The 56,866-nt window shown below is 69.2% G+C and carries 50 protein-coding genes (2 of these 50 cut by a window edge); 27 read left to right on the top strand and 23 right to left on the bottom strand.

Annotated features, from left to right (window positions below):
• On the bottom strand, positions 1–4,675 hold the 5' portion of the coding sequence (locus LGM89_RS10795) for a DNA translocase FtsK (protein WP_226273045.1). The gene continues 35 nt to the left of window position 1, outside the view; 4,675 of the gene's 4,710 nt are visible here — the first part of the coding sequence; the start codon lies at positions 4,673–4,675; its stop codon lies beyond the left edge, outside the window.
• 177 nt (positions 4,676–4,852) lie between these two features.
• Positions 4,853–5,398 carry an META domain-containing protein gene (locus tag LGM89_RS10790; protein ID WP_089440712.1) on the bottom strand — a complete coding sequence of 182 codons (546 nt, stop codon included), beginning with the start codon at positions 5,396–5,398 and terminating at the stop codon, positions 4,853–4,855.
• A 213-nt stretch (positions 5,399–5,611) separates the two neighbouring features.
• Between LGM89_RS10790 and purT the strand changes: the two genes are divergently transcribed.
• The 4 genes from purT to LGM89_RS10770 all read left to right on the top strand — a co-directional run bounded on the left by purT (position 5,612) and on the right by LGM89_RS10770 (position 9,437).
• Positions 5,612–6,826 carry a formate-dependent phosphoribosylglycinamide formyltransferase gene (gene purT / locus LGM89_RS10785; protein ID WP_043189007.1) on the top strand — a complete coding sequence of 405 codons (1,215 nt, stop codon included), beginning with the start codon at positions 5,612–5,614 and terminating at the stop codon, positions 6,824–6,826.
• Positions 6,827–6,844: 18 nt separating this feature from the next.
• Entirely contained in the window at positions 6,845–7,030 is a 186-nt protein-coding gene (locus tag LGM89_RS10780; protein ID WP_089426022.1) for a DUF6726 family protein, read from the top strand.
• Positions 7,031–7,111: 81 nt separating this feature from the next.
• On the top strand, positions 7,112–7,492 hold the full coding sequence (locus LGM89_RS10775; protein ID WP_089440710.1) for an MliC family protein: 381 nt from the start codon (positions 7,112–7,114) through the stop codon (positions 7,490–7,492).
• Positions 7,493–7,868: 376 nt separating this feature from the next.
• Complete coding sequence (locus LGM89_RS10770) at positions 7,869–9,437, top strand: DEAD/DEAH box helicase (protein WP_089495369.1); 1,569 nt, start codon at positions 7,869–7,871, stop codon at positions 9,435–9,437.
• 185 nt (positions 9,438–9,622) lie between these two features.
• Here the strand turns inward: LGM89_RS10770 and gluQRS are convergent, their stop codons facing one another.
• Positions 9,623–10,516 carry a tRNA glutamyl-Q(34) synthetase GluQRS gene (gene gluQRS, locus LGM89_RS10765; protein WP_089495368.1) on the bottom strand — a complete coding sequence of 298 codons (894 nt, stop codon included), beginning with the start codon at positions 10,514–10,516 and terminating at the stop codon, positions 9,623–9,625.
• 22 nt (positions 10,517–10,538) lie between these two features.
• The gene (locus LGM89_RS10760; RefSeq protein ID WP_089495367.1) at positions 10,539–11,393 is read right to left on the bottom strand and encodes a sulfurtransferase; all 855 of its coding nucleotides are present in this window, start codon (positions 11,391–11,393) and stop codon (positions 10,539–10,541) included.
• A gap of 216 nt (positions 11,394–11,609) precedes the next feature.
• On the opposite strand from LGM89_RS10760, the gene dnaE reads away from it, so the two are divergent.
• From dnaE to LGM89_RS10745, 3 genes are all read left to right on the top strand, one after another.
• On the top strand, positions 11,610–15,140 hold the full coding sequence (dnaE, locus tag LGM89_RS10755) for a DNA polymerase III subunit alpha (protein ID WP_089495366.1): 3,531 nt from the start codon (positions 11,610–11,612) through the stop codon (positions 15,138–15,140).
• Positions 15,141–15,447: 307 nt separating this feature from the next.
• Positions 15,448–16,539: a glycosyltransferase family 9 protein gene (locus tag LGM89_RS10750; protein WP_226273325.1), complete on the top strand. Its 1,092-nt coding sequence runs from the start codon at positions 15,448–15,450 to the stop codon at positions 16,537–16,539.
• A gap of 175 nt (positions 16,540–16,714) precedes the next feature.
• Positions 16,715–17,893 carry a glycosyltransferase family 9 protein gene (locus LGM89_RS10745; RefSeq protein ID WP_226273044.1) on the top strand — a complete coding sequence of 393 codons (1,179 nt, stop codon included), beginning with the start codon at positions 16,715–16,717 and terminating at the stop codon, positions 17,891–17,893.
• 154 nt (positions 17,894–18,047) lie between these two features.
• On the opposite strand, the gene LGM89_RS10740 is transcribed toward LGM89_RS10745, so the two are convergent.
• The 3 genes from LGM89_RS10740 to LGM89_RS10730 form a co-directional block, all read right to left on the bottom strand.
• Positions 18,048–19,328, bottom strand: a complete 1,281-nt coding sequence (locus tag LGM89_RS10740; RefSeq protein WP_089456665.1) for an O-antigen ligase family protein — start codon at positions 19,326–19,328, stop codon at positions 18,048–18,050.
• 135 nt (positions 19,329–19,463) lie between these two features.
• Positions 19,464–20,306 (bottom strand): glycosyltransferase family 2 protein, encoded by an 843-nt coding sequence (locus LGM89_RS10735; RefSeq protein WP_069248514.1) that lies wholly within the window; start codon positions 20,304–20,306, stop codon positions 19,464–19,466.
• A gap of 120 nt (positions 20,307–20,426) precedes the next feature.
• On the bottom strand, positions 20,427–21,179 hold the full coding sequence (locus tag LGM89_RS10730) for a glycosyltransferase family 2 protein (protein ID WP_089456663.1): 753 nt from the start codon (positions 21,177–21,179) through the stop codon (positions 20,427–20,429).
• Between the two features lie 224 nt (positions 21,180–21,403).
• Between LGM89_RS10730 and msbA the strand changes: the two genes are divergently transcribed.
• Positions 21,404–23,155: a lipid A export permease/ATP-binding protein MsbA gene (msbA, locus tag LGM89_RS10725; RefSeq protein WP_226207186.1), complete on the top strand. Its 1,752-nt coding sequence runs from the start codon at positions 21,404–21,406 to the stop codon at positions 23,153–23,155.
• A gap of 106 nt (positions 23,156–23,261) precedes the next feature.
• Positions 23,262–23,642 (top strand): RcnB family protein, encoded by a 381-nt coding sequence (locus LGM89_RS10720; protein ID WP_089473314.1) that lies wholly within the window; start codon positions 23,262–23,264, stop codon positions 23,640–23,642.
• Positions 23,643–23,708: 66 nt separating this feature from the next.
• Here the strand turns inward: LGM89_RS10720 and LGM89_RS10715 are convergent, their stop codons facing one another.
• The 3 genes from LGM89_RS10715 to LGM89_RS10705 are packed head-to-tail and all read right to left on the bottom strand — an operon-like array spanning position 23,709 to position 26,541.
• Positions 23,709–24,275 (bottom strand): FUSC family protein, encoded by a 567-nt coding sequence (locus tag LGM89_RS10715; protein ID WP_089426010.1) that lies wholly within the window; start codon positions 24,273–24,275, stop codon positions 23,709–23,711.
• Between the two features lie 41 nt (positions 24,276–24,316).
• Positions 24,317–25,576, bottom strand: coding sequence for an MFS transporter (locus LGM89_RS10710; protein ID WP_039370460.1), 1,260 nt, complete (start codon positions 25,574–25,576; stop codon positions 24,317–24,319).
• Positions 25,573–26,541 (bottom strand): PRC-barrel domain-containing protein, encoded by a 969-nt coding sequence (locus LGM89_RS10705; protein ID WP_226273043.1) that lies wholly within the window; start codon positions 26,539–26,541, stop codon positions 25,573–25,575. The genes LGM89_RS10710 and LGM89_RS10705 overlap by 4 nt, the downstream gene beginning before the upstream one ends.
• 185 nt (positions 26,542–26,726) lie before the next feature.
• On the opposite strand from LGM89_RS10705, the gene LGM89_RS10700 reads away from it, so the two are divergent.
• Positions 26,727–26,924, top strand: a complete 198-nt coding sequence (locus LGM89_RS10700) for a hypothetical protein (RefSeq protein ID WP_226273042.1) — start codon at positions 26,727–26,729, stop codon at positions 26,922–26,924.
• On the opposite strand, the gene LGM89_RS10695 is transcribed toward LGM89_RS10700, so the two are convergent.
• From LGM89_RS10695 to upp, 11 genes are all read right to left on the bottom strand, one after another.
• A complete protein-coding gene (locus LGM89_RS10695) occupies positions 26,917–28,146 on the bottom strand; it encodes a collagen-like triple helix repeat-containing protein (RefSeq protein WP_226273041.1) in 1,230 nt (409 codons plus the stop codon). The genes LGM89_RS10700 and LGM89_RS10695 overlap by 8 nt on opposite strands.
• A 479-nt stretch (positions 28,147–28,625) precedes the next feature.
• Positions 28,626–28,961 carry a YggL family protein gene (locus LGM89_RS10690; protein WP_041492911.1) on the bottom strand — a complete coding sequence of 112 codons (336 nt, stop codon included), beginning with the start codon at positions 28,959–28,961 and terminating at the stop codon, positions 28,626–28,628.
• A 127-nt stretch (positions 28,962–29,088) separates the two neighbouring features.
• Complete coding sequence (gene rng, locus LGM89_RS10685; protein ID WP_069248507.1) at positions 29,089–30,558, bottom strand: ribonuclease G; 1,470 nt, start codon at positions 30,556–30,558, stop codon at positions 29,089–29,091.
• Positions 30,559–30,565: 7 nt separating this feature from the next.
• The gene (locus tag LGM89_RS10680) at positions 30,566–31,198 is read right to left on the bottom strand and encodes a Maf family protein (RefSeq protein ID WP_089495357.1); all 633 of its coding nucleotides are present in this window, start codon (positions 31,196–31,198) and stop codon (positions 30,566–30,568) included.
• A 51-nt stretch (positions 31,199–31,249) separates the two neighbouring features.
• Positions 31,250–31,720: a 23S rRNA (pseudouridine(1915)-N(3))-methyltransferase RlmH gene (gene rlmH, locus LGM89_RS10675; protein ID WP_011352746.1), complete on the bottom strand. Its 471-nt coding sequence runs from the start codon at positions 31,718–31,720 to the stop codon at positions 31,250–31,252.
• A gap of 25 nt (positions 31,721–31,745) precedes the next feature.
• On the bottom strand, positions 31,746–32,195 hold the full coding sequence (gene rsfS, locus LGM89_RS10670) for a ribosome silencing factor (protein WP_089495355.1): 450 nt from the start codon (positions 32,193–32,195) through the stop codon (positions 31,746–31,748).
• Positions 32,196–32,199: 4 nt separating this feature from the next.
• Entirely contained in the window at positions 32,200–32,925 is a 726-nt protein-coding gene (locus LGM89_RS10665; RefSeq protein WP_226207185.1) for a nicotinate-nucleotide adenylyltransferase, read from the bottom strand.
• Between the two features lie 3 nt (positions 32,926–32,928).
• Entirely contained in the window at positions 32,929–33,852 is a 924-nt protein-coding gene (gene hemF, locus LGM89_RS10660; RefSeq protein WP_039370475.1) for an oxygen-dependent coproporphyrinogen oxidase, read from the bottom strand.
• Between the two features lie 118 nt (positions 33,853–33,970).
• Complete coding sequence (purD, locus tag LGM89_RS10655) at positions 33,971–35,248, bottom strand: phosphoribosylamine--glycine ligase (protein ID WP_039370477.1); 1,278 nt, start codon at positions 35,246–35,248, stop codon at positions 33,971–33,973.
• A gap of 104 nt (positions 35,249–35,352) precedes the next feature.
• Entirely contained in the window at positions 35,353–36,081 is a 729-nt protein-coding gene (locus LGM89_RS10650; RefSeq protein ID WP_226273040.1) for a YebC/PmpR family DNA-binding transcriptional regulator, read from the bottom strand.
• A gap of 217 nt (positions 36,082–36,298) precedes the next feature.
• The gene (gene upp / locus LGM89_RS10645) at positions 36,299–36,949 is read right to left on the bottom strand and encodes a uracil phosphoribosyltransferase (protein WP_011352740.1); all 651 of its coding nucleotides are present in this window, start codon (positions 36,947–36,949) and stop codon (positions 36,299–36,301) included.
• 230 nt (positions 36,950–37,179) lie between these two features.
• Here upp and LGM89_RS10640 point away from each other — a divergent pair, with 230 nt between their 5' ends.
• From LGM89_RS10640 to LGM89_RS10565, 17 genes are all read left to right on the top strand, one after another.
• The gene (locus LGM89_RS10640; protein WP_226207076.1) at positions 37,180–37,959 is read left to right on the top strand and encodes an SDR family oxidoreductase; all 780 of its coding nucleotides are present in this window, start codon (positions 37,180–37,182) and stop codon (positions 37,957–37,959) included.
• Between the two features lie 48 nt (positions 37,960–38,007).
• Positions 38,008–38,400, top strand: coding sequence for a methylglyoxal synthase (locus LGM89_RS10635; RefSeq protein ID WP_043188929.1), 393 nt, complete (start codon positions 38,008–38,010; stop codon positions 38,398–38,400).
• Positions 38,401–38,575: 175 nt separating this feature from the next.
• Entirely contained in the window at positions 38,576–39,550 is a 975-nt protein-coding gene (locus LGM89_RS10630) for a quinone oxidoreductase family protein (protein WP_226273039.1), read from the top strand.
• A gap of 199 nt (positions 39,551–39,749) precedes the next feature.
• Entirely contained in the window at positions 39,750–39,872 is a 123-nt protein-coding gene (locus tag LGM89_RS37160) for a hypothetical protein (protein ID WP_256093628.1), read from the top strand.
• A complete protein-coding gene (kdpF, locus tag LGM89_RS10625; protein ID WP_006752209.1) occupies positions 39,869–39,961 on the top strand; it encodes a K(+)-transporting ATPase subunit F in 93 nt (30 codons plus the stop codon). The genes LGM89_RS37160 and kdpF overlap by 4 nt, the downstream gene beginning before the upstream one ends.
• Positions 39,958–41,763, top strand: a complete 1,806-nt coding sequence (kdpA, locus tag LGM89_RS10620) for a potassium-transporting ATPase subunit KdpA (protein ID WP_226273038.1) — start codon at positions 39,958–39,960, stop codon at positions 41,761–41,763. The genes kdpF and kdpA overlap by 4 nt, the downstream gene beginning before the upstream one ends.
• 54 nt (positions 41,764–41,817) lie before the next feature.
• Complete coding sequence (gene kdpB, locus LGM89_RS10615; protein ID WP_226273037.1) at positions 41,818–43,902, top strand: potassium-transporting ATPase subunit KdpB; 2,085 nt, start codon at positions 41,818–41,820, stop codon at positions 43,900–43,902.
• Positions 43,903–43,927: 25 nt separating this feature from the next.
• Positions 43,928–44,509: a potassium-transporting ATPase subunit KdpC gene (kdpC, locus tag LGM89_RS10610; RefSeq protein ID WP_089495349.1), complete on the top strand. Its 582-nt coding sequence runs from the start codon at positions 43,928–43,930 to the stop codon at positions 44,507–44,509.
• Between the two features lie 162 nt (positions 44,510–44,671).
• The gene (locus LGM89_RS10605) at positions 44,672–47,515 is read left to right on the top strand and encodes a DUF4118 domain-containing protein (protein WP_226273036.1); all 2,844 of its coding nucleotides are present in this window, start codon (positions 44,672–44,674) and stop codon (positions 47,513–47,515) included.
• Positions 47,508–48,206: a two-component system response regulator KdpE gene (gene kdpE, locus LGM89_RS10600; protein ID WP_226273035.1), complete on the top strand. Its 699-nt coding sequence runs from the start codon at positions 47,508–47,510 to the stop codon at positions 48,204–48,206. Before LGM89_RS10605 ends, kdpE begins: the two co-directional genes overlap by 8 nt.
• A gap of 158 nt (positions 48,207–48,364) precedes the next feature.
• Positions 48,365–48,649 carry a DUF333 domain-containing protein gene (locus LGM89_RS10595; RefSeq protein ID WP_089431503.1) on the top strand — a complete coding sequence of 95 codons (285 nt, stop codon included), beginning with the start codon at positions 48,365–48,367 and terminating at the stop codon, positions 48,647–48,649.
• Between the two features lie 145 nt (positions 48,650–48,794).
• Complete coding sequence (gene sugE, locus LGM89_RS10590) at positions 48,795–49,115, top strand: quaternary ammonium compound efflux SMR transporter SugE (RefSeq protein ID WP_089425993.1); 321 nt, start codon at positions 48,795–48,797, stop codon at positions 49,113–49,115.
• Positions 49,116–49,324: 209 nt separating this feature from the next.
• Positions 49,325–49,942, top strand: a complete 618-nt coding sequence (locus tag LGM89_RS10585; RefSeq protein ID WP_089495347.1) for a DUF4126 domain-containing protein — start codon at positions 49,325–49,327, stop codon at positions 49,940–49,942.
• Positions 49,939–52,554, top strand: a complete 2,616-nt coding sequence (locus tag LGM89_RS10580; RefSeq protein ID WP_413226799.1) for an ABC transporter permease — start codon at positions 49,939–49,941, stop codon at positions 52,552–52,554. The genes LGM89_RS10585 and LGM89_RS10580 overlap by 4 nt, the downstream gene beginning before the upstream one ends.
• A 45-nt stretch (positions 52,555–52,599) precedes the next feature.
• Positions 52,600–53,010 carry a group II truncated hemoglobin gene (locus LGM89_RS10575; protein WP_069248490.1) on the top strand — a complete coding sequence of 137 codons (411 nt, stop codon included), beginning with the start codon at positions 52,600–52,602 and terminating at the stop codon, positions 53,008–53,010.
• A 106-nt stretch (positions 53,011–53,116) separates the two neighbouring features.
• Positions 53,117–53,848: an alanyl-tRNA editing protein gene (locus LGM89_RS10570; RefSeq protein WP_206150189.1), complete on the top strand. Its 732-nt coding sequence runs from the start codon at positions 53,117–53,119 to the stop codon at positions 53,846–53,848.
• The gene (locus LGM89_RS10565; RefSeq protein ID WP_089495343.1) at positions 53,845–54,462 is read left to right on the top strand and encodes a DUF924 family protein; all 618 of its coding nucleotides are present in this window, start codon (positions 53,845–53,847) and stop codon (positions 54,460–54,462) included. Before LGM89_RS10570 ends, LGM89_RS10565 begins: the two co-directional genes overlap by 4 nt.
• Before the next feature lie 190 nt (positions 54,463–54,652).
• Here LGM89_RS10565 and LGM89_RS10560 read toward each other — a convergent pair whose 3' ends face one another.
• Positions 54,653–56,545, bottom strand: a complete 1,893-nt coding sequence (locus LGM89_RS10560; RefSeq protein ID WP_089495342.1) for an ArnT family glycosyltransferase — start codon at positions 56,543–56,545, stop codon at positions 54,653–54,655.
• Between the two features lie 229 nt (positions 56,546–56,774).
• Positions 56,775–56,866, bottom strand: partial view of an SDR family oxidoreductase gene (locus tag LGM89_RS10555; RefSeq protein WP_226273034.1) — the final stretch only. Its footprint extends 670 nt past the window's final position; only the last 92 of its 762 coding nucleotides appear in the window; its start codon lies beyond the right edge, outside the window — the gene reads right to left on this strand; its stop codon occupies positions 56,775–56,777.

Raw genomic sequence — 56,866 nt, 5'->3', positions numbered from 1 at the left:
TGCCGTTGATGCCCATCGGCGACACGAGCCCGGCCGCCTCCATCTGCTCGACGAGGCGCGCGGCGCGGTTGTAGCCGATGCGCAACTGCCGCTGCACCGACGAGATCGACGCGCGCCGCGTGCGCACGACGAACGCGACGGCTTCGTCGTACAGCGGATCGGCTTCCGCGTCCGGCGCATCGCCGAACAGGTCCTGCGTCGCGCCGTCGGCGGCCGGGCCGTCGAGGATCCCTTCCTCGTACTGCGGCTCGCCGAACTGCTTCAGGTACTCGACGACCCGGTGCACTTCTTCGTCCGCGACGAACGCGCCGTGCACGCGCTGCGGATAACCGGTGCCCGGCGGCAGGAACAGCATGTCGCCCATCCCGAGCAGCGATTCGGCGCCCATCTGGTCGAGGATCGTGCGCGAGTCGATCTTCGACGACACCTGGAACGCGACGCGCGTCGGGATGTTCGCCTTGATCAGGCCCGTGATCACGTCGACGGACGGACGCTGCGTCGCGAGGATCAGGTGGATGCCGGCCGCACGCGCCTTCTGCGCGAGGCGGGCGATCAGTTCCTCGATCTTCTTGCCGGCGACCATCATCAGGTCGGCCAGCTCGTCGATCACGACGACGATCAGCGGCAGCGTCGACAGCGGCTCCGGATCCTCGGGCGTCAGCGAGAACGGGTTGCCGATCTTCTTTTCCTTCGCTTCGGCATCGCGGATCTTCTGGTTGAAGCCCGCGAGGTTGCGCACGCCGACCGCCGACATCAGCCGGTAGCGTTTCTCCATCTCGCCGACGCACCAGTTCAGTGCGTTCGCCGCAAGCTTCATGTCGGTGACGACCGGCGCGAGCAGATGCGGGATGCCTTCGTAGACCGACAGCTCGAGCATCTTCGGGTCGATCATGATCAGTCGCACGTCCTCGGGTGTCGCCTTGTACAGCAGCGACAGGATCATCGCGTTGATCGCGACCGACTTGCCCGAGCCGGTCGTGCCCGCGACGAGCATGTGCGGCGCCTTCGCGAGATCGGTGACGACCGGGTGGCCGGTGATGTCCTTGCCCATCGCGATCGTCAATTGCGACGCCGAGTGCTGGTACGGGCGCGACTCGAGAATTTCCGACAGGCGGATCATCTGCCGCTTCGCGTTCGGCAGTTCGAGGCCCATGCAGGTCTTGCCGGGAATCGTCTCGACGACGCGGATCGACGTGAGGCCGAGGCCGCGCGACAGATCCTTCATCAGCCCGACGATCTGGCTGCCGCGCACGCCGAGCGCGGGTTCGATCTCGAAGCGCGTGATCACGGGGCCGGCGGACGCGCCGACCACCGTCACCGGCACCTTGAATTCCTGCAGCCGCTGTTCAATCACCTGCGCGGTTTGCGCGAGGTGTTCGTCGGTGATCGTTTCGATGTCGCCGGACGCGGACGCGGGCTCGAGCAGGTCGAGCGTCGGCAGTTCGACGCTGAACGACGCGGGTGCGTGGAATTCGAATGCGTTCGGGCGCGGCTGGCGCGCGGGGGTGTCGGGGGCGGGCGAGCCGGCTGCGGCAGGCGGGGCCGGTTCGGTTGCCGGGGTGGTTGCTTCGGCCGGCGGGGCAGTGGGGGGCGCTGGCGCGGACAGGCTCGCGCCGGGGATCGTTGCTGCGGGTTGCAGCGGTGCCACGGGCGATGCGGCTAACGGTGCCGCGGAGACGTTCGACACGGACCAGCTTGCCGGCGACGAGTTCGCGGCGGCCGGGGGGGCGAACGTCGTGGCTTCGATGGCTGCGGGTGCGGAACCGATCGACGGAGCCAGCGCCGCAGTGGTTGCGCCGAAGGACGTCAGCGAGCCGGCCGGAGCGACGGGCGAACTGGCGATTGGTTGCGCTGGGGTGGCCGCGGCGGTGGCGATCGGTGCGACTACGCCGGAGGGGGCGAAGGTGCCGAATGTCGTACCGGTCGACGAGGTCGATGGGGTGGCCGGATGCGTCGGGGCAGGCGCGGCGGAGGGAGCCGCGACCGAGCTGGACACGACATTCACGGGTGTCGTGGTAGCGATCGCCGGCGTGCTCGAACCGGATGCCGAGGCTGTCGGGCTGGCCGTCGACGGCGTCACGGCGGGCGCAACGGGCGATGCGGGTGTTGATGCGCGGGGGAACGAGCCGTAAGTCGTGCCCGCAACGGTCGATGCCGACGCGGCTGGTTGCGAAAGCGAGGTCGACGCCATGCCGGTTACGCCCATCGCAGATGCCGGCGCGACGGGTGCAGTGTTCGATGCCGAAGCGGCCGGCTGAGAAAGCGAAGCCGACGCAGCGCCGGTTACGCCGACGGGGGATGCTGGCGCGACGGGAGCAGTGTTCGATGTCGAAGCGGCAGGCTGCGAAAGCGAGGTCGACGCAGCGCCGGTTACGCCGATCGCAGATGCCGACGGAACGGCTGCAACGGTCGACGTAGCCGGTTGAGCCGGCGAACCGGATGCCGTGTCGATCACACCATCCGACGAAGCGGTAACGGCGACAGGCGCGATGCCTGAAGCGGATGCAGGCGCTTGTGCGGTCGAACCGTACGCGGTGCCGACGAGCGGCGACGCAGTGCTTGCCGAAGCCGTTTGCGCGGCGGCAAACGGTTGAGCGGCAACCGGCGATTTCGGCAATTCCGCGGTGACAGGCGTATTCGTCGGGGCCGGTTGCGCCGTCGCAGGTGTCCACGTCCATGCTGTCGCCCGTGCGGTGCCTTCAGCGGTTGCCGCCAGCGGCGCTGCAGGTTCCACCGTATCCGACTTGGCAGCTTCCAGTGCGGCACTCGATGCGGCCGGCGCCGCCGCCGCAAACGGCCTGGTTTCGGCATTCGCGCGCGGCGTCGTTTCGACGATCGGCGAAGCGGGGAGGGCCGCGAACGGCACGCTGTTCCCGGCGGGTTTCACGTCGGCGTGTGCATTGGCGATGCCCGGAGGCACGCTGGCCGATACGGTGCGATCGATTGCAGGAGCCGGATGCGCCGTGTACTTGTCGTCGGTATCGATGGATGCCGGGTTGCTCGCGGCGAGGTCGTGAACCGCCTCGGTCCCGGGTTGCGCGAAGGCGGCATGGGCCGGTTCCGGTTCCGTCGCATCGGTCGATGACTCGGCGACCGGGTTCCAGGCGGATGCGTCGAACGCGGAAACCGGTTGGCCGGCGAGGTCCTCCCACGGCGCGAGGTCGATGGGTGCGTCGAACGTCGGCGCGGGCGAGATTCCCGATGCCGGTACGGCAGCGGCAGCGACATCGTCGGCGTGCCGGATCTCGTCATTGGCGTGATGCGGGAACGCGGCATCGTCGCTGCCGGTATTCGACACCGCGTGCGGTGCGGCGCCGTCGACTGCCACGGCGCCCGCATCGGCGACGGGTGCTTGGACGGCGGGGGCTGCCGGATTGAACGCATCGAGCACGATCGGTGCGTTGTCGTCGTACGCCGGCGCCGGATCGTGGGCGAGCGGAGTACTGGCGTCACGGGCTGCGAGGCCGTGGGCCGCGGAAGCGATCCCGGCCGGCACGGCCGCGGCTGCCGGCGCTGCCATGCCGGCCGCCGTCGCGGCCACACCGGCCACGGTTGCCGCTGCCGCCGCCGCGTGCCCGGCATCGTCCTGCGCACCGCCCAGCGTCGCCCACTGCGCGGTGCTGGCTTCGATCGAGCGCAGCGTGTCGTGCACGCTCGGCGCCGGCGTGATCGGCGCGGCGGGTTTTTCCGTCCAGGCATAAAGCGGTGCACGCGCCGGCGTGGGCTGCGGCGGGCGACGTCGTGCCGCATCCTGCGTCAGGCCGGCCGAACCGACTGCAGCTGCGGGGCGTACGGGCGGGCGCGGCGGCTGCGCGATGGCCGGCCGCGGCGTGACCGTGGTACGCGGCGGGGCCGGCTTCAACGCGGCGGTAGCCGGCCGCGCGGCAGTCGGCCGCGGGCGGACAGGTTCGAATCCGGCAGGAAGCGGGGCCGGATCCGGGCGCGGGACTTGCGCGTTCGCGGCTGCGCGCGCGAGGCTGGCGGTGCTGCCGGTCGTCGGCGGCGGCATCGCGCTGGCCGGCGTGATCGGCGCGGGCGGTGTCGGCATGCTGCGCTGGGGCGCGGCCGGCTTCAACCAGCCCGACGGCGCAACAGGTTCCACGTGCGGGCGCGCAGGCGTGCTGCTGCGCGGCTTCGGCCGCGCCTGCGGGTCGGGTTTCCACAGCGTCGGGCGCGAATACCGGCCGTTCTGGCGGGGCGCCATCGAATTGACGGTATGCGCGGTGGTCGGCTGGACGATGTCGTCGTCGCGATGCAATGCGCTGCGCGGCAGGTCGGCGATGCCGCGTGCTTCGTCGTCACCGCCGTCCCGCGCCAGCTTGACGCCGAACGACGTATCGACCCACGCGGCGAACTGCCGCCAGCCGATGCCGGTCAGCCAGGGCAGCCCGGCGAAGAACAGCACGACCATCGCGACCGGCGTGCCGATCGGGCCGAGCACGTGGGCGAAGCCTGTCGAGAACGCATGGCCGAGCGCGTTCGTATCGGGGCCCGACAGCGGGCTCGTCAGCGTGCAGCTCGCCACGAACACCGCGGCGAAGCCGAGCCACAGACGGATCGAGCCGCGGCCGGCAAGCCCGACACCGCCAGGCAGCATCGCCTGCACGAGACGCCAGAAGAGAAGGAGGAACCAGACGGCGGAGATGCCGAACCAGCCGAAGACAACCGTGTGCATGCTTTGAAACAGGAGTGGGGAGGGGCGCGCGGGGCGCGACCCGCCGAGTTTAACCGGCCGGCGAACAAGACTCTAACGCGGCGTGCATCCGATTCACGCCGCGCGACGCGTGTGCGCGGCACACGCGCGTGGCGCGCCAGGCGAAGGCGGTCGGTCGGCCTTCGCGCGCGCCCTGCATCAGGGGCTCCGGTGCGTGAAGGTCAACGTCGCGCCGGACGTGGTCACGATCTGCAATTGCTGCGGCTCGCGCATCTGCACGCCGGTCTTGTCGACGTGGGCGAGTGCGTCGAGGTACGCGGTTTCGAGCTGGCCGCCGAGCGTATTCGGGCAGGCCATCCGCGTGCCGGCGAGCGGCCCGAAGCTCAACAGGCCGTTCTTGATCGCGTAGGTGCCCATGTAGCGGTTGCAGCCCGAGAACCCGCTGGCGCGCCGGATGCCCGAGTCGGTCGACAGCGCGAGCTTGATCGGCTCGCCGTTGTCGCCGTGCGGGATCGCGCGCTGCGTGCCGTCGGCATTCAGCCAGCTGGTGAGTTCCCAGCTCGTGTCGTCGAGCAGCTGGACGGCCGCCGGGTTGTACGGGTCGGGTGCGGGGGCGGCGGAATCGGGGTGGGTCGGCATCGCGCAGGCGGCGAGAAGCGTGGCAAGCGTCAACGCGCAGAGCGGCGCGCGCAGCGGGCGAAGCAGGCCGGTGCGGGCGCGTGCGGCGGCGGACAGGTGGGACATGAGCCTCGTTCCTCATCGGATTCTGATCAAGGCGTAAGAGTAACGCACCCGTGCCGCGGCAGGCGAGCCGACACTTCACGCGTGAAAACGTTCGCAGCCTGCTCGCGAGCGGCCCGCGGCCGGGCGCCGGCGCGGCGAAACGCGCAAAACCGGCGCCGTGGCGCGTGTTAACATCGGAGCCGTTTTCGTCCTCCACCAGAAGCGGGTAATCACATGCAGATCGGTCAGCGGCTCGGTACGCCGCTCTCACCCTCGGCCACGCGCGTCATGCTGCTCGGCGCCGGCGAGCTCGGCAAGGAAGTCATCATCGCGTTGCAGCGGCTCGGCGTCGAAGTCGTCGCGGTCGACCGCTATCCGGACGCACCGGGCCACCAGGTCGCGCATCGCGCGCACGTGATCGACATGACGGACGCCGCCGCGCTGCGCGCGATCGTCGAAGCCGAACGCCCGCACCTGATCGTGCCGGAGATCGAGGCGATCGCGACCGACGCGCTCGCGGCGATCGAGGCGGCCGGCCTCGCCGAAGTGATCCCGACCGCGCGCGCGACGCAGCTCACGATGAATCGCGAAGGGATCCGCCGGCTCGCGGCCGAGGAGCTCGGCCTGCCGACTTCGCCGTATGCGTTCGCGGATTCGTTCGAGGCGTTCAGCGCGGCGATCGCGAAGATCGGCATGCCGTGCGTCGTCAAGCCCGTGATGTCGTCGTCGGGCAAGGGGCAGTCGGTCGTGAAGACCGAGGCCGACGTGAAGCCGGCGTGGGACTACGCGATGGCGGGCGGGCGTGTGAACCACGGCCGCGTGATCGTCGAGGGCTTCGTCGATTTCGACTACGAGATCACGCAGCTCACCGTGCGCGCGATCGATCCGGCGACGAACGCCACGCGCACCTATTTCTGCGAGCCGGTCGGCCACGTGCAGGTCGCGGGCGACTACGTCGAATCGTGGCAGCCGCAGCCGATGAGCGCGGTGGCGCTCGAGAAGTCGCGCGAGATCGCGCACAAGGTCACCGAGGCGCTCGGCGGGCGCGGGATGTTCGGCGTCGAGCTGTTCGTGCGCGGCGACGACGTGTGGTTCTCCGAGGTGAGCCCGCGGCCGCACGATACGGGCCTCGTCACGCTCGCGTCGCAGCGCCAGTCGGAATTCGAGCTGCACGCGCGTGCGATTCTCGGGCTGCCGGTCGATCCGGCGCTCGGTACGCCTGCCGCGTCGGCCGTGATCTACGGTGGGCTCGACGAGCGCGGGATCGCGTTCGAGGGCGTGCGCGACGCGCTTGCCGTGCCGGGCGCCGACCTGCGCCTGTTCGGCAAGCCGGAAAGTTTCGCGAAGCGGCGCATGGGCGTCGCGCTGGCGACCGGCGCGACCGTCGACGAAGCCCGCGAACGCGCGAAGCGCGCCGCCGCGGCCGTCCGGCCGGTGTCGGCCCGCTGACGTAATCAGGAGAGGACGATGACGCCGAAGTGGCTGCGTATCGGAAAGCTGGCCGTCGCGCTGGCGCTTGCAGTGAACCTCGCGGGTTGCGGGCTCGCGGCCGCACCGTGCCGGGTGGCCTCGGCCGGGCTCAAGATCGTGCCGCTCGTCGGCCATGTCGCGGCCGCACCGACCGACGCGTGTGCCGACGTCATCGATCCCTGATCACGCTACCCGACCCGATCGCCAACAATAATCACGTGCCCTGCGAGGGCGCGTTTCCACCCGTCTCGTGAGAGGACCTGCATGATTCGCCAAACCCTCGCCGCGCTCGCGCTCGCCGGCACGGCCGTTTCCGTCGCGCATGCCGCACAGCTGACCGTCGAAGAGATCGACGCCGATTCGCGTCAGTTCACCGTCTACCAGTGCGCGAACCAGAAGCAGCCGGTGCGCGTGTCGTACTGGCTCGCGGGCAACGGCCAGAGCTTCGCGCTCGTGCCGGTCAACGGGAAGCAGATGCTGTTCGTCGACACCGTGTCGGCGTCGGGCGCGCGCTACCAGGCCGGCCGCTATACGTGGTGGACGAAGGGCAAGGAGGCGACGCTGCGCGACGAGATCGCCGACCAGAGCGCGCCGCCGCTGCTGGGCGACTGCGTACAGGTGGAGAAGAAAAAGAAGAAGGGCTGAGCGCCGGGCGGGAACAGGGATCGTGCGCCCGGCTCCCGGGCCTGACGGCCGGGTACGCGGCCTGGCCGCGGGCGATCGGGCCTGGCGATCAGGGATCGGGCCCTGAAATCACCCGCTGGCCCATCGGGCTAGTCCGATCAGGTCATCCGTCTAGCGCGCGGGCCACCCCGGGCCCGTCGCGCGAACCGCCGTTGTGGCCGTTCGCCGCGTTGTCACGGACAGATGGCCGCGCAGTGCTACAATACGGCCCTTTCCGCCGGCATTCGCGCCGAACGGAGTCCGCACGGCCTGGCGTCCAGCGTTCACATTGAACCGGTCCCAAGCGCCAGAGCGGCGCCGCGCGGCGCGCCGCGGCTCCGTCTATTTCCGAATTGTGATGAGCGCAGGCCCGGCTGGCCTGACGCACGATGTCCCCGCCGCGCCTTTTGAGCGAAACGCCACCATGTCCGATTCTGTCGCCAAGCCCGTCGACGCAACCTTCGATCAATTCGGCCTTGCCGCCGATATCCTGAAAGCCATTGCGGAGCAGGGCTATACGACGCCGACGCCGATCCAGGCGCAGGCCATTCCGGTCGTGCTCGCCGGCCGCGACGTCATGGGCGCCGCGCAAACGGGCACCGGCAAGACCGCGAGTTTCTCGCTGCCGATCATCCAGCGCCTGCTGCCGCAGGCCAACACGAGCGCGTCTCCGGCGCGCCACCCGGTGCGTGCGCTGATCCTCACGCCGACCCGCGAACTCGCCGACCAGGTCGCCGCGAACGTGCACGCGTATGCGAAGCACACGCCGCTGCGCAGCGCGGTCGTGTTCGGCGGCGTCGACATGAACCCGCAGATGGCCGAGCTGCGCCGCGGCGTCGAGGTCCTGATCGCGACGCCGGGCCGCCTGCTCGACCACGTGCAGCAGAAGACGGCGAATCTCGGCCAGGTGCAGATCCTCGTGCTCGACGAAGCCGACCGGATGCTCGACATGGGCTTCCTGCCCGACCTGCAGCGCATCCTGAACCTGCTGCCGAAGGAACGCCAGACGCTGCTGTTCTCGGCCACCTTCTCGGGCGAAATCAAGAAGCTCGCGTCGACCTACCTGCGCAACCCGCAGACGATCGAGGTCGCGCGCAGCAACTCGACGAACGCGAACGTCACGCAGATCGTCTACGACGTCGCCGAAGGCGACAAGCAGGCGGCCGTCGTGCAGTTGCTGCGCGATCGCGGCCTCAAGCAGGTGATCGTGTTCTGCAACAGCAAGATCGGCGCAAGCCGGCTTGCGCGCAATCTCGAGCGCGACGGCGTGGTCGCGTCGGCGATCCACGGCGACAAGACGCAGATCGAGCGGATGCAGGCGCTCGACGCGTTCAAGCGCGGCGAGATCGAGGCGCTGGTCGCGACCGACGTGGCCGCGCGCGGCCTCGACATCGCCGAACTGCCGGCCGTGATCAACTTCGACCTGCCGTTCAGCGCGGAAGACTACGTGCACCGGATCGGCCGTACCGGCCGTGCGGGTGCGACGGGCGATGCGCTGTCGCTGTGCAGCCCGAACGAGCGCAAGCAGCTCGCCGATATCGAGAAGCTGATCAAGCGTCCGCTCGAAGTGCAGACGCTCGCGCTCGACAAGCCGGCACGCCACCGTCACGACGAGCGCGGCAACGACCGCGGCGGCGATCGCAACAGCGAGCGCGGTGGCGAGCGGGGCGGTGAACGAGGCGGCCGTCGCGATCGCGACGAGCATCGCGGTGCATCGGGGCGCCGGCCGGGCGGTTCCGAGCGCGGTCATCACCGTCGCCACGAAGCGCCGGTCGACGATTTCTTCCTGAAGCCGTACGAGCCGTCGGCGCCGGCGAAGCAGCAGGACGACGCGCAGCCGGCGCAGCAGCCCGAGAAAAAGGGGCCGAAGCGTCAGGTCGCCGCACTGCTCGGCGGGTTCGGGATGCCGCGCAAGCCGTCGGCATAAGCCGGGCGAACGTGACGGCGCGGCGCGCGAGCGCTGCTGGAGAAGCGGGTGCATGCGATGAGCATGTGCCCGTTTTTCATTGGGGCTCCGATTTGACGGGGGAGGCGGGCGTGCGGCGTCGGCGGGGGGATGCAGTCGGCATCCGGCTTGGGCCCGGTCGCCGCGACATCGGCGCGCTGCGTGCGTCAGCCGGCCTGCGGCCCGAAGCGCCTCGCCCATGCTGCCGTGGCGGCGGCGTAGAACGTATCGAGAGTCGCGCCTGCAAGCGTGCCGTCGGGCGCGAGGCCCAGGTGCGCGGCCGCGGCGTGCAGCGCCGGCAGCGGATCGTTGCGTTCGAGCGCGGTCGCGCCCGTCTGCTTGCTGAGCTTTTCGCCGTTCGCATCGACGACGACGGGCACATGCAGGTATTGCGGCGTCGGCACGCCGAGGCAGTGCTGCAGGTGAATCTGGCGTGCGGTCGAGTCGAGCAGGTCGGCGCCGCGCACGACGTGCGTGATGTGCGCGTCGGCATCGTCGACGACGACCGCGAGCTGGTAGGCCCATTGGCCGTCCGCACGCTTCAGCACGAAATCGCCGACTTCGGTCGCGAGGTTCTGCGATTGCGTGTGCTGCCAGCGATCGTCGAACGTGACGAGTGCGTCGCTGCCGTCCGGCACGCGCAGCCGCCACGCGCGCGCGGGCTTGCCGTGCAGGCCGGTGCGGCAGGTGCCCGGGTACGCGAGCGTCGTATGGCGCTCGTGCGCGGCGCGCAGCGAATCGGCGATTTCCTTGCGCGTGCAGCCGCACGGATAGACGAGCCCGGCCGCGACGAGCCGTTCGAGCGCGGCCGTATAGGCGGCATCGCGCGTGCTTTGCCAGACGGGCGGCTCGTCGGGCGTCATGCCGAAATGCGCGAGCGTCGCGAGGATGTCGTCGGCGGCGCCCGGCACCGTGCGCGGGCCGTCGAGATCCTCGATGCGCACGAGCCATGCACCGCCGTGCGCGCGCGCATCGAGCCAGCTCGCGAGCGCGCCGACCAGCGAGCCGAAATGCAGCGGGCCGGTGGGCGACGGCGCGAAGCGGCCGCGATAGCCGGTCATCGGAGCGCGGGGCAGTGCGCGCTTACGCGGCGCTGGCCGCCGGTGCGCAAGCCGGGCACGACTTGCCGGGCACGTAGCTCGACGACTGTTGCGCTTCCGGCGTGACGACCGCGCGGCACGCGAAGCACGTGACGTTCTCGGTGGGCTGGAGCTGCGGATTCAGCGCGGTGCGGTAGTCGAACACGAAGCAGTCGCCGTGATAGTGCGCGCCGCCGACTTCCTCGAAGTACTTCAGGATCCCGCCTTCGAGCTGGTACACGTTCTCGATGCCGATTTCCTTCATGTGGATCGCGGCCTTCTCGCAGCGGATGCCGCCCGTGCAGAACGACACGACCGTCTTGCCTTCGAGGTCGGCGCGGTTCGCGTCGATCACTTCGGGGAATTCGCTGAACTTGTCGATCCGGTAGTCGAGCGCGTCGTCGAACGTGCCGACGTCGACTTCGAAGGCGTTACGCGTGTCGAGCATCACGACCGGGCGGCCCGTGTCGTCGTGGCCGCGATCGAGCCACGTCTTCAGCGTACGCGCATCGACGAACGGCGCGCGGCCGAGTTCCGGCTTGATCGCCGGCTTCTTCATCGTGATGATTTCGCGCTTCAGGCGCACGAGCATGCGGCGGAACGGCTGCGAGTCGGACAGGCTCTCCTTGAACTGCAGCGACGCGAACTTGCCCTCGAACAGCGGATCGTGGCGGATGTAAGCGATGAACGCGTCGGCGGCTTCGCGCGTGCCGGCGATGAACAGGTTGATGCCTTCCGGCGCGAGCAGGATCGTGCCGCGCAGGCCGAGTTCGTTGCAGCGGGCGGTGACGAGCGGGCGCCATTGCTCGTTCGCGTCGAGCGACACGAAGTGGTAGGCGGCGAGGTTGACGATGGTCATGATGGTCCGACGGGAAAACGGCCGCACGGCGGCCCGCAAAAAAGGGTGCGAAGCCGGGGCGTGGATTCGAAAAACCGTATTATCCCGCAAACCGCGCCCGGGCCGGCACCCTGCCGTCTGGCCAGCCGCGCGACGTGCGGTCGCGCGCATCGGCCGAACGGCCAGCGCGGGGATTTTTTGGGCAGCCCGCGCGGCGAGGCGGCTACAATAGCGCCCATGTCAGATCCTCGCTTCGTCCATCTTCGCGTTCACTCCGAATTCTCGATTGCCGACGGCATCGTGCGCATTGACGACATCGTCAAGGCGGCGGCCGCGGACGGTCAGGGCGCGCTCGCGCTCACCGATCTCGGCAACGCATTCGGCCTCGTCCGTTTCTACCAGGAAGCCCGCGGCAAGGGCATCAAGCCGATCGCCGGCTGCGACGTCTGGATCGCCAATCCGGACGACCGCGACAAGCCGTCGCGGTTGCTGCTGCTCGTCAAGGACAAGGTCGGCTACCTGAATCTGTGCGAGCTGCTGTCGAAGGCGTGGCTCACGAACCAGTACCGCGGCCGTGCGGAACTCGACGCGAGCTGGCTCGACGGCGAGCGCTCGCAAGGGCTGCTCGCGCTGTCGGGTGCGCAACAGGGCGATATCGGGCTCGCGCTTGCCGCAGGCAACGAAGAAGCCGCGCGCCGGCACGCCGAGCGCTGGGCGAAAGTGTTCCCGGGCGGCTTCTACGTCGAGCTGCAGCGTTACGGCCAGCCGGGCGCGGAGGCGTACATCCAGCAGGCCGCGACGCTCGCCGCCGCGCTGAAGCTGCCGGTCGTCGCGACGCACCCGACGCAGTTCATGACCGACGACGATTTCACCGCGCACGAGGCGCGCGTGTGTATCTCGGAAGGCGACATCCTCGCGAACCCGCGGCGCCAGAAGCGTTTCACGACCGACCAGTATTTCCGCACGCAGGACGACATGGTCGCGCTGTTCGCCGACCTGCCGTCGGCGATCGCGAATACGGTCGAAATCGCGAAGCGCTGCAACCTGAAGCTCGAGCTCGGCAAGCCGAAACTGCCGCTGTTCCCGACGCCGGACGGCATGTCGCTCGACGACTACCTGGTCCAGCTGTCGAAGGAAGGGCTCGAGACCCGTCTCGCGCAGCTGTATCCGGTCGAGGCCGAGCGCGACGCGCAGCGCGACACGTATTACAAGCGCCTCGAATTCGAGTGCGGGACCATCACGAAGATGGGCTTCCCGGGCTACTTCCTGATCGTCGCGGACTTCATCAACTGGGCGAAGAACAACGGCGTGCCGGTCGGCCCGGGCCGCGGCTCGGGCGCCGGTTCGCTGGTCGCGTACGCGCTCGGCATTACCGACCTCGACCCGCTGCGCTACAACCTGCTGTTCGAGCGCTTCCTGAACCCGGAACGCGTGTCGATGCCCGACTTCGACATCGACTTCTGCCAGCACGGCCGCGACCGCGTGATCCAGTACGTGAAGGAGAAGTACGGCGCGGACGCCGTGTCGCAGATCGCCACGTTCGGCACGATGGCCGCGAAGGCGGCCGTGCGCGACATCGGCCGCGTGCTCGACCTCGGCTACATGTTCACCGACGGCATCGCGAAGCTGATCCCGTTCAAGCCGGGCAAGCACGTGACGATCGCCGACGCGATGAAGGAAGAGCCGCAACTGCAGGAGCGCTACGACCACGAGGACGAAGTGCACCAGCTGCTCGATCTCGCGCAGCGCGTCGAGGGCCTCACGCGTAACGTCGGGATGCACGCGGGCGGCGTGCTGATCGCGCCCGGCAAGCTGACCGATTTCTGCCCGCTGTACACGCAGGGCGACGACGGCGGCGTGGTCAGCCAGTACGACAAGGACGACGTCGAAGCCGTCGGCCTCGTGAAGTTCGACTTTCTGGGCCTCACGACGCTGACGATCCTCGACTGGGCCGAGCGCTACATCCGCCGCCTCGATCCGTCGAAGGCCGACTGGTCGCTCGCGCAGGTGCCGCTCGACGATCCCGCGTCGTTCCAGATCCTCAAGAAGGCCAACACGGTCGCGGTGTTCCAGCTGGAAAGCCGCGGGATGCAGGGCATGCTGAAGGACGCGCAGCCCGACCGCTTCGAGGACATCATCGCGCTCGTGTCGTTGTACCGTCCGGGCCCGATGGACCTGATCCCGAGCTTCTGCGCACGGAAGCACGGCCGCGAGAAGGTCGAGTATCCGGATCCACGCGTCGAGCCCGTCCTGAAAGAGACCTACGGCATCATGGTCTATCAGGAGCAGGTGATGCAGATGGCGCAGATCATCGGCGGCTACTCGCTCGGCGGCGCGGACTTGCTGCGTCGCGCGATGGGCAAGAAGAAGCCCGAGGAGATGGCCAAGCACCGCGAGATCTTCGCCGAGGGCGCGGCGAAGAACGGCCTCACGCGCGAGAAGTCCGACGAGATCTTTGACTTGATGGAGAAGTTCGCGGGCTACGGCTTCAACAAGTCGCACGCGGCCGCCTATGCGCTGCTCGCGTACTACACCGCGTGGCTGAAGGCGCACCATCCGGCCGAATTCATGGCGGCCAACATGACGCTCGCGATGGACGACACCGACAAGGTGAAGATCCTGTTCGACGACTGCGTCGTGAACAACCTCGTCGTGCTGCCGCCGGACATCAACCAGTCGCATTACCGCTTCGAGCCGGTCGCCGAAGCCGACGGCAAGCGCTCGCGCACGATCCGCTACGGGCTCGGCGCGGTGAAGGGCAGCGGCCAGAATGCGATCGAGGAAATCCTGCGCGCCCGCGAGGAAAAGGCGTTCACCGACCTGTTCGACTTCTGCGAGCGGATCGACCGGCGTGTCGTCAACCGCCGCACGGTCGAGGCGCTGATCCGTGCCGGCGCGTTCGATTCGCTGAACACGAACCGTGCGCAGCTGATCGCGTCGGTGCCGCTGGCGATGGAAGCGGCCGACCAGGCCGAGGCGAACGCGATGCAGGCCGGCCTGTTCGACATGGGCGCCGAGTCGCCGCACGCGCATGCGCTCGTCGACGAGCCCGCGTGGGACGACAAGCGCCGCCTGCAGGAGGAAAAGGGCGCGCTCGGCTTCTACCTGTCCGGCCACCTGTTCGACGCGTATCGCGACGAGGTGCGCCGCTTCGTGCGGCAGAAGGTCGGCGACCTGAAGGAAGGGCGCGACAAGCTCGTGGCCGGCATCATCGCGTCGCTGCGCACGCAGATGACCCAGCGCGGCAAGATGCTGATCGCGCTGCTCGACGATGGCTCGGGCCAGTGCGAGATCACGATCTTCAACGAGCAGTTCGAGGCGAACAAGGCGCTGTTCAAGGAAGACGAGCTGCTGATCGTGCAGGGGCAGGCGCGCAACGATGCGTTCACGGGCGGCATCCGCTTCACGGCCGATACCGTGATGGATCTCGAGCGCGCGCGCAGCCGCTATGCGCAGGCCGTCCGGCTGACGATGAACGGCAACGCCGACGCGGCCGCATTGCGCCGCGTGCTCGAGCCGCACGTGTCGAAGGACGATCCGGCGGCGAACGTGGTCGAGGCGCCGGCGCCGCGCGGCGGCGGGCGCGATGGCGGTCGTCGCCCACAGGCGCCGCTGCCGAACGGGCTCGCGGTCCAGGTCCACTACAGCAACACACGGGCACAGGGTGAAATGCGCCTCGGCGACGCATGGCGCGTCAAGCCGAGCGACGTGCTGCTCGCGGAGCTGCGAGCGACGTTCGACGGCAGCGTCGTCGAAATCACGTACTGATCGCGCCTTTGCCGAACGGCTGTCGCGCCATGCGGCCCGTCGCATCGCCATCGTGCGGTGCGGCGGGCCGTTTTTGCAGGTTCACGCAAGCGGGTCTTGGGCTGGCCATCCGGACGCTATACAATCCGGCGCTAGCCGCACGAACGCGGCGCTGACCGCCGCTTGTCCGGCGGATCGCGCCGATATCGCGCACATAAGCGGGGGCGGATCCATGCGGCGAGCCGCGATAGGCGACCAGGCCGTCCCGGAACCGGATGCCGTGAAACGGCTCGTCGCGACGACAAAAACTGACAGTCCCCACATGACCATGGCCAATGTGAACCCGACGCAGCGGATCCTCGTGATCCGGATCGATTTTCTGGGCGACATGCTGTGCACGACGGCGTTTCTCCGCGCGCTGAAGGAGCGCTGGCCCGGCGCGGAACTCCATGTGGTCGCGAACCGCTACAACGCGGCCGCGCTGGCCGGAAACCCGGACGTCGACGCGATCCACACCTACGTCTATAGCCGTCAATGCGAGCGCAACGACCGTCCCGGGCGGATGCGCGCGTTCTTCGACCGGCTGCGGCTGGTGCGTCGCCTGCGTCGCTTGCGGTTCGACCTCGTGGTCGTGCCGAACGGCGGCATGCATCGCAGCAGCATGCAGTTCGCGCGCCAGATCGGCGCAAAGGATTGCCGCTGGCACGATGCCGAGACGGAATTCGACGATCGCAAGCCCGAGCATGTCGCCGAGCGGCCGATGTGCCACGAGGCGTTGTCGGGTTTCCGGCTCGTACCCGAACTCGGCCGCGCCGACGTCGACCGCCTCGCGTTGTCGGTTCATCCCGACCGCGCGCTGCAGGACGCGTGGTACCGGCTGCTCGGCGCGCGCACGAAGCCGCGCGTCGGGTTGTTCGTCACGAACAAGGCGGTCGAGCGCCGCTGGCCGGCCGATCGTTGGCGCGACCTCGCCGAGCGTCTCGCGCCGCATGCCGACGTGATCGTGTTCCGCGACCCGGCCGTCGGCCATGGTCCCGAGGACGACTCGTGGCGCGACGTGTGCGCGCGCCATGTTGCGCCGTCGTCGGTCGCCGACCTGGTGGCCGCGGCGAGCCTGCTCGATGCGATCGTCTCCGCCGACAGCGCCCCCGTGCACCTCGCGTCGGCGCTCGGCGTGCCCGTCGCCGCGCTGTTCGAGGATCGTCCCGAGAAATACCTGCGCTGGCATCCGCTCGGTGTGCCGCACGTGATCGTGCGCGCCGGCGCGACCGTCGACGCGATCGGCGTCGACGCGGTCGAGCGTGCGGTGAATCACCTGCTGCCGCAGGCCACCCAACGTGACGAACGGTTGATCGACGCAGCACACACGCAGCCGGCGGCTGCCGCTGCGACGCCGGTGATCATGACCATCGCTTCGTAGCGCCACGGGTATCGCAGGCACCGCGTACGCCAGCGGCGCGCGGTGCGCCTGCCGCGCAGCACCTCGTGAACGGGGCCGCATCAGGCTGACCGGACGGCCGATTCGCCCTGTCGCGCCGGCTGCTGCAAAATCCTGTACATTGCCAGCCTTGTTCAGCCAGCCAGACACACCCGCCGTGGCCCTGTTTTCTTCCGCCCGCCCGCCCAGAACCATCCTCGTTGCCGCGCCGCGCCGTATCGGCGATGTGCTGCTGACGACGCCGCTCGTCCGTTCGCTGAAGGCCCGCTGGCCTGAAGCACAGATCGACATGCTGGTGTTTCGCGGCACCGAAGGCGTGCTCGAGCACAATCCGGACGTGCGGCGCGTGATCGTCGTCGCGCAACGCGCGGGCTTCCGCGAGCGGCTGCGCGACGCGCTGTCGATGTGGCGCCGCTACGATCTCGCGTGCGCGGCGCTGAGCTCCGACCGGCCGCGCTTCTACAGCTGGTTCGCGGGCCGCAAGCGGGTGGGCCTCGTCGATCCGAACCGCGTGACGTGGCTCACGCGGATGATGCTGAACGGGATCGCGATCAATCACCACGAATCCGCGCATACGGTCGTCAGCACGCTGGCGCTCGCCCCCGTGATCGGCATCGAGCCGGTGTCCGAGGTCGTCGCGCCCGGCATCGGCGACGATCCGGCGCGGCGCGCGCGCTTCGACGCGTGGCTGGCCGAATCGCCGGCGATCCGCGCCGGCAAGCCGCTGGTCGTGCTGCATCCGTATCCGATGTTCCGTTACAAGCAATGGCGGCTCGACGGCTGGGTCGAGATGATCGGATGGCTGCGCGAGCAAGGCTTCGCGGTTGCGCTGTCGGGCGGCCCGGCCGACAGCGAACGCGAGTATGCGGCGCAGGTCGCGGCTGACGCGGGCGGCGACGTGCTGAACCTGGTCGGCCGCCTGACGTTCGGCGAAAGCGCCGAACTCGTGCGGCGGGCACGGCTTTTCATCGGGCCCGACACCGGCGCGACGCACGTCGCGGCCGCGACCGGCACCGACACGATCGCGCTGTTCGGCCCGTCCGACCCCGTGCGCTGGGGGCCGTGGCCGCAGCACTGGCCGGCGACCGAGAATCCGTGGCCGCTGCGTGGCTCGGGGCGGCACGGGAACGTGTGGCTGCTGCAGGGGGAGGGTGATTGCGTGCCGTGCCGGCACGAGGGCTGCGAGCGCAAGGTCGACAGCCATAGCGACTGCCTCGTCAATCTCGGTGCGCAGCGCGTGAAAGCCGCGGCGGCCGAGATGCTCGGGTTGAATCCGCCGGGCCCGGCCGAGACGGTCGTCGATACGTCGCGACTGCACCGCACCGGATCCGACTGACGCGCGGGCGACGCGCGTTCTCACGCGGTTGTCCGGTACCGGGCGGCTTGTTTGGCGACGAGCCAGCCGCCCGGCCCGTTTTCGTCGAAGATCGATCGTGAAGAGCGCTGCGGTGGTCGAAGCCGGCCGCCAGCGCAGCGCAGGCCGCTGCGCGTTACGCGCTGCGCCGGATCGCCGACGTTTCGCGCGGCAGCGCCTCGGCGCGCTCGCCGCAGCCGAGCAGGATGCCGGCCAGCAGCACGATCAGGTGTCCTTCGGCGAAATCGAGCAGGAGCGAATTCGCGAGACTGCCGATCGCGAAGATGGCGAGCCAGCCAAGCAGCAGGTGCCGCGAGCGCGGATCGAGCGTGCGGCTGCCGCGCGCGATCTGCACGATCAGGTTGACGAACAGCACCAGGCCGAGCGTGCCGAGCTGCACGGCCATCAGCAGGTATTCGTTGTGCGGGTTCGACGTGAGCTGGCCTTCGGCCGCCGTCTTGCCGGCCGTGAGTCGCTCGAATTCGGATTCGAGGCCGCCCGCGCCGTAGCCGATCACCGGGCGCTGGCGATACAGTTCGAGCCCCTTCTTGTACCACTCGAGGCGCAGCCCGGTCGACGTGGCCGCGTCGCTCTGCCGGTATTGCTGCACTTCCGTCACGACCTTCGTCAGCCGGCCGTTGTGAACCGTGCACGCGGCGATCACGAGCGCGATGCCGGCCAGCACGAACACGCCGGCGGCGAGCCCCGCGCGCAGCGCCGATTGCCGGCGCAGCAACAACACGAAACGCACGGCGACGACGAGGATCAGCAGCAGCGCGATGACCTGCCCGGTGCGACCCTGCAACATCACGAACACGTTGACGAGCGACCACGCGGCGACGCCCGCATACGCGGCGCGCGACAGCGCCGTGCGGGCTGCCAGCGCGAGATCGGCCGCCTGGTAGAACAGCAGCGCGCCGAACATGCCGGCGGCGATGTGATTCTTGAACACCCAGGCGCGTGACAGCGGCAGCTCGGTCGCGTGCGCGGGCCCGATCGCGGTCAGGCCGAGATAGTTGGTGGTCGACAGCAGCAGGACCACGCACAGCGTGCCGAACCAGCAGCGCCGCACGATCGGCGCCCAGTTCGAGTGGCGAAAGGCGAGCACGGCGAACGGCAGCAGCAGCAGCTTGTCGTACTTGGCGACCCAGTTCCACGCCTTGTTGTGCGGCGCGACCGTATAGGTGACGCTGGCGGCCAGCGCGGCCAGGATCAGCAGCGCGGCGAGCGAGGCCGGGTCGGTGACGAACGAGCGCAGGTCGCGCCAGAATTCGGGGGAAATCACGAGCGCGGCGGCGAACAGCCCGCAGAACACGTTGGTCAGTGCGGTCGAGATGGGCACCATGCAGAGCGCGGCGACGGCGAATGCGCGGGCGGCGGTCAGGCGCCGCGAGGCGGGAGCGGAAAACGAAAGCATCGGAACCTGTCGAATGGACGAATGCGGCTTGCGTACGTCGTGCTGCGCGCCGCGCGCCCCGGTGGGAGATCCGGGACGAACGGCGCAGAGTATACGCGAAGCAGCGCGCGTTTCCGTGTCGTTTTCGGGGCGCGATCAGCTGAACGCGCGCTTGATCCGCGAGCGCAGCAGCGCGCGCTTCAGACTGCCTTCCACGGCCGGCGTGTCGAGCGCGACGCGCGTGCCGGCCGGCTCGCCGCGATGCAGGTAGTGGCGGTCGAACGTCGCCTGGGTCATGCCCCATTTGTTCAGAAACTGGCGGCGGCCATCGTTCTTGACGATCTTGCCCGTGCTCTTCTGCTGGAAGTGGTAGACGAGGCTGTCGCCGACCCCGATGAAGATCCGGCAGCCGGCATCCCAGAATTTCATCGAGAAGTCGTTGTCGCTGCTCATGCCGGGCGACAGCTCGCTGCTGTAGCCGCCGATCCGGTTCCACCAGTCGCGGTGCACGAGCGTCGGCGGCCAGGTCGAGCCCAGCCAGTCGGCGCGCACGAGCTTCGGCGCCGCCGCGACGAGGCCCGCCGCGTCGAAATGTTCGGCGTCGCGGCCGAAGTTGCTGACCACGACGCACGGGTTGCGCGTGTCGACCGGCTCGACCATCGTGCCCGACAGCATGAAGAGGTCGGTCGGCATCTGTTCGATGCGGCGCACGAGCGCCGTGTCCCAGCCGGGGCAGCAGAACATGTCGTCGTTCATGTAGACGACGTAGTCGCGCGTGGCGCGCGCGGCGGCCCAGTTCACCGCGTGGCAGATGCCGATGTTGGTCGGCGATGCGGTGTGCTCGATCCCTTCGCTGCGCACCCAGTCGAGCGTGCCGTCCGAGCCGTCGTTCACGTGCACGATGATCTGGTGGTCGTACGCCGAGTGGCGGCGCAGGCTGTCGACGACGAGCTTGAGGTACGGCAGGTTGTTCCAGGTCGGAATGATGATGGAGAACATGGCGGTCGGATTCGGTAGTCGTCGTGGCGGGCGCCGTGTGGCGCCGCCGGTCGGGCGGGCACGCGCGGCGCGGGCAGCCCGGCATTGTAACGCCGGGCCGGCTCCCTGCCGGGCGGGCGCTCAGCGGGCCCGTTCGTGGCCGAGCTTCAGGAAGCGGTAGTACACGGTTTCCGCGTTGAACACGGCGATCATGAAGCCGGCGCGGCCGTCGAGGAAGCCGCGGCGCAGCACGTAGGTGCGCACGAACGCCCAGGCGCCGCGCGCGAGCGCCTTGCCGAAGCCGCCGCGCTGGCCGGCCGCGCGACGCTGGCGCGCGCCGGCCGTCGAATAGGCGTCGAGCTTGCGCACGACGGTTTCGAAATCCTCGTACGAGTAGTGCATCAGCTTGCCGGACAGCCGCAGCGCGGCGCCGTCGAACACGAGGCGCTCGTGCACGAGATCGTCGGAGAAGCGCGCGGCGCCGCGCCGGAACAGCCGCGGGATCCAGTCCGGATACCAGCCGCTGTGATGGATCCACTGGCCGCAGAAGCTCGACAGGCGGTCGACCGCATAGACCTGCGCGGCCGGCGCGCGGATCGTGTCGCGGATCGACTGCGCGAGTTCCGGCGTGACGACTTCATCGGTATCGAGGGACAGGATCCAGTCGGTGCCGAGCGCGTCGAGCGCGCGGTTCTTCTGCGGGCCGAAGCCGGGCCAGTCGCGCTCGACGATCACGCGCGCGCCGTGCGCCTGCGCGATCGCGACGGTATCGTCGGTGCTGCCGCCGTCGATGACGACGACGTCGTCGGCGAACGACAGCGCGGCCAGGCACTGCGCAAGCCGCGCCGACGCGTTGAGGGCGATGAGGGCGACGCCGAGGGAGGGTTCAGCCATGAAATCGTCGGAAAAGGCGGAGAAAACGGTGAGCGGCAGTATACCCGCGGCCCGGCCGCCGCCCGCAGCGGCCATGACCGTGCCGGCCGGGGCGGTGCGGCTATAATGTTGAGCCCTTTTCGGCACCCGCCCGACAGGGCGACATCCCGGGCGGCCACGTCCGGGCGCCGCTTCGCGGCTCAAGAAGGATTGCCTTGGAAACCCAGAACACTCTTCGCAAACCGATGGACGGCACGGGCACCTCGCCCGTGACGGTCCTCAAGCGCCTGTGGCCGTACATCCGGCCGCTGATCGGCATCGTGGTGCTCGCCGTGATGACGATGGGCGTCGTCGCGGCCACCGAGGCCGGGATCCCGGCGCTGCTCAAGCCGCTGCTCGATCACGGCTTCGGCTCGCACGGCAGCGACCGCGCGAAATGGTACGTGCCGATGGCCGTGATCGGGCTCGCGCTCGTGCGCGGCGTGTCGCAGTACGCGTCGAATTACCTGCTCAACTACGTGTCGAACCGCATCCTGCTGCAACTGCGGCTCGAGATGTTCCAGCGGATGCTGCACACGGGCGCGTCGTTCTTCCAGCGCGAGACGGCGAGCACGGTGATCAACGCGATCGTGTTCGAGGTCAACCAGATCCTGTCGGTGCTGACCGGCGTGATGGTCACGCTCGTGCGCGATTCGCTGACGGTGATCTTCCTGCTCGGCTACCTGTTCTACCTGAACTGGCGGCTCACGCTGATCGTCGCGGTGATCCTGCCGGGCATCGGCTGGCTCGTCAGCAAGATCAACCGCCGCCTGCGCCGCCTGAACCGCGAGCACCAGACGCTGACCAACGAGCTGTCGTACATCGTCGAGGAGACGGTCGGCGGCTACAAGGTCGTCAAGGTGCACAACGGCGAAGCGTACGAGATGGACCGCTTCACGCAGATGAGCAAGCGCCTGCGCGGCTATGCGATGCGCATGACGATCTCCGGCGGCCTCGCGCAGCCGCTCACGCAGTTCCTCGCGTCGATCGCGCTCGCGGTCGTGATCACGATCGCGGTCGTGCAGTCGTCGAACGACCAGACGACGGTCGGCGGTTTCGTCGCGTTCGTCACGTCGATGCTGCTGGTGATCTCGCCGCTCAAGCACCTGATCGACGTCAACCAGCCGCTGCAGCGCGGGATGACGGCCGCCGAACTGATCTTCGGGCTGATCGACGAACCGGCCGAGCCGCAGGGCGGCGGCCGGCCGCTCGCCCAGGCGCGTGGCGACATCGAGTTCCGCAACGTGACGTTCGACTACGGCGCGGCCGAGCGGCCGACGCTCGACCGCATCTCGTTCAAGGTCGCGCCCGGTGAAATGATCGCGCTCGCGGGCCCGTCGGGCAGCGGCAAGACGACGCTCGTGAACCTGCTGCCGCGCTTCTTCGACCCGACCGACGGGGCGATCCTGGTCGACGGCGTGCCGGTGGCCGACTACGACCTCCACGCGTTGCGCGGCCAGATGGCGATGGTCAGCCAGGACGTCGTGCTGTTCAACGACACGATCGCCGCGAACGTCGCGTACGGGCAGACGCCCGACCGCGCGCGCGTGCAGGCCGCGCTCGAGGCCGCGAACCTCGCCGATGCGGTCGCCGCGATGCCCGACGGGCTCGACACGCTCGTCGGCGGCAACGGGATGCGGTTGTCCGGCGGCCAGCGCCAGCGGCTCGCGATCGCGCGCGCGATCTACAAGGACGCGCCGATCCTGATCCTCGACGAAGCGACGTCGGCGCTCGACTCGGAATCGGAGCGCCACGTGCAGGCCGCGCTCGAACGGCTGATGGAAGGCCGCACGACGCTCGTGATCGCGCACCGGCTGTCGACGATCGAGCGCGCGGACCGCATCCTCGTGCTCGAGGCAGGCAAGATCGTGGAGGAGGGCAGCCATGAGGAATTGCTGCGCCACGGCGGCCTCTACGCGCACCTGCACCGGATCCAGTACCAGCAGCAGGCGGCGTAACGCGCGGTCATATGCGCGGTCATGTGGCCCCGCGATACCGTGTGCTAGTCTTCATCGGGCAGTCCGAGTGGTTTCGTTCGACGTGACAACACGGAGGGAAGGCACGATGAAGAAGATGCACGGGATGATGCTGGCCGCGCTGATCGCGGCGGGTTTCGCCGCGCCGGCCGCGATGGCGCAGGACCACGACCACCACGACGACCAGGGCGGCCATGGCATGCAGCGCGGCCACGGCCCGAAACACATGCCGCCCGGCCAGATGCGCCATGAGGACGACGTGCCGCCGCGCTGGGCCGACCAGCCGCGCCGCGAATGGCACAAGGGCGACCGGCTTCCGCCCGAGTTCCGCGATCGCCAGTACGTGATCGACGACTGGCGCGGCTATCGCCTGAGCCCGCCGCCGCGCGGCTATCAATGGGTCGGCGTCGGCGGGGATCACCTGCTGGTGCAGATCGGTTCCGGCATCGTGCTGCGGATCGGTAACTGACCTGGCCGACGGCCCGGCACGGATCGCGCGATGCCGCGATGCGCGCCGGGCAACCGGATCAACGCGTCACTTCGCCGCCGCGTGGCGGAACCAGCGGCGCTCGATTTTCGACATCACCCAGCACACGCCCAGCGCACATACGGTACCGAGCGTCACCTCGCCGAGCCGCATCAGCGGAATGTCCCACAGCGGGCCGTTGCCCGGAAACAGCAGCACGATCGTCGCGGTCACGCCGCCGAGCCGTGCGGCGCTGCCGACGTTCAGGCACCAGCAGCAGACGATCACGACCGCGACGGTCATCGCATACGCGACGAGGCGGTCGCCGCCGAGCGCCGCGCCGGCGAAGCCGAGCACGCCGCCGACCATCGCGCCGACGAACTGGTCGCGCGACAGCGACATCGTGTCCGAGTAGTTGTGCTGCGTCACGGCGATCGCGGTGATCGCCGCCCACACGGCCTGCTCGGTGTGCAGCGCGCGGCCGATCACGTACGCGAGGCAGGCGCCGCACACGGCCTGCAGCGCCATCAGCCCGCCCTGGGCGAGCCGCTCGCTGAATGACAGCCCCTTGAACAGGTCGAAGATCGACTGCTGGATCTGCTGGCGGGCTTCGTTGAGTGTCCTGATCGTATCCATCATGCGTTGGCCAAGAAGCGGGTAACGGCGGCGCGCCGGTGTCAGCGCGCCTGTTCCGGCGATGCGGCGGCCGGTTCGTCGGCGGCCGCATCACCGTTCGCGACGCGCGTTTCGGGCATCACGAGCCAGACCAGCAGCACCGCGAGCGCACCGGCGCCCGCGAGCCCGAAGAAGCTCACGGCGTTGCCGAAGTGATCGGCGACATAGCCGGCCGCGGCCGTGCTGAGCGTCGCGCCGATCCCGGCCGCGAGCCCGAAGAGCCCGATGCACAGGTTGTAGCGGCCCTTGCCGCCCGCGACGTCGGCCGCGATCAGCGGCAGCATCACGCCGAACACGGCCGCGCTGATGCCGTCGAGCATCTGCACCGGCACCAGCAGGTACGGGCTGCTCACGCCGGCGAACAGCAGCGCGCGCACCGGCAGCGCCGAGAAGCCGAGCAGCAGGATCGGCCGGCGCCCCCAGCGTTGCGCGGAGCGGCCGACCCACGGCGACAGCATCGCGACGATCGCCTGCGGCACGATGATGCACGCGGCGATCACGAGCTGCACGTTCTCGCCCATCCCGGCCGTGACTTCGCCGGCCGCGAGGTTCAGCATCGCCGCGTTCGACAGGTGGAACAGCACGACGCACGCCGCGAAGATCAGCATCCGGCGGTCGCGCAGCAGTTCGAGCAGCGTTTCGCGTTCGCCGGCTTCGTCGCGATCGTCGGGCTTCGACGATTGCGGGATCACCTCGTGGGTCGGCTGGATCATCGCGAGCGCGAACAGCGCGGGCAGCGCGAGCACGGCGGTCAGCCAGAACACCGCGCGGGCGGAGAAATATTCGCCGGTGAGCCCCATCAGGCCCGCCGCGACCGCGCTGCCGATCGACGCCCAGCGCGCGTTGCGGCCGAGCCGGTCGCCGAGGTCGGCGCGGCCGACGAGCGAGAACGAGATCGCGGCCATGGCCGGCACGAGCATGCAGCTCGCGAAGCCGTGGAACACCTCGGCGGCGATCACCGGCACGATCGTCGGGCTCGACGCGAGCAGCACCGCGGACAGGATGATGGCCGCGATCGCCCACGCGGCCGCGCCTTTCTTGTTCTTCAGCGCATCGACGGCCGCGCCGCCCGGCACCTGGCTGACCATCGCGCTGATCGTGCCGATCGACAGCACCATGCCGATCTCGCCCTGCGTCCACTTGTGCGACGCGAGGTAGGACGCGATGAACGGACCGAACCCTGTTTGAACGTTTGCAACGAAGAAGTTGAGCCAGTCGAGGGACCGGAGACTGCGTGCGCTGACGGAATGCTTGATCGTCATCGGGTCGCGCTCGCAGACGAAGCCGGTGCCGGGGCAACGGGCGGGGGGAAAACCGCGACGATCGGCTTGTCGGCCGCGTAGGGCGGCGACGCCTTGATCTGTGCGTCGTTCAGGTCGAGCTGCGGATGCAGCGCCTTGTCGCGCGTGACGAAGCGCAGCGCGCCCCAGCTCGCGGCGATCGAACGGCGGTCGGTATTGACGAGGCCGCCGAGGTCGAGCACGACCGCCTGCGGCTGCGATGCGCGGTCGATCAGTACGTCGACGATCCGGCCGATCTTCGTGCCGTTCGGGCGCTCGACGTCGCTGTCGAGCAGCGGCAGCCGCGTCGCGGGCGAGGCGGCTGCCGAACCGGACAGCGGCACGGCCTTGGGCCGGGCGGCCGGCGGCAGGTCGCCCGACGGCACGTCGAGCACGATCGGCTCCTGTTTGCCGCCCGGCGTGAAGCGGAACACGTTCCACGGGAAGATGACCTTGCGGTCGCCCACGCCCATGAAGCCCTGCAGGTTCACGATCATCTCGCGCGGCTTGCCGCTCGCGTCGGTCACCATGTCGACCGCGCGGCCGATCACCTTGCCGTTGCGGCGCGCGACCTCGCTGTCGAGCAGCGCATGGATCTGGGTGCGGTCGAGCGGGCGCGTCGCGACGATCGGCGGCGGCGGTGTCGGCGCCGGTGTCGGCGATTCGGGGCGCTGCACGGGCTTCGGCCGCGCGACTTCGCGGTGCGGCTTCTTCGGCGCTTCCGGCTCCTCCGGGTGCGTCGGCGCGGGCACGGGCGGCATCGTCAGCGGTTCGCCGGCGGTTTCCTCGACGGGCTCGACGAGCGCCTCGCTGATCGGCGCGGGCGGATTCTGCACCGGCAGCAGCCCGCAGCCGGACAGCAGCGTGGCGGCGGCGAGGATCAGGAAAACCGTCGAGGACGGCAACGACTTGCTGCGGGATGCGGGAAACGGAAGTCCGCCGCTCATTGACACTCACTCCATGGGTCGGGGGCGGCCCGAGGGCACGCGGCTGGCGATGGATGGCGGGTGCGGGCGGCGCACCACGCGAGGTGAGATTTTAACGTGTCTTGCTTTCAGGTCCGATGTCGATGGCTGGCTGGAGGCGGACTGTCGGGAAAAGGAAGGGATCGCGGGGTGGGGAAGGGGGTTGAATGCCGGCCAAGGCCAAGGCCAAGGCTAAGGCTAAGGCCAAGGCCAAGGCCAAGGCCAAGGCCAAGGCCAAGGCCAAGGCTAAGGCTAAGGCTAAGGCTAAGGCTAAGGCTAAGGCTAAGGCTAAGGCTAAGGCTAAGGCTAAGGCGCCCGATCGTCTGCGACGATGCGGGCGCCGTGCCGGCCTGCCGCTTACTTGACCAGCGCGCCGAGCGTCGTCGTCACGGGGGCGAGCACGCCGCCGCCCGTTTTCGAGAGCGCACCGGTGCCGCTGCCGCCCGTCAGCCCCGCGACGGGCGAGCTGCCGGCTGCGCCCGACACCGCTCCCGTCACGGTGCCGACCGCCGACGTGAGCGCACCTGCCGGGTTGCTGCCACCCGTCGCGCCGCCGAGTGCGCCCGTCGACAAGAGCCCCGTGACCGGCGCGAGCGGGCTCGTCGCGGCGCCGCCACCGCCCAGCAGTGCCGTGCCGGCGGTGGCCACCGTGTTGCCGGTCGCGGTGACGACGTTGCCGACGCCGGTCGTTACCGGATTCCCGCCGGTTTTCGCGATCGTCGTGCCGGCGTTCGCGACGCCGTTGCCGACCGTCGTCACGAGGTTCGTGAGCGGTGCGCCGAGCGGCGTGCTCGACGCGACCGTCTGCGTGACCGACCCGACCTGCATCGTGATCGGCGTGATCGCCGAGCTGGCGGCGCCCGTGACCTGCGCGACGGGGCCGGTCGACAACTGCGTGCCGAGCGTCGCGCCGCCGCCGGCGATCGTATTGCCGAGCATCGTGACCGCGCCGCCGACCGGCGACGTGACGGGCGCGAGCGGTGCCAGCGCCGAACCGCTGGCGCCGAGGCTCGACACGACGCCGCCGGTCGCGGCGATCGCGTCGCCGAGGTTCGTGACCACGCCGCCGGTGCTCGCGACCGTCGTGCCGACCGGGTTCGACGATGCGCCGAGCTGGCCGAGCCCCGAGCCGAGGCCGGTGCCGAGCGTCGTGACGGCCGCGCCGGCATCCTGCACGACCGTGCCGAGACCTTGCGTGGTCGACGCATTGGCGCCGGGCACCGACTGGCCCGCGATCGTCGTGCCGACGCTCGATACCGCGCCGCCCGCAGCTGTCACGATGTTGCTCGACGAGTCGATCGTCTGGCCGAGCGCATTGGCGGATGCGCCGCTGCCCGCCGAGCCGGTGCCCGAGCCGCTGCCGCTGCCCGTGCTGCCGACGGTCGAGCCGCTGCCGGAACCGTTGCCCGAGCCGTTGCTCGTGCCGCCGGTCGTGGCCGTCGTGTCGCCCGAACCCGATCCTGCGCCGCCGGTGCCCTGGCTCAGCGAGCCGGAGCCGCCGCACGCGGACAGCGACACCAGCGCTGCGACGCCAGCCGCGATCATGATCATTCGGAATCCTGCCTGATGGGTGGTCGGCGTATCCATGTCGTCCTCGTATTCGTTGGAGAGTGGGGTCAGGCGGCCTTCGCGTGCGTCAATGTGTCGCTGCGATGGGGAAGCGGCTGGCGCATGGTTGGTTGTCTCCCTGATTGACCTGTCGCCGTGTCGCGCTTTCGCCCGTACCGGAATCCGGAACATCGGTCGGGCGAGCGGTTTGCATTCTTTCGTCTTGCTTGCCGATCGCACCGGAAAACATCGGATTCCTGGCGATCAGAGTAGGTCTGCCGGCGCGAGACGTCTTTTAAGCAACGTTAAATTGAAGTAAGCGTCCGATTCACTGCCGAAATCGGGGTAATCACCGTCGACGCGGCGGAAATCGTGTGAGTCGGTGCCGGTGGCGCGGATGTCGCGCGATGGCGGGAGAGGGTGGGGAGGCGAGGCGGAGGGAACGGGGCGGCGCCGCCCTCACCCGCCGTGGCGGCGGGCAGGCGCGGGCGCTGCGTGACGGGCGTGGAGCCGGAAACTCAGGCTTCCGGGTACCACGCGTCGGTGAATTCGCTGACCTTGACGTCGGTCAGTTCCGGCCGTGCGGCCAGCCAGCCGCGCACGAGCTCGCGGTCGGCGTCGGTCGTCGTGCCGCGCGGCGCGCCGGAAATCACGTAAGCGCCGATGCCTTCGTCCGCCGACGCGACGGTCAGCAGCCCGTTCGCTTCGACGAAGTCGATGAACGCATCGATCAGTTCGCCGCGCTCGAGGTCGGTCATTTCGTTGCGGTAATGCGCGGTGGCGTTGAACGCGAGTTCCTGGAATTCGCCGATGTGGAGTTTCTTGCGCTGGCGGCGGTTGTGGCCTTGGCTCATGGTGTGTGGTGAATGCGAAAAGGGTAGGGTGAAAGGGCGGCGGCGGGTGCCGGCGCGACATGCGCGGGCGGCCCGGGCGCCGCATCGAAGCGCCGCGCGGCGATGCCGGCGGCGGATGGACGGAACGTTACATCAGCACGATATCGTACTGCTCCTGGCTCAGGTTCGATTCGACCTGCAGCGACACCGGCTTGCCGATGAAGTCGATCAGCATCGCGAGATGCTGCGACTCCTCGTCGAGGAACAGGTCGATCACCTGCTGCGCGGCGATCACGCGGAATTCGCGCGGGTTGAACTGCCGCGACTCGCGCAGGATCTCGCGCAGGATGTCGTAGCACACGGTGCGCGACGTCTTCACCTGGCCCTTGCCCTGGCAGGTCGGGCACGGTTCGCACAGCACGTGCGCGAGCGATTCGCGCGTGCGCTTGCGCGTCATCTCGACGAGCCCGAGCTGCGAGAACCCGTTGACGGTCACGCGCGTGCGGTCGCGCGACAGCGCTTTCTTCAACTCGGACAGCACCGCGTCGCGATGCTCGGCGTTCTCCATGTCGATGAAGTCGATGATGATGATCCCGCCGAGGTTGCGCAGCCGCAGCTGCCGCGCGATCGTATGCGCGGCCTCGAGGTTGGTCTTGAAGATCGTGTCGTCGAAGTTGCGCGCGCCGACGTAGCCGCCCGTGTTCACGTCGATCGTCGTCATCGCCTCGGTCTGGTCGATCATCAGGTAACCGCCCGACTTCAGGTCGACACGACGCGACAGCGCGCGCTGGATCTCCGTCTCGATGTTGTACAGGTCGAACAGCGGACGCTCGCCCGTGTAGTGGTGCAGCTTCGGGCTCACGGCCGGCGTGAATTCGCCCGCGAATTCCGACAGGCGCTGGTACGTCTCGCGCGAATCGACCTGGATGCGGGTCGTGTCGTCGTTCGCGAAATCGCGCAGCACGCGCTGCGCGAGATCGAGATCCTGGTACAGCAGGCTCGTCGCCGGCAGCCGCTGTGCCTGGGCGACGATCGTCGCCCACGTCTTGCGCAGGTACGTGACGTCGCCGGCGAGCTCGTCGGAGGTGGCATCCTCGGCGATCGTGCGCACGATGTAGCCGCCTTTCTCGTCCGGCGGGATCACGGCCGTCAGGCGCGCGCGCACGGCCTCGCGTTCGGCCTCGCTCTCGATCTTCTGCGAGATGCCGATATGCGGCTCCTGCGGCAGGTAGACGAGCGTGCGGCCCGCGATGCTGACCTGCGTCGACAGCCGCGCGCCCTTCGTGCCGATCGGGTCCTTGATCACCTGGACCATCAGCGTCTGGCCTTCGAACACGATCTTCTCGATCGGCTGGTGCGGCGTGCCCGACTGCGGCTCGCCCGCGAGGCGCGGATGCCAGATGTCGGCGACATGCAGGAACGCCGCGCGTTCGAGGCCGATGTCGATGAACGCCGACTGCATGCCGGGCAGCACGCGCACGACCTTGCCGAGATAGATGTTGCCGACCCGCCCGCGCGACAGCGTGCGCTCGACGTGAAGCTCCTGCACCGCGCCTTGCTGGACGAGTGCGACCCGCGTTTCCTGCGGCGTGAGGTTGATCAGGATTTCTTCGTTCATGGTGGGTTCAGAAGGCGACGCGCGCGGTGCGGAGCAGCGCGGCAGTCTCAAAAAGGGGCAGACCCATGATACCTGAATGGGAACCGTCGATTCGCTCGATGAACTCGGCGGCGCGCCCCTGGATCGCATACGCGCCGGCCTTGCCGAACGGCTCGCCCGATGCGACGTAGCGCGCGTACGCGTCGCGCGACGCGGCCGCGAAACGCACCGACGAGCGCGACAGCGCGGGCGGCAGCAGTTCGCCGTCGGCATCGATCACGGCGACGGCGGTCAGCACCGCGTGCTCGCGGCCGGCGAGGCGCGTGAGCATCGCGAGCGCGTCGTCGGCGTCGGCCGGCTTGCCGAGGATCGCGCCGTCGATCGTGACGGTCGTATCGGCGACCAGCACCGGCGAGGCCGGCTTGCCGCTTGCGACGAGGCGCGCACGCGCAGCCTCGGCCTTGGCGATGGTCACGCGCCGCACGTACGCATCGGCGGCTTCGCCGGGCAGTTCGGCCTCGAGCGCCTCGGCATCCTCGTCGGGGCGCGGCAGCAGCAACTCGAAGCGTACGCCGATCTGCTGCAGCAGCTCCTGGCGGCGCGGGCTTTGCGAAGCGAGGTAAAGGGTCGGGAAAAGCGCGGGGGGCGTGCTGGACGGCATGGTGTCGTTATCTCGGTGTGCGCGCGTGGCGCGCGTCTCGAGGACGACACGTCATGCGCGGTGGTAGGGGTGATTCTGCGTGATGCTCCACGCCCGGTAAAGCTGTTCGGCGAGCAGCACGCGCACCATCCCGTGCGGCAGCGTCATGCTCGAGATGCGCAGCAGCGTGTCGGCACGCGCTTTCAGTTCGGGGTCGAGCCCGTCGGCGCCGCCGATCACGAACGCGACGTCGCGGCCGTCCTGCTGCCAGCCGGGTAGCGCCTGCGCGAGCTGCATCGTGGTCCAGTCGCGGCCGCGCTCGTCGAGCGCGACGAGGCGCGCGCCCTTCGGCAGCGCGGCCTCGATCTTCTGCCGCTCGGCCGCCATCACGCTCTCGGCGCTGCGGCCGCCCGAACGCAGTTCGGGCTTGATCTCGCGCAACTCGATGCGCAGCTCGGGCGGCATCCGCTTCGTGTATTCGTCGAAGCCGGATGCGATCCAGCCCGGCATCTTGTGGCCGACCGCAAGGATGAAAAGCTTCATCGGAAGACGCTTGACGACTCGGGGCTCAACGGCGGCGAGCGGCCGTCTTGCGCGCCGGGCGTGCGGGCGCGGCTTCCTCCTCTTCTTCGTCGTCGCCTTCGCTGGCCGTGGCGAAGCCGTTCCCCTTGCCGCCGCCGAGCTTCATCCGCACGGGCTTGTCGCCCCAGATTTCCTCGAGGTTGTAGTACTGGCGCAGGGCCGGTTGCAGGATGTGCACGACCGCGTCGCCGCAGTCGACGAGCACCCATTCGCCGGTGTCTTCGCCTTCGGAGCTGACGATGTCGCCGCCGGCTTCCTTGACCTTGTCACGCACGCTCGACGCGAGCGCCTTGGTCTGGCGGTTGGAGGTGCCCGAAGCGACGACCACGCGGTCGAACAGTTCGGTCAGGTGGCTGGTGTTGAACACCTTGATGTCTTGCGCCTTGACGTCTTCGAGGGCATCGACGATCACGCGCTGCAGTTTGCGAATATCCATGGATTCAGGAATGGTAGAGGCGATGTTGAAGAATATAGGCCCATACGGCGGCCGGCACATGCTCGGCCGATGCGTCGGGCATTTGCGCATGGCGCGCGATGCATTCGCGCAGGTGGGCGCGGATGTCGGTCGCGGCAATGTCGAACGAAAGGGTCGTATCGATCAGCAGGTGGCCTGCCGGCGTGGCCTTGAGCACGCCGGCGCCGGCTTGCCGCGCGGTGATTTCCTGCGCGACGTCCGGCGGCGCCGCGCCGAGGTCGAACCCCGGGCGCGTCGACACGCAGATGTGCGCGTAGTCGAACAGCTTGCGCCAGTCGCGCCACGTGTCGAGGCGCACGAGCTGGTCGGCGCCGATCAGCAGCGACAGCGATGCGCCTGGGCCGATCCGCTCGCGCCAGCGCGCGAGCGTCTCGACCGTGTAGGTCGGGCCGGCGTGCTCGATCTCGTCGGTGGCGACGGTCACGGTCACGCCCGGCACGGACAGCGAGCCGGCGGCCGCGCGCGTCATCGCGAGCCGATGCTCGGCGGCCGACACGTCACGCTTCTGGTACGGCTGCCCGGCGGGCAGCAGCACGAGTTCGGTCAGGCCGAGCAGTTCGGCGAACCGACGCGCGAGCGCGAGATGGCCGTCGTGGATCGGGTCGAAAGTGCCGCCCAGCAAGCCGATACGACGCGGCAGCGGGGCGGGGCGGGCGGTGGTGTCCAGAAACGCGTCCTTTGCTTGAGGCAGGGGTCAGACCCAGTCGCGCGGCACGATGAAGTCGCTGTACAGGCGCGCTTCCGGCGAACCCGGCTCGGGCTGCCAGTTGTAGCGCCAGTTCGCGACCGGCGGCATCGACATCAGGATCGACTCAGTCCGGCCGCCGCTTTGCAGGCCGAACAACGTGCCGCGATCGAACACGAGGTTGAATTCGACGTAGCGGCCGCGGCGGTACGCCTGGAAGTCTCGCTCGCGCTCGCCGTACGGCAGCTCGGCGCGGCGCTCGACGATCGGCAGGTAGGCCTGCAGGAACGCGTCGCCGACGCTTTGCATCATGTCAAACGAGCGTTCGAAACCGGGCTCCGAGAAATCGTCGAAGAAGATCCCGCCGATGCCGCGCATCTCGTTGCGGTGCTTCAGGAAGAAATACTCGTCGCACCATTTCTTGAAGCGCGGGTAGAGCTCGACGCCGAACGGGTCGAGCGCGTCCTTGCAGGTCTGGTGGAAATGCCGGGCGTCGTCCTCGAAACCGTACACCGGTGTCAGATCCATGCCGCCGCCGAACCAGAACACGGGCTCTTCGCCCGGTTTCGTCGCGATCAGCATTCGCACGTTCATGTGTACGGTCGGGCAATACGGATTGCGCGGGTGCAGCACCAGCGACACGCCGAGTGCCTCGAAGCCGCGGCCCGCGAGCTGCGGGCGCGCCGCGCTCGCCGACGGCGGCAGCGCATCGCCCGCGACGTCGGAAAAGCCGATCCCCGCGCGTTCGAACACGCGGCCGCCTTCGAGAATCCGCGTGCAGCCGCCGCCGCGCAGGCGTTCGGCCGGCCCGCGTTGCCATGCGTCGGTCGCGAGCGGCGTACCGTCGAGCGCGCCGAGCGCGTCGGCGATGCGTGTCTGCAGGCCCTGGAGGTACGTGCGCACGCGCGCTACGTCGTAGGTCGAATCGGTCATGTCTGGGCTGGGTGCCCCCGCCCGAAGCGGGGGCCGTAAAAAAGGCTTCTGCCGGGCATTCTAACGAACCCCGGCAGAGGGGCCGCCGCCGCGCGCGGGCGGGGCGGCAATTGCAACGTCAGGCGCTCTTGCGGTTGAGCGCGCGGAAGCCGATGTCGCGGCGGTACTGCATGCCTTCGAAATTGATCTGGTTGATCGTCTCGTACGCATGCTGCTGCGCTTCGCGTACCGAATCGGCGAGGCCGACCACGCACAGCACGCGGCCGCCGGACGTCGTCAGCTTGTCGCCGTCGAGCGTCGTGCCTGCATGGAACGTGACGGCCTGTTCGGTCTCGGCCGGGATTCCGTTGATGCGGTCGCCCTTGCGCGGCGCGTCCGGATAACCGTGCGCGGCCAGCACGACGCCCAGCGCGGTGCGGCGGTCCCAGTCGAGCTCGACCGTGTCGAGCGTGCCCGCGATCGCCTGCTCGACGACCTTCGAGAAATCGCTCTTCAGGCGCGCCATGATCGGCTGCGTTTCCGGGTCGCCCATCCGGCAGTTGAACTCGAGCGTGCGCGGATTGCCTTCCTTGTCGATCATCAGGCCCGCATACAGGAAGCCCGTGAAGCGGATGCCGTCCTTCTCCATCCCGCGTACGGTCGGCATGATGATCTCGCGCATCACGCGTGCGTGCATCTGCGGCGTGACGATCGGCGCGGGCGAATATGCACCCATGCCGCCGGTGTTCGGGCCGCGGTCTTCATCCAGCAGGCGCTTGTGGTCCTGGCTGGACGCCAGCGCCAGCGCGTGCTTGCCGTCGACCATCACGATGAAGCTCGCTTCCTCGCCGTCGAGGAATTCCTCGATCACGACACGCGCGCCGGCGTCGCCGAGCTTGTTGCCCGACAGCATCATGTCGACCGCTTCGTGCGCTTCTTCGAGCGTCATCGCGACGACGACACCCTTGCCGGCCGCGAGGCCGTCGGCCTTCACGACGATCGGCGCACCCTTCGCGTCGATGTACGCGTGCGCGGCGGCCACGTCGGAGAACGTTTCGTACTCGGCGGTCGGGATGCCGTGGCGCTTCATGAACGCCTTCGCGAAATCCTTCGAGCTCTCGAGCTGCGCGGCTTCGCGGGTCGGGCCGAAGACCTTCAGGCCGCGCGCGCGGAACAGGTTGACGATGCCGGCCGCGAGCGGCGCTTCCGGCCCGACGAGCGTGAACGCGACGCCTTCGCGTTCCGCGAAATCGGCGAGTTCGTCGAGCGCCGTGATGTCGACGTTCTTCAGGCGCTCGTCCTGCGCCGTGCCGCCATTGCCGGGCGCGACGTAGACCATCTGGACGCGCGGCGACTGCGCGAGCTTCCACGCCAGCGCATGTTCGCGGCCGCCGGAACCGACGACGAGTAGTTTCATGGGATTCCCCGCAGACTAGAAAACAGGGCGGCCGGCACGCTCAGGCGCGCCGGCCGCGGATTCGGTCGGGCCGCCGCCGCGACAGGAACACGGCGGCCGGCACCTCATTCCTCGACGATGACGGCGTTCGTATACACGTCCTGCACGTCGTCGAGGTTCTCGAGCGCGTCGAGGAGCTTCTGCATCTTCGCCGCGTCGTCGCCGGTGAATTCGACTTCGTTCTGCGGCTTCATCGTCACTTCGGCGAGCTCGGCCTTGAAGCCGCCGGCTTCGAGCGCGTCCTTCACCACCGAGAATGCCTGCCAGTCGCACAGCACTTCGATCGAACCGTCGTCGTTCGTGTTCACGTCGTTCGCGCCGGCTTCGAGCGCGGCTTCCATCAGCGCGTCTTCCGACGTGCCCGGTGCGAACAGGAACTGGCCGACGTGATCGAACATGAACGCGACCGAGCCGTCGGTGCCCATGTTGCCGCCGAACTTCGAGAACGCATGGCGGACTTCCGCGACCGTGCGGGTGCGGTTGTCGGTCAGCGTGTCGACGATGATCGCCGCGCCGCTGATGCCGTAGCCTTCGTAGCGGATTTCCTCGTAGTTCGCGCCATCCGCGCCGCCGACGCCGCGATCGATCGCGCGCTTGACGTTGTCCTTCGGCATGTTCGCGTCGGCCGCCTTGTCGACCGCCAGACGCAGGCGCGGGTTCGAGTTGACGTCACCGCCGCCGAGGCGCGCCGCGACCTGGATTTCCTTGATCAGGCGGGTCCAGATCTTGCCGCGCTTCGCGTCGGCCGCTGCCTTCTTATGCTTGATGTTGGCCCATTTCGAATGACCAGCCATACCTTTCTCCGTGCCCGGGCGCACAGCGCGGGCGATTGTTTCAATGTGTCGTTGAATCGGCGGCCGTTTCGGCGGGCATGAAGCCGCGGGGCCGCGCGTGTCGAGTGGATCGAGATTTTATCACGCGGCGACCGCCGGATCGGGGCCGCCGCGCATGGCCGGACGGCCAGGCGGGCCGTCGCGAGCCGGGCCGCGCGCCGCGCGGCCGTACAGGCGCTCAGTTCTTGGTGCCGAACAGGCGGTCGCCCGCGTCGCCGAGGCCCGGCACGATGTACGCATGCTCGTTCAGGTGCGAATCGAGCGACGCGACGAACAGCTTCACGTCCGGGTGCGCGTCCTGGAACACCTGCACGCCTTCGGGCGCCGCGACCAGCGCGACGAACATGATGTTCGCGGCCGGCACGTTGCGGCGCTTCAGCACGTCGACCGCGTGCACGGCCGAGTAGCCGGTCGCGACCATCGGGTCGCACAGGATGAAGATGCGGTCTTCCAGATCCGGCAGGCGCACCAGGTATTCGACCGGGCGATGGTCGTCGGCGCGATACACGCCGATGTGGCCGACGCGGGCGGACGGAACCAGGTCGAGCAGGCCGTCCGACATCCCGATGCCCGCGCGCAGCACGGGCACGATCGCCAGCTTCTTGCCCGCGATCACCGGCGCGTCGACCTCGACGAGCGGGGTTTCGACCCGCTTGGTCGTGATCGGCAGGTTGCGGGTGATCTCGTAACCCATCAGCAGCGTGATTTCGCGCAGCAGCTCGCGGAACGTGCGCGTGGACGTGTCCTTGTCGCGCATGTGCGTGAGCTTGTGCTGGATCAGCGGGTGATCGGTGATGAAGAGATTCGGGAAACGGCTGTCCTGTTTCATGACGGAGGCGCCTTGGCGGCAAAAGAGGATCGGGGGCGGCGGCGGGCGCAAGCCGGCCGCGCGCTTATGTCCGCAATTTTACCAAGGCGCGCCGCATGATCCGGATAATATCGACGTCTCACGACAATCCGCGCGCCCGCGCCCGCCCGATTGCCCGCCTGACCCGTCCGGGGTCCGTGCGCCGGCGTGATCGGGCCGAGCCGGCGCGTGTCGCCACCAAGGAATCGACGATGGATCTCGGCATCGAAGGAAAGACCGCGCTGGTGTGCGCGGCCAGCAAGGGTCTCGGTCGCGGCTGCGCGGAAGCGCTGGCCGCCGAGGGCGTGAACCTCGTGATCGTCGCGCGCACGCGCGCCACGCTGGAGGAAACCGCGGAGGAGATCCGCGCCGGCGCGAACGTGTCGGTGACCGCGGTCGCCTGCGACATCACGACGCCGGACGGGCGCGCGGCCGCGCTCGCCGCGTGCCCGCAGCCGGACATTCTCGTGACGAATGCCGGCGGCCCGCCGCCCGGCGACTTCCGCGACTTCTCGCACGACGACTGGATCCGCGCGCTCGAATCGAACATGCTGACGCCGATCGAGCTGATCCGCGCGACCGTCGACGGGATGATCGCGCGCGGCTTCGGCCGGATCGTCAACATCACGAGCTCGGCCGTGAAGGCGCCGATCGACGTGCTCGCGCTGTCGAACGGCGCGCGCTCGGGGCTGACCGGCTTCGTCGCGGGGCTGTCGCGCAAGGTCGCGGGGCAGGGCGTGACGATCAACAACCTGTTGCCGGGCCTGTTCGACACCGACCGGATCGCGACCACGCTCGCCGCGTCGGCGAAGGCGCAGGGCGTGACGGTCGACGAGATGCGCGCGCGGCGCACGAAGGACATCCCGGCCGGCCGTCTCGGCACGCGTGCGGAATTCGGCGCGGCGTGCGCGTTCCTGTGCAGCGTGCACGCCGGCTACATCACCGGGCAGAACTGGCTGCTCGACGGCGGCTCGTATCCCGGCACGTTCTGACGCACGCGCCGCCTTTCACGACAACCACCTGAAACGAAGGATCTGGAGATGAGCAAACCCCGCATCGCATTGATTGCGCACGACGCGAAGAAGGACGAGATCGTCGCGCTCGCGGGCGAATTCCGCACGACGCTCGCGCAATGCCGGCTGGTGGCGACCGGCACGACGGGCGGCCGCATCGCGGACGCGCACGGGCTCGAGGTCGAGCGCAAGCTGTCGGGGCCGCTCGGCGGCGACCTGCAGATCGGTGCGGAACTGGCCGACGGCCGCATCGACATCGTCGTGTTCCTGCGCGATCCGATGACCGCGCAGCCGCACGACCCCGACATCACCGCGCTCGTGCGCGCCTGCGACGTGCACGACGTGCCGGTCGCGACCAACGTCGCCACCGCGCGGATGCTGCTCGACGATCTGGCGCGCAACATGCAGGACGTCTGCTGAGGGCGGCCCGCGCCCGATTGCCCCTGCTGGCGGCAGGGCCATGCACGGATGGCCGCGGCGCGCGAGAATCGTGCGTCGCGACGCGCGCCTGCCGCCCGGTACCCAGATGAGGCCGGCTCCGCGGATCGGCGACCCGGATTTTTCCCTGACCGAATCAGAAACGAGGAGCGAAACGATGCCGAAAGCAATCCGATACGACCAGCCGGGCGGCCCGGACGTGATGAAGTGGGTCGATGTCGAGGTCGGCGAACCGAGGGCAGGTGAAGTCCGCATCCGGCAGCACGCGGTCGGCCTCAACTACATCGACGTTTATTTCCGTACCGGCCTTTACCCGCAAGCGCTGCCCGGCGGTCTCGGGATGGAGGCGGCAGGCGAGGTGACGGCCGTCGGCGAAGGCGTGACCACGTTCAAGGCGGGCGACCGCGTCGCGTACGTCGGGCAGCCGCCGGGCGCCTACGCGCAGGAACGCGTGATGCCGGCCGAGCGGCTCGTGAAGCTGCCGGACGGCATCAGCTACGACGACGCGGCGTCGGTGATGCTGCAGGGCCTGACCGCGCACTACCTGCTGCGCCGCACGTATCCGGTGAAGGCCGGCGACACGATCCTGATCCACGCGGCGGCCGGCGGTGTCGGCCTTCTGGTGTGCCAGTGGGCGAAGGCGCTCGGCGCGACCGTGATCGGGACGGTCGGCTCCGACGAGAAGGCCACACTCGCGAAGGCGCACGGCTGCGACCATCCGATCGTCTACACGCGCGAGAACTTCACGCAGCGCGTGAAGGAGATCACGAACGGCGCCGGCGTGCCGGTCGTCTACGACTCGATCGGCAAGGACACCTACATCGGCTCGCTCGATAGCCTTGCGCCGCTCGGCTATTTCGTCAGCTTCGGCAACGCATCGGGCCCGCTGCCGCCGATCGACTCGAAGGAATTCTCGTCGCGCGGGTCGCTGTTCTTTACGCGGCCTACGCTGTTCTCGTACATCGCGAAGCGCGCCGATCTCGAATCCGCTGCCGCCGAACTGTTCGACGTGCTGCTGTCGGGCAAGGTGAAGACGAGCATCAACCAGCGCTACCCGCTCGCTGAAGTCGGCCGCGCGCATGAAGATCTCGAAGCGCGCAAGACCACCGGCTCGACGATCCTCGTTCCCTGACCTGCCTCCCCGTGCCGGCGCCATGCCGGCCCGGGCGGGTCCGGGCGGCGCCACGGCGCCGTCCGTCCCGCCTCCCGCCTCCCGGTTCCCGTCGTCCTCCCCCGAATTCCGCGTTTACGCGTTTTTTATACGCGCCCCGATACCTTTGACCCGTCCTTTACGTGCGTTCCCATAAGGTTCTAGTCGTCTGATTTCGACGATGGAGAACAGAAAAATGGATGGGGTATTTATCGGCGCACTGGTGCTCTTCACCGCGCTGATCCTCGGTTTGATTGCTGGTTGCGACAAGCTCGTGCAATACGGTCGCGGGGGGCGAGCATGACCTGGATGCTTTGGCTGGCGGGCGCCTCGACGGCCCTGCTGTTCGCGTATCTCGTCTTTGCGCTGCTGCGCGCGGAGGACATCGAATGAACGCGAACAATCTCTTTCAGACGCTGTTCTTCATTGTCGTGCTGCTGGCGGCGGCCGTGCCTGTCGCGCGCTATCTGTCCGCGGTGATGGACGGCAGCGCGCGCGTCGTGCGCGTGTTCGGGCCGCTCGAGCGCGCGCTGTATCGCATCGCCGGCGTCGACGCCGGCAGCGAGATGAACTGGAAGCAGTACGCGATCGCGACGATCGCGTTCAATGCGCTCGGCGCGCTGTTCCTCTACGGCCTGCTGCGCCTGCAGGGCTTCCTGCCCGGCAACCCGCAGCAGTTCGGTGCGATGACGGTCGACGGCGCGTTCAACACGGCCGTCAGCTTCGTCACCAACACGAACTGGCAGGACTACACGCCCGAGCAGACCGTCAGCTACCTGACGCAAATGCTCGGCCTGACCGTGCAGAACTTCCTGTCGGCGGCAACCGGGATCGTCGTCGTGATCGCGCTGATCCGCGGCTTCGCGCGTCATACCGCGCAGACCATCGGCAACTTCTGGGTCGACCTCACGCGCGTGACGATGTACGTGCTCGTGCCGATGTCGATGATCATCGCCGCGCTGCTGATGAGCCAGGGCGTGATCCAGAACATGAAGTCGTACCAGGACGTGCCGGTGCTGCAGGCGAGCACCTACGCCGCGCCGAAGCTCGACGCACAGGGCAATCCGGTGAAGGACGACAAGGGCAACCCGGTCACGGTGCCGACCCCGCTCACGAAGCAGACGCTCGCGATGGGCCCGGTTGCGTCGCAGGAAGCGATCAAGATGCTCGGCACCAACGGTGGCGGCTTCTTCAACGCGAACTCCGCGCACCCGTACGAGAACCCGACGCCGTTCGCGAACTTCCTGCAGATCTTCGCGATCCTGATCATCCCGGCCGCGCTGTGTCTCGTGTTCGGCCGCATGATCGGCGACCGCCGGCAGGGCATCGCCGTGCTCGCGGCGATGACGGTCGCGTTCGTGCTCGCGATCGGCTTCGAGGTGAGCGCCGAGCAGGCCGGCAACCCGACGCTCGCCGCGCTGCACGTCGACCAGTCGGCGAGCGCGCTGCAGCCGGGCGGCAACATGGAAGGCAAGGAAACGCGCTTCGGCATCGCGCAGACCGGCATCTTCACGGTCGCGACCACGGCCGCGTCGTGCGGCGCCGTCGACACGATGCACGATTCGCTGACGCCGCTCGGCGGCCTCGTGCCGATGCTGCTGATGCAGCTGGGCGAAGTGATCTACGGCGGGGTCGGCTCGGGTCTCTACGGGATGCTCGTGTTCGCGCTGCTCGCGGTGTTCGTCGCCGGCCTGATGATCGGCCGCACGCCGGAATACGTCGGCAAGAAGATCGAGTCGTACGAGATGAAGATGGTGTCGATCGTCGTGCTGCTCACGCCGCTGCTGGTGCTGGTCGGCACGTCGATCGCCGTGCTCGCCGATGCGGGCAAGGCCGGCATCGCGAACCCGGGGCCGCACGGCTTCTCGGAAATCCTGTACGCGTTCAGCTCGGCCGCCAACAACAACGGCAGCGCGTTCGCGGGCCTGACGGTCGGCACGCCGTTCTACAACTGGACGACCGCGATCGCGATGTGGTTCGGCCGCTTCGGCACGATCGTGCCGGTGCTGGCGATCGCCGGCTCGCTCGCCGCGAAGAAGCGCATCGCGGCGACGAGCGGCACGCTGCCGACGCACGGTCCGCTGTTCGTCGTGCTGCTGCTCGGCACCGTGCTGCTGGTGGGCGCGCTGACCTACGTGCCGGCGCTCGCGCTCGGCCCGGGCGTCGAGCACCTGATGATGTGGCTGGGCGCGTGATACGCGCCCGCATGGCGACACCTTGAAAAGACTGAAGAGATTGAAGAGATCGCAATGACTCAACATTCCGCAACACGGTCCATGTTCGATCCGGCGCTGCTGCGCCCGGCGATCGTGGACTCGTTCAAGAAACTCACGCCGCGCACGCAGTTCCGCAATCCGGTGATGTTCTGCGTGTACGTCGGCAGCATCCTGACCACGATCCTGTGGATCGCGGCGCTCGCCGGCCAGGCCGAGGCGCCCGCGGGCTTCATCCTCGCGATCGCGCTGTGGCTGTGGTTCACCGTGCTGTTCGCGAACTTCGCCGAAGCGCTCGCCGAAGGGCGCTCGAAGGCGCAGGCCGCGTCGCTGCGCAGCGCGAAGAAGGACGTGATGGCGAAGAAGCTCAACGAGCCGCATCCGAAGTCGCCGATCCGCATCACGACCGCGACCGAGCTGCGCCGTGGCGACGTCGTGCTGGTCGAAGCGGGCGATGTGATCCCCGCCGACGGCGAGGTGGTCGACGGCGTCGCGTCGGTCGACGAATCGGCGATCACCGGCGAATCCGCGCCGGTGATCCGCGAATCGGGCGGCGACTTCTCGTCGGTGACGGGCGGCACGCGCGTGCTGTCGGACTGGATCGTCGTCAAGGTCACCGCGAACCCGGGCGAGGCGTTCCTCGACCGGATGATCGCGATGGTCGAGGGCGCGAAGCGCAAGAAGACGCCGAACGAGATCGCGCTGACGATCCTGCTCGTCGCGCTGACGATCGTGATGCTGCTCGCGACCGCGACGCTGCTGCCGTTCTCGATGTTCTCGGTCGAAGCGATGAAGGCCGGCCACGTGGTGACGATCACCGCGCTCGTCGCACTGCTCGTGTGCCTGATCCCGACGACGATCGGCGGCCTGTTGTCCGCGATCGGCGTGGCCGGGATGAGCCGGATGATGCAGGCCAACGTGATCGCGACGTCGGGCCGCGCGGTGGAAGCCGCCGGCGACGTGGACGTGCTGCTGCTCGACAAGACCGGCACGATCACGCTCGGCAACCGCCAGGCATCGACGTTCGTGCCGGCGCCGGGCGTGACCGAGGAGGCGCTGGCCGATGCCGCGCAACTGTCGTCGCTCGCCGACGAAACGCCGGAAGGCCGCAGCATCGTCGTGCTCGCGAAGGAGCGCTTCAACATTCGCCAGCGCGACATGGGGCAACTGCACGCGACGTTCATCGGCTTTTCCGCGCAGACGCGGATGAGCGGCGTCGATCTGCCCGGCCGCGAGATCCGCAAGGGTGCGGCCGACGCGATCCGCAACTACGTCGAGACGCATGGCAGCCGCTTCCCGGAAGAAGTGCGCCGCGCGGTCGATGAGGTCGCGCGCCGCGGCAGCACGCCGCTCGTCGTCGCCGACCTGCATGACGGCGCGGCGCGCGTGCTCGGCGTGATCGAGCTGAAGGACATCGTGAAGGGCGGCATCAAGGAGCGCTTCGCGGAACTGCGCAAGATGGGCATCAAGACCGTGATGGTGACGGGCGACAACCGGCTGACGGCCGCGGCGATTGCAGCGGAAGCGGGTGTCGACGATTTCCTCGCGGAAGCGACGCCGGAAACCAAGCTCGCGACGATCCGCGAGCACCAGGCTGCAGGGCGTCTCGTCGCGATGACCGGCGACGGCACCAACGACGCACCGGCGCTCGCGCAGGCCGACGTCGCCGTGGCGATGAACACCGGTACGCAGGCGGCGAAGGAAGCCGGCAACATGGTCGACCTCGACTCGAACCCGACGAAGCTGATCGAGATCGTCGAGATCGGCAAGCAGATGCTGATGACGCGCGGTTCGTTGACGACGTTCTCGATCGCGAACGATATCGCGAAGTACTTCGCGATCATCCCGGCCGCGTTCGTGACGACCTACCCGCAGCTGCGCGTGCTCGACATCATGCACCTGACGTCGCCGGCGTCGGCGATCCTGTCGGCGGTGATCTTCAATGCGCTGATCATCGTCGCGCTGATTCCGCTGGCGCTGAAGGGCGTCACGTACCGGCCGCTCGGCGCGGCGTCGCTCCTGCGCCGCAACCTGCTGGTGTACGGCCTCGGCGGCGTACTGCTGCCGTTCCCGTTCATCAAGCTGATCGACATGACGCTCGCTGCACTCGGCTGGGCCTGAGCCGGCCGTATTTGAAGGAAACATCATGAAAACGTTGATTCGTCCGCTCGTCGTGCTCTTTGTCGTCCTGACTGCCGTGACGGGGCTCGCCTACCCGGCCGTGATGACCGTGTTCGGCCAGGCCGTGTTCCCGTCGCAGGCGAACGGCAGCCTGATCGAGAAGGACGGCAAGGCGGTCGGCTCCGCACTGATCGGCCAGCCGTTCGATGCGCCGAAGTACTTCTGGGGCCGCCTGTCGGCCACGACGCCGATGCCGTACAACGCGACCGGCTCCGGCGGCTCGAACCTGGGCCCGCTGAACCCGTCGCTCGCCGACCAGGTGAAGGGGCGCATCGCCGCGCTGCGCGACGCGGGCACCGACATGTCGAAGCCGGTGCCGGTCGACCTCGTGACGGCGTCGGCCAGCGGCCTCGATCCGGAAATCACGCCGGCCGCCGCCGCGTACCAGGTCGAGCGCGTCGCGAAGGCGCGCAACCTGGCGCCCGACGCGGTCGCGCAGCTCGTCGCCGCGAACACGAAGGGCCGCCAGTTCGGCGTGTTCGGCGAGCCGCGCGTGAACGTGCTGCAGCTGAACCTCGCGCTCGACGCGGCGCAGGCTGCGCACTGACCGCGCATCCGGGTTTCCGGCGGCAACCGGCGTCCGGCGCGGCCCGATCCGCGCCGGACGCGTCTTTTCCCGACGGCGCATGCGCCGTCTTTGCCTTTTGCGGCGATTTGGAACAACAATGCTCGTACTCGCGCGCATCCGGGCGCTCCGCCTTTCTGACGCATGAATCGTCCCGATCCAGACCAACTCCTCGACAAGCTGCAGCGTGACGAAGAAAAGCAGCGGCGCGGCCAGCTCAAGATCTTCTTCGGCGCATCGGCCGGTGTCGGCAAGACCTACGCGATGCTGCAGGCCGCGCGCCAGCGCCTGCAGGAAGGCGTCGACGTCGTCGTCGGCATCGTCGAGACCCACGGGCGCAGCGAAACCGCCGCGCTGCTCGACGGCCTCGACGTGCTGCCGCTCGCGCGCATCGACTATCGCGGCCGCACGCTCGCCGAATTCGATCTCGACGGCGCGCTCGCGCGTGAGCCGCAACTGATTCTCGTCGACGAACTCGCGCATTCGAACGTGCAGGGCGCGCGGCACCTGAAGCGCTGGCAGGATGTGTACGAGCTGCTCGACGCGGGCATCGACGTCTACACGACCGTCAACGTCCAGCACCTCGAAAGCCTGAACGACGTGGTCGGCGCGATCACCGGCATCCGCGTGTGGGAGACCGTGCCCGACCGCGTGTTCGACGCGGCCGACGAAGTCACGCTCGTCGACCTGCCGGCCGAGGAGCTGCTCGAGCGGATGCGCGACGGCAAGGTCTATCTCGCGCAGCAGGCCGAGCGCGCGGTGCGTAACTTCTTCCGCAAGGGCAACCTGATCGCGCTGCGCGAACTGGCGCTGCGGCGCACGGCCGATCGCGTCGACGCGCAGATGCGCGAATACCGCGCCGACCGTTCGATCCAGCGCATCTGGCAGGCCCGCGAGCGGCTGCTCGTGTGCGTCGGTCCCGGCCCCGAGGCGCCGACGCTCGTGCGGGCGGCCGCACGGCTCGCCGCGAGCCTGAAGGCCGACTGGATCGCCGTCTATGTGGAGACGCCGCGCCTGCAGCGGCTGCCCGATGCGCGACGGCAGCGCACGCTCGATGCGCTGAAGCTCGCGGCCGAGCTCGGCGCGGAGACGGCCACGCTCGCCGGCGCCGACGCGGTTGCCGCGCTGATCGGCTATGCGAAGGTGCGCAACGTGTCGAAGATCGTCGCGGGCGGCTCGCCGAAGGTCGGGCTCGTGCGCCGAGTCGTGCGGCCGTTCGGCGAGAAGCTTGCCGAACGCGCGGGCGACGTCGACTTGATGCTGATCCGTGCGTCCGCGAGCGACGAGGCGCGCGCGGCACCGCTGGACGCACGTGCGCGCGACTGGCGTGACGCGTTCGCGCAGTTCGGCACGCACCGTTCGCCGCCGCGGCACTACGTGTATGCGGCCGCGATCTGCGCGGCGATCACGGTCGTCGCGAGCCTCGTGTCCGAGCGGCTCGACCTCACGAACCTCGTGATGCTGTACCTGCTCGGCGTCGTGTTCTCGGCCGTGCGGCTCGGGCGCGGCCCGGGCGTGCTGCAGTCGTTCCTGTCGGTGGCCGCGTTCGATTACTTCTTCGTGCCGCCGCGCATGTCGTTCTCGGTCAGCGACACGCAATACCTGCTGACCTTCTTCGGGATGCTGCTGACGTCGCTCGTGATCAGTCACCTGACGTCGACGCTGACGCGCCAGGCGAGCGTCGCGCAGCGCCGCGAGCGCCGCACCGGCGCGATCTATGCGATGGCGCGCGAGCTGGGCGCGGCGCTGACGACCGAGCAGATCGTCGAGATCGGCAGCCGTCACGTGGGCGAGGTGTTCCGCGCGCGCGTCGCGTTCCTGTTGCCCGACAGTGCCGACAAGGTGCGGCAGAAGATCGAGGAGCCCGATGCGGCCGTCACGCTGACGGGCGCCGATCTCGACAGCGACGTCGGCCAGTGGGTATACGACCAGCAGAAGCCGGCCGGCCGCGGCACCGATACGTTGCCCGCGACGGCCGCGCTGTACCTGCCGCTGAAGGCGCCGATGCGTACGCGCGGCGTGCTCGCGGTCGCGTCGCGCGAGCCGCGCGAACTCGAGGTGCCGGAGCAGCAGCGGATGCTCGACGCGTTCGCCGCGCAGATCGCGCTCGCGCTCGAACGCGTGCACTACGTCGAGATCGCGCGCGACGCGCTCGTCAACATGGAATCCGAGCGGCTGCGCAACTCGCTGCTGTCGGCGATCTCGCACGACCTGCGCACGCCGCTCACGACGATCGTCGGCTTCTCGTCGATGCTCGCGAACGGGCGCGCGGCCGCGCAGGGGGGCGACGCCGCGGCGGCCGAACGCTTCGCGCAGCGCGAGGGCGAACTCGTCGACGCGATCCACGACGAGGCGCTGCGGATGACGGGCATCGTCACGAACCTGCTCGACATGGCGCGGCTGCAGGCCGGCAGCCTGCAGTTGAAGCGCCAGTGGTCGCTGCTCGAGGAAACCGTCGGCGCCGCGCTCGCCGCCTGCAAGCGCGTGCTTGCGCGCCATCCGGCGCGCGTCGTGCTGCCGGCCGACCTGCCGCTCCTGCAGATGGACGCGGTGCTGATGGAGCGCCTGTTCACCAACCTGTTCGAGAATGCGGCGAAGTACACGCCGGCCGATACGCCGCTCGACATCGGCGCCGAGCGCGTGAGCGACGACGGGCTGCCGTTCGTGCGCGTGCTCGTCGACGATTACGGTCCCGGCCTGCCGGCCGGGATGGAAACGCGGATCTTCGACAAGTTCACGCGCGGCGAGAAGGAATCGGCGACGCCGGGCATCGGCCTCGGCCTCGCGATCTGCCGCGCGATCGTCGAAGCGCACGGCGGTAAAATCGGCGCGTTCAACCGTACGGCACCCGACGGCCACGTGACGGGCGCGCGTTTCTGGTTCACGCTGCCGGTCGAGACACCGCCTGCCGCGCCTGCCGTACCCGACGACGAACCCGAAGTGCCGGGTGCGTCGTCCCCATCCGAATCATTGCCAGATCATGAGTGAACCCAGCCTGACCGTCGTCCTGATCGAGGACGAAAAGCAGATCCGCCGTTTCGTGCGCGCCGCGCTCGAGGAGGAGGACATCGCGGTGTTCGAGGCCGAGACGGGCAAGCAGGGGCTGATCGACGCGGCGACGCGCAAGCCCGATCTCGTGATCGTCGACCTCGGCCTGCCCGATACCGACGGCCTCGACGTGATCCGGGAATTGCGTGGCTGGTCCGAGGTGCCGGTGATCGTGCTGTCCGCGCGCACGCAGGAAGAAGAGAAGGTCGCGGCGCTCGATGCGGGCGCCGACGATTACCTGACCAAACCGTTCGGCGTGTCCGAACTGCGCGCGCGGATCCGCGCGCAACTGCGCCGGCGCAACCAGGGCGGCGCGAACGAGTCGCCGAAGGCGACCTTCGGCACCGTGACCGTCGATCTCGCGCTGCGCCAGGTGTGGCGCGACAACGAGATCGTGCACCTGACGCCGCTCGAATACCGGCTGCTCGCGACGCTCGTGCGGCACGCGGGGCGCGTGCTCACGCACCGCCAGCTGCTGCGCGACGTGTGGGGGCCGTCGCACGTCGAAAGCCACCACTATCTGCGCATCTACATGGCGCACCTGCGCCAGAAGCTCGAGCGCGACCCGGCGCAGCCCGAGTACATCGTGACCGAGACGGGCGTCGGTTACCGGCTGGTCGGCGCCGCATGACGGGCGTAGCCGGGGCGCAACGGCGCCCGTGCGCGTGACGTCGCGTGCCGGCAGGGTTGCGCCGGCGCGACAGTCTCGCGGCCGGCACGCGCGTTGCACACCCGGCGCTCATTCCCCGTTATCCTGACCGTTCCGCGAACGAAAACGAGGAGCGTGCAATGTCCGTCCGTCTGGTCGTCATCTGTGCGCTGGCGCTTGCCGCGTCTGGCGCGTTCGCCCAACCGCTGCCGCCCGGGCAGCAACCGTCGTCGCAGCAGCAGGCGATGGCCAATCCCGCGTCGGTCAATTGCGCCAAGCTCGGCGGCCGTCACACGACCCGCAACCTGTCGAGCGGGCAGGTCGGCATGTGCGTGTTCAAGGATGGCCGCGTGTGCGAGGAGTGGGCGCTGTACCGCGACGACCGCTGCGTCGCCGGCGTCACGCCGAAGCGCGTGTCGAACTGAGCGGGCCTGGCCGATCGCGCCCCCGATCGGCCGCCGGCCACGCGCCGTGTCCGTAAGCATCTTGTTATACTCGGCGCCGCCCGGGGACGACCCCGGGTCATTCGCTTCAACGGGGACGGCCCCATCCGATACGGAGTACGTCGAGATGGCGTGGGTATTGTTGTTCATTGCCGGTTTGCTGGAAGTGGCCTGGGCGGCCGGCATGAAATCGTCGGACGGCTTCACGAAGCTCGGTCCGTCGGTGTTTACGATCGTGACGGCGCTGGCCAGCTTCGGGCTGCTCGCGGTCGCGATGCGCCAGTTGCCGCTCGGCACCGCGTACGCGGTATGGACCGGCATCGGCGCGGTCGGTGCGTTCGTGTTCGGCATCGTGATGATGGGCGAGGCGCTGACCGTCGCGCGCGTCGCGAGCGCCGTGCTGATCGTCGCGGGGCTGATCGGCCTGAAGCTGTCGTCGGCTGCGTAACAATGGCACCCGGGCGCGCGCACCCGGTTGCCGCACCGCGGAATTGCGCCGGCCGCGCGCCTGGCCTGTCTATAATGGAACGCATTCGGGCCTGAATACCGTCGTGCTTCTCGCGGCACGCGGTGCCGGTCGCCACGCGCCGCGCGGCCGGTCTGTCCGACCCGATCCGATCAATCGGCAAAGCGCACGGAAAGTGCAAGGAGAGGGCCATGATCGAAGCCATTTCGCTCGGCGCGGGGCTCGCGTGGGCGAGCGGCCTGCGCCTGTACCTGACCGTGCTGATCGCCGGCGTGCTGGCGCGGTTCGGCTGGCTCCACCTGCCCGACACGCTGGCCGTCCTGATGTCGCCGTGGGTCATCGGCGCCGCGGCCGTGCTCGCCGTCACCGAATTCCTTGCCGACAAGATCCCCGCGTTCGACTCGCTGTGGGATGCCGTGCACACCTTCATCCGCATTCCCGCCGGTGCCGTGCTCGCCGCCGGCGCGCTCGGCCATGCCGATCCGACCGTGCTCGCGGTCGCGGGGCTCGCCGGCGGCTCGCTGGCCGGTGCCGCGCACGTGGCGAAGGCCGGCACGCGCGCGATGATCAACCTGTCACCCGAACCGATTTCGAACTGGATCGCGTCGTCGACCGAGGACGGCCTCGTGGTCGGCGGGCTCGTGCTCGCGTTCTTCGTTCCGCTCGCGTTCCTCGTGCTGCTTGCCGCCTTCATCGCGGCGTCCGCGTGGGCGCTCCCGCGCCTGTGGCGCGGTGTCTCCGGCGGCTTTCGCGGGATGGCGAACCACATGGTGTCGCGGCTCAACTCGATCGGGGGGAAGCGCGATTGAAGGGGCGGCAACCCGCGGCGCAGCCGCCGGCCGGGCAATCCGGCCATGAGGTGAACGCGCATGCCGGCCGCTTCGGCCTGCGCGACCTGATCCGCCAGGCCGCCCGCATGACCGCGCGCGACTGGCGCGCGGGCGAGTTGACGCTGCTCGTCCTGGCACTGGTGCTCGCGGTCGCGGCGCTGACGAGCGTTGGCTTCCTCGCCGACCGGCTGCGCCAGGGGCTCGAGCGCGACGCGCGCCAGATGCTCGGCGCCGATTTCGTCGTGCGGGCCGATCGCCCCGTCGATCCGTCGTTCGACCAGCAGGCCCGCGCGCTCGGCCTGCGTACTGCGACGACCGCCATCTTCCCGAGCATGATCGCGTCCGCCACGGGCGGGCAGGCGACCGACGCGGCGCCCTCGCGCCTCGCGGCCGTGAAGGCCGTGTCGCCCGGCTATCCGTTGCGCGGCGCGGTCGAGATCCTGCCGGCCGGCGCGGCCACCGCGCAGAAGGCGGTCGCGATTCCCGCGCCCGGCACCGTATGGGCCGATCCGGCGCTGCTCGATGCGCTGCACCTGAAGGCGGGCGATACGGTGCGCGTCGGCCTGCGCACCTTCAAGGTCGCCGCGTCGATCTCCCGCGAGCTGGATCGCGGGTTTTCCTTCGTCAATTTCTCGCCGCGGCTGATGATGCGCGCGGACGAGCTGGCCGCGACGGGGCTCACGGGCTATGGCAGCCGTGTCACGTACCGGCTGCTGGTTGCCGGCGACCAGCAGTCCGTCGCGCGTTTCGAGGTGTATGCGCACGCACGTGTCGACGGCGGGAAGCTGCGCGGCGTCGGTCTCGAGTCGTTGCAGGAAGGCCAGCCGCAGGTGCGGCAGACGCTGGATCGCGCGCGCCACTTCCTGACGCTCGTCGCGCTGCTCACCGCGCTGCTCGCGGCGGTCGCGATCGCGATGGCCGCGCAGCGCTACATGCGGCGCCACCTCGACGGCTGCGCGACGATGCGCTGCCTCGGCGTGAGCCGCCGCACGCTCGGCGCGCTGTTCGCACTCGAATTCGTTGGCATCGGGATCGTGTCCGGCGCCGCAGGCGCGGTGCTCGGCTATGGCGGCCACTGGGCGTTGCTGGCCGCGCTCGGCGGCCTGATCGACGTGGTGCTGCCGCCTCCCACGCTGTGGCCGGCGCTGATCGGCATGGGCGCCGCGCTCGTGTTGCTGCTCGGTTTCGCGCTGCCGCCGCTCGTGCCGCTCACGCGCGTGCCGCCGGTACGCGTGCTGCGGCGCGAGTGGGGCGACGCGTCGCGCACGGCGTGGGCCGCGTATGCGGTCGGCGTCGTGCTGTTCGCGGGGCTGCTGATCGTGGCCGCCGGCAACCTGAAACTCGGGCTGATCGTCGCGGGCGGGTTCGCCGGCGCGCTGGTCGGTTTCGCGCTGATCGCGCGGCTCGTGCTGTTCGCCGCCGCGCGCGCGGTGCGCAACGCGCGCGTGGCCGCGGGCGTGGGCTGGCGTTACGCGCTGGCGTCGCTGCACCGGCGCGGCACGGCGAGCGCGCTGCAGATCACCGCGCTCGCGCTCGGCCTGATGTGCCTGCTGCTGATCGCGATCACGCGCAACGACCTCGTCGCGGGCTGGCAGCAGTCGACGCCGCCCGATGCGCCGAACCAGTTCCTGATCGACATCCAGCCCGACCAGCGCGCCGACGTCGCGGCTTATCTGGCCGCGCACGGCGTGCGCGACGCGGTGCCCGAGCCGATGGTGCGCGGCCGCCTCGTCGCGATCAACGGCAAGCCGGTGAATCCGGACGCCTACCCGTCCGAGGAGGCGCGCCGGCTCGTCGACCGCGAGTTCAACCTGTCCTATACGACCCAGTTGCCGTCCGACAACCGGATCGTCGAAGGCGACTGGTTCGGCACCGCGGCGACGCCGCAGATCTCGATCGAGGCCGGCCTCGCGAAGACGCTGAACGTGAAGCCGGGCGACGTGCTGCGCTTCGACGTGACGGGGCTGACGGTCGACGCGCCGGTCACCAGCGTGCGCAAGCTCGACTGGGGTTCGTTCCGCGTCAATTTCTTCGTGCTGATGCCGCCGCCGGTGCTGAAGGATTTCCCGGCCGTGTACCTGACGAGCTTCCATTTGCCGGCATCGAATGCCGCGCTGCTCGATCCGCTGATCGCGCGCTATCCGAACCTGACCGCGATCGACGTCGCGCCGATCCTCGCGCAATTGCAACGGATGATGCTGCAGGTGGTCGGCGCGGTGCAGTTCCTGTTCATGTTCACGCTCGCGGCCGGCGTCCTCGTGCTGTACACGGCGCTCGCCGGCACGCGCGACGAGCGGGTGCGCGAGGCCGCGCTGCTGCGCGCGCTCGGCGCGTCGCGCGCGCAGGTCAACGCGGTGCAGCGCGCGGAGTTCGTCGTGGTTGGCGCACTGGCCGGTGCGCTGGCGTCGGCGGGCGCGATCGCGGTCGGCTGGGTGCTCGCGTCGCGCGTGTTCGATTTCCAGCTCGCCGTCGATCCGTGGCTCGTGCCGGCCGGCATCGCGGCCGGCGTCGCGTGCGCCGGTGCGGCCGGCTGGCTGAGCCTGCATAATGTGCTGCGGCGCCCCGCGCTGCAGTCGCTGCGCGACGCATGAGCGTCGCCGGCGGCCCCGAAGATCCCGTTTTTTCCGACTATCCGTATGACCGATGTGAATGACGATGCGCCGTCGCAACCGACGGCGTTCGAGCTCGTGGGCGGTGAAGCCCGCGTGCGCGAAATGGTGGACCGCTTTTACGACCTGATGGATCTCGAGCCCGAGTTCGCGCAGATTCGCGCGCTGCACCCGGATTCGCTCGACGGTTCGCGCGACAAGTTTTTCTGGTTCCTGTGCGGGTGGCTCGGCGGCCCCGACCACTACATCAGCCGGTTCGGCCATCCGCGGCTGCGCGCGCGGCACCTGCCGTTCCCGATCGCGTCGGTCGAGCGCGACCAGTGGTTGCGCTGCATGGCGTGGGCGATGGAGGACATCGGGCTGCCCGAGCCGCTGCGCGAGCGGCTCATGCATTCGTTCTACGACACGGCCGACTGGATGCGCAACCGGCCCGGTTGATCGACCGGTACGCCGCCGCCCGCGCGCGCGACGATCTGCGTCTGGGCGCGCACGCCGCGCGGCGCGACACTGGCCGCTTCCCCCCAATCGATACGAGGCTCGCCCGATGACGACACAAGCGCTGTTTCGCGAAGACGCGTACCTCACGCAATGCGACGCGGTCGTGCTGGCCGTCGGCGACGACGGCATCCGGCTCGACCGCACCGTGTTCTATCCGCTCGGCGGCGGCCAGGCCGGCGACACAGGCACGCTGACGCTCCCCGACGGCAGCACGATCGCGATTGCCGATACGCGCAAGGCCAAGTTCGACGGCGCGACGCCCGACGACGCCGTGCACGTGCCCGCACCGGGGCAGGAGGCGAGTGTCGCGGCGCTCGAGCCCGGCACGCGCGTGGTCGCGGAGATCGACTGGCTGCGCCGCTATCGCCACATGCGGCTGCATACCGCGGCGCACCTGATGTGCGCGGTGCTGCCGTACGCGGTCGACGGCTGCAGCGTGACGGCCGACTACGTGCGGCTGGATTTCGCGACGTCCGACGCGATCGACCGCGATGACGTCGAGCGGCGCCTCGCCGGCCTGGTGGGCGGCGCGCATCCGGTCACGACCGAATGGATCACCGACGACGAGATGGCCGCGCGGCCGGACCTCGTGCGCACGATGAGCGTGAAGCCGCCGATGGGCCTCGGCCGCGTGCGGCTGCTGCGCATCGAGCAGGTCGACCTGCAGCCGTGCGGCGGCACGCATGTGCGCAATACGTCCGAAATCGGCGAGCTGCGGGTCGCGAAACTGGAAAAGAAGAGCGCGCGCACCCGGCGCCTCGTACTGGAGTTTGCATGACGATTGACACCCCCCACGCGGGCGCGGCGGCGCTCGATCCGCAAGCGCGGGAGATTCTCGATTTCTGGTTCGGCGAGCCGGGCTCGGCCGAATTCGGGCAGAACCGCAAGGTCTGGTTCAACGGCGGCGCGGCATTCGACGACGTGCTGCGCACGCGCTACGGCGCGTTGCTCGACGCCGCGTGCGACGGCGCTTGCGATCACTGGGCAAGCTCGCCGTCGGGGGCACTGGCGTTGATCGTCGTGCTCGACCAGTTCTCGCGCAACATCCATCGCGGCACGCCGCGCGCGTTTGCCGCCGATCCGAAAGCGCTCGCGCTTGCGCGCCGCGTCGTCGCGGCCGACTGGGACGCGCAGTTGCCGAGCGGACATCACCGCGCGTTTGCGTATCTGCCGTTCGAGCACGACGAGTCGGTCGAGAGCCAGCGTGAGGCCGTGCGCCTGTGCGCAGGCATTCGCGACGAAGCAGGGTGCGAGAGCTATCACCGCTTCGCGTTGCTGCATGCGGCCGTCGTCGAGCGCTTCGGCCGCTTTCCGCACCGGAACGCGATTCTCGGTCGGGTATCGAGCGACGAGGAGACGGCGTTTCTTCGCGAGCCTGGTTCGTCGTTCTGACGATTCGGGCAGCGGCGTGACGCGGGAAGAGGGAAGGCCCGCGGAGTCACGCGGGCACGGTGGCGGCAGGGCACGCCGGGCGGCGGCGCGCATTTCCCGATGGCTGTTCGCTGCTCGGGCGGTGGTGCTCACCACGCCACGCCCGGTACGAGGGCAAGCACGGCGGCGCGTCCGCCGTCGCTCCCCCGCCTTACTCAACGTGCTGTTCGGGCGTGCGCACGTACACGCGCAGCAGTTCCTCGTTGTCGCCCGGGCGGGAGCCCGTCCAGAACAGTTTCCATTCGTCGCCGGGTGCCGGATCGACGGCCCGCACGCCCTGAACGATCATCCAGGTGCAGCGTGTCGTCTTCGCGTCGTCGATCGGCGTGTGCTGGATGCCGGAGAAGTAGTACAGCATCGGCGCTTCCGATTCGCCGAGCCCGTGCAGGCTCGCCATGCAGTCGCCGTCGTTCCATTCGAGTGCGAGATGCGCGTTCAGGTCGTCGAACACCGAGCGGTAGCTTTTCGCGACGTCGAGCCATGGCAGCAGCAGCGTGTAAATGAGCCCCCATGCGACGAGTGCGCCGGCGCCCCACGACAGCGCGCCGCGCCAGACGCCCGTCGCGCGCAGCTTCGGCAGCAGCGTCAGCCAGCCGACCGTCAGCACGAGCGCACCGATCACGAGCGCGGGTTCGATCGGCATCGTCCAGTCGAGCGGCAGCCAGCGGCCGAGCAGCGTCAGATCCTTGCGCGACGCCGCCGGATCGGCCATCACCGCCCAGATGGCCCAGGCGAGCGCGGCGGCCGTGCCGAACAGGATGCGGCTCAGGTAGTCCCACGCGAGATGCAGCTGGCGCGGCAGGCGGTCGATGGCCTGTGCGGCGACCAGCGCGAGCGGGGCGAAGAACGGCAGGATGTAGAGCTGGCGCGACGTCGCGGACACTTGCAGCACGACGAGCCCGACGAGCGTGAACATCACCGGCAGCGCGATGCGCGGCGTGCGCCAGTCGCGCCACGCACCGCGCGCGAGCGCGACGATCGCGAGCGGCGCGACCGGGAAGCCGACGAGCAGGAACGCACGCAGGATGAAGAACGGCTTGTCGTTTTCCGCGCCCAGTTCGGGGACGGAGAAACCGAAGAAGCGGCCGACGTTGTTGTCCCAGAACCACGTCATGAACAGCGTCTCGGAGCGCAGGAACAGTGCGGTCGGCCAGACGAGCGCGAACGGCGCGAACACCAGTGCGGCGACGCCGAGCGAGCGCGCGAACGCGCGGGTGCGGCAGGCCGGATAGAGCACCATCGCGCCGACGAGCGTGGCGGCAAACACGAGCGGCACGAACAGCCCCTTCGTCATCAGTGCGATGCCGACGCCCGCGCCGAAGATCGGCGCGGCCCAGCGGCCCGACGGCCGGACCGGTAGCCCGTGCCGCATCTGCTGCGCACGCGCGACGTGCTGCATCACGAGTTCGAGCAGTCCGCAGAACGCGATTGCCGTGCCGGCGAACAGCGCGACGTCGGTCATCATGTCGTGCACGTGCTTGATGACCACGAGCGTGCCGGCGCTCAGCACGACGGGACCGATCACGCGCAGGTCGAACCAGGCGTCCGCGCGGCTGGCGACGCGCGCCGCGCGCGCGATGAAGCCGAATGCCAGTGCGGCGAACAGCGCGCTCGCGAGCCGGGCCGCGTCGTGCAGCGGCATCACGCGCTGCAGCAGCCAGGCGAGGCTGGTCGCGACCCACGCGTAGAGCGGCGGCTTTTCCATGAACGGCAGGCCGGCATTGGTCGGCACGACGAAGTCGCCGGTCTCGAGCATGTGCTGGATGATGCCGAACGTGTAGGTTTCGTCCTGCTTCCACGGGTCGTGGCCGAGCACGCCCGGCAGCGTATACGCGCAGATCAGCGCGGCGACGAACAGCCACGCGCGCCAGCCGAGCAGGCGCGAGCGTTCGCGCGTCGTGCTGGTGACGGCGGTCGAGGCGGCGACGGGCGTGCCGGCGGCGTCGAGCGTTGCGGTGAGATCGGCGTCGGCGGTCGAATGGGTGTACTGGGCCGGAGCGGGCACAGACGTGCGTCGCCGGCTGGGCGCTGCGGTTCCAGGCATGGAAGGAATCTCGGGTCGAGTCGAGCGGATCCGGCGACGTGGGCAGGACCGATTGGGGCCATATCAAAGGCCAACGGACGGGTGTTTATGACACCTGTCTGAATGTCCGCTAGTAGACCACGGAATTGTTACGGTGGATTACCGTTCGTGTCACGAAATTGTGGAGATTTGTGGTGTCGTGACGACGGATCGCTTCGGACGGCGGTTTTGGATGCGCCGCAGTGCGGAATTACCGGCCGCCGCCGACGTCGAGCAGGGCGCCCGTCGTGTAGGACGCCGCGTCGCCCAGTAGCCAGACGATCGCTTCGGCGATCTCCCGCG

The organism is Burkholderia sp. AU31624, assembly GCF_020420065.1.
Taxonomy (GTDB): domain Bacteria; phylum Pseudomonadota; class Gammaproteobacteria; order Burkholderiales; family Burkholderiaceae; genus Burkholderia.
This window is presented reverse-complemented; position numbering and strand designations above follow the sequence as displayed.

Coding starts and splice junctions, on each gene's coding strand:
- LGM89_RS10790 (WP_089440712.1), bottom strand. CDS start 5,398: ATGTCCCACCTGTCCGCCGCCGCACGCGCCCGCACCGGCCTGCTTCGC.
- purT (WP_043189007.1), top strand. CDS start 5,612: ATGCAGATCGGTCAGCGGCTCGGTACGCCGCTCTCACCCTCGGCCACG.
- LGM89_RS10780 (WP_089426022.1), top strand. CDS start 6,845: ATGACGCCGAAGTGGCTGCGTATCGGAAAGCTGGCCGTCGCGCTGGCG.
- LGM89_RS10775 (WP_089440710.1), top strand. CDS start 7,112: ATGATTCGCCAAACCCTCGCCGCGCTCGCGCTCGCCGGCACGGCCGTT.
- LGM89_RS10770 (WP_089495369.1), top strand. CDS start 7,869: ATGAGCGCAGGCCCGGCTGGCCTGACGCACGATGTCCCCGCCGCGCCT.
- gluQRS (WP_089495368.1), bottom strand. CDS start 10,516: ATGACCGGCTATCGCGGCCGCTTCGCGCCGTCGCCCACCGGCCCGCTG.
- LGM89_RS10760 (WP_089495367.1), bottom strand. CDS start 11,393: ATGACCATCGTCAACCTCGCCGCCTACCACTTCGTGTCGCTCGACGCG.
- dnaE (WP_089495366.1), top strand. CDS start 11,610: ATGTCAGATCCTCGCTTCGTCCATCTTCGCGTTCACTCCGAATTCTCG.
- LGM89_RS10750 (WP_226273325.1), top strand. CDS start 15,448: ATGGCCAATGTGAACCCGACGCAGCGGATCCTCGTGATCCGGATCGAT.
- LGM89_RS10740 (WP_089456665.1), bottom strand. CDS start 19,328: ATGCTTTCGTTTTCCGCTCCCGCCTCGCGGCGCCTGACCGCCGCCCGC.
- LGM89_RS10735 (WP_069248514.1), bottom strand. CDS start 20,306: ATGTTCTCCATCATCATTCCGACCTGGAACAACCTGCCGTACCTCAAG.
- LGM89_RS10730 (WP_089456663.1), bottom strand. CDS start 21,179: ATGGCTGAACCCTCCCTCGGCGTCGCCCTCATCGCCCTCAACGCGTCG.
- msbA (WP_226207186.1), top strand. CDS start 21,404: ATGGACGGCACGGGCACCTCGCCCGTGACGGTCCTCAAGCGCCTGTGG.
- LGM89_RS10720 (WP_089473314.1), top strand. CDS start 23,262: ATGAAGAAGATGCACGGGATGATGCTGGCCGCGCTGATCGCGGCGGGT.
- LGM89_RS10715 (WP_089426010.1), bottom strand. CDS start 24,275: ATGGATACGATCAGGACACTCAACGAAGCCCGCCAGCAGATCCAGCAG.
- LGM89_RS10710 (WP_039370460.1), bottom strand. CDS start 25,576: ATGACGATCAAGCATTCCGTCAGCGCACGCAGTCTCCGGTCCCTCGAC.
- LGM89_RS10705 (WP_226273043.1), bottom strand. CDS start 26,541: ATGAGCGGCGGACTTCCGTTTCCCGCATCCCGCAGCAAGTCGTTGCCG.
- LGM89_RS10700 (WP_226273042.1), top strand. CDS start 26,727: ATGCCGGCCAAGGCCAAGGCCAAGGCTAAGGCTAAGGCCAAGGCCAAG.
- LGM89_RS10695 (WP_226273041.1), bottom strand. CDS start 28,146: ATGGATACGCCGACCACCCATCAGGCAGGATTCCGAATGATCATGATC.
- LGM89_RS10690 (WP_041492911.1), bottom strand. CDS start 28,961: ATGAGCCAAGGCCACAACCGCCGCCAGCGCAAGAAACTCCACATCGGC.
- rng (WP_069248507.1), bottom strand. CDS start 30,558: ATGAACGAAGAAATCCTGATCAACCTCACGCCGCAGGAAACGCGGGTC.
- LGM89_RS10680 (WP_089495357.1), bottom strand. CDS start 31,198: ATGCCGTCCAGCACGCCCCCCGCGCTTTTCCCGACCCTTTACCTCGCT.
- rlmH (WP_011352746.1), bottom strand. CDS start 31,720: ATGAAGCTTTTCATCCTTGCGGTCGGCCACAAGATGCCGGGCTGGATC.
- rsfS (WP_089495355.1), bottom strand. CDS start 32,195: ATGGATATTCGCAAACTGCAGCGCGTGATCGTCGATGCCCTCGAAGAC.
- hemF (WP_039370475.1), bottom strand. CDS start 33,852: ATGACCGATTCGACCTACGACGTAGCGCGCGTGCGCACGTACCTCCAG.
- purD (WP_039370477.1), bottom strand. CDS start 35,248: ATGAAACTACTCGTCGTCGGTTCCGGCGGCCGCGAACATGCGCTGGCG.
- LGM89_RS10650 (WP_226273040.1), bottom strand. CDS start 36,081: ATGGCTGGTCATTCGAAATGGGCCAACATCAAGCATAAGAAGGCAGCG.
- upp (WP_011352740.1), bottom strand. CDS start 36,949: ATGAAACAGGACAGCCGTTTCCCGAATCTCTTCATCACCGATCACCCG.
- LGM89_RS10640 (WP_226207076.1), top strand. CDS start 37,180: ATGGATCTCGGCATCGAAGGAAAGACCGCGCTGGTGTGCGCGGCCAGC.
- LGM89_RS10635 (WP_043188929.1), top strand. CDS start 38,008: ATGAGCAAACCCCGCATCGCATTGATTGCGCACGACGCGAAGAAGGAC.
- LGM89_RS10630 (WP_226273039.1), top strand. CDS start 38,576: ATGCCGAAAGCAATCCGATACGACCAGCCGGGCGGCCCGGACGTGATG.
- LGM89_RS37160 (WP_256093628.1), top strand. CDS start 39,750: ATGGAGAACAGAAAAATGGATGGGGTATTTATCGGCGCACTGGTGCTC.
- kdpF (WP_006752209.1), top strand. CDS start 39,869: ATGACCTGGATGCTTTGGCTGGCGGGCGCCTCGACGGCCCTGCTGTTC.
- kdpA (WP_226273038.1), top strand. CDS start 39,958: ATGAACGCGAACAATCTCTTTCAGACGCTGTTCTTCATTGTCGTGCTG.
- kdpB (WP_226273037.1), top strand. CDS start 41,818: ATGACTCAACATTCCGCAACACGGTCCATGTTCGATCCGGCGCTGCTG.
- kdpC (WP_089495349.1), top strand. CDS start 43,928: ATGAAAACGTTGATTCGTCCGCTCGTCGTGCTCTTTGTCGTCCTGACT.
- LGM89_RS10605 (WP_226273036.1), top strand. CDS start 44,672: ATGAATCGTCCCGATCCAGACCAACTCCTCGACAAGCTGCAGCGTGAC.
- kdpE (WP_226273035.1), top strand. CDS start 47,508: ATGAGTGAACCCAGCCTGACCGTCGTCCTGATCGAGGACGAAAAGCAG.
- LGM89_RS10595 (WP_089431503.1), top strand. CDS start 48,365: ATGTCCGTCCGTCTGGTCGTCATCTGTGCGCTGGCGCTTGCCGCGTCT.
- sugE (WP_089425993.1), top strand. CDS start 48,795: ATGGCGTGGGTATTGTTGTTCATTGCCGGTTTGCTGGAAGTGGCCTGG.
- LGM89_RS10585 (WP_089495347.1), top strand. CDS start 49,325: ATGATCGAAGCCATTTCGCTCGGCGCGGGGCTCGCGTGGGCGAGCGGC.
- LGM89_RS10575 (WP_069248490.1), top strand. CDS start 52,600: ATGACCGATGTGAATGACGATGCGCCGTCGCAACCGACGGCGTTCGAG.
- LGM89_RS10570 (WP_206150189.1), top strand. CDS start 53,117: ATGACGACACAAGCGCTGTTTCGCGAAGACGCGTACCTCACGCAATGC.
- LGM89_RS10565 (WP_089495343.1), top strand. CDS start 53,845: ATGACGATTGACACCCCCCACGCGGGCGCGGCGGCGCTCGATCCGCAA.
- LGM89_RS10560 (WP_089495342.1), bottom strand. CDS start 56,545: ATGCCTGGAACCGCAGCGCCCAGCCGGCGACGCACGTCTGTGCCCGCT.